The following is a 40879-nucleotide window of genomic DNA, read 5'->3' as shown; positions in this document are numbered from 1 at the left end:
GTCGACTTTTTCCCCCGCCGCCTGAGATAGATTGCTTCCGGCTTGGAATGCGTCTCCTTCTTTCTGAAGTGCGCCCGCCGTCACCAAATTCATCTGCATTTTGCCGCCTTCCAGTTCATGTTCAGATGCCGTCATCACTGCCGGCGTCATCTCGTATGTCCGTCGCCCGCGGCGCCCCGAAAGGCCATGCCGCACTCGCCGAACGTCACAGTCGCAGTCGACGCCGGGCTCCTCATCTCCCGCCTCGCTGCGCGCTACGCGCATCCACCAGCCCACCTGTGGCCGGAGATGTCCCCTCGCGCCTCTTGTCAACAATCCTCCGGTGCGCTTCCGCACCGCCTCGGATCCTCCTCCTCGTCAACAGCTCTTCGCACCCTCGTACGAAGCGATGAGCCGCGCGTTGGACCTTTGTCTGCCGGCAGGCGCTGCTTGCACCCGCCGTCACGAGCCAAGCCCCGCCACACAACCATAGGACGAAAGCTCCTCACCCGGAGTGGAACGAACCATCCGGTTTTTTCACCTTCGACTTGTCTGATTGAACGACGCGGAGCCGCCCTGATACAAAGGACAGAAACATCGAAACCATTTCTTCGAAATGGCGTCTTCTGCTTCCTTTACAGATGTGGTCCGTGTCCCCTGTGGAGGGCATTTAGGCAGGATCGATGGGCAAGATCAATCGCGATTTTTAAGCAACCTTAGGCACTGACCGTTGACTCTCAGCCTGCCTTTTGCTTGCCGCATTCCGAGTCCGTGAAGAATCGCTTTTGAATCAAGGGTTTTGATTTTTCGCCCTTTGCTTAGCTGGCGAAAAAGAAAAAAAATAAAAAATCGCTTGACTCATTACGGGGTCAGGAGAGCCCCGGCCAGAGACATCCTTTTGATAAGGACCTCCCGTATGTCATTGAATTTATTTCATAAATTTTGTCATCGCATTGACACAACGTAATACCGTCGGATTAACCATCGCGATGACAGAAGTATGAATCCGAAAAGCCCGGCGCAAGGGCCGGGCTTTTCGTCAACAGATTTTTCTTAGCCGGATTAGGCCGAAAGCGACTTCACGCGCTGCGCGAGGCGCGAAACCTTGCGCGATGCAGTGTTGGCGTGCAGGACGCCCTTGGTGGCTGCGCGCATCAGCTCGGGCTGAGCTGCCTTGAGCGCTGCGGCTGCAACTGCCTGATCGCCGGTAGCGATCGCTTCTTCGACCTTGCGGATGAAGTTGCGAACGCGCGAACGACGGGCCTTGTTCACTGCGGTGCGGCGTGCGATCTTGCGGGTCGCCTTTTTCGCCGAAGTTGTATTGGCCATTGGTGCCTCTCTTCGAAAACTGACATGAACTCCGCCCTCGCCGTGCCGGGTCACTGCGACCTGTCATCAAAGCAATTCGGGAATATTTCCGGAAAGCCCAAAATGGCGTTCCAAACTGAGGGCGGCGTATAGCGGGAAACAGCCGCCCCGTCAACGCGCATTTTCTAGAATCTGCGCCGTGCTCTGGCTTAGATCACGATGGTCTTGGGTCTGATCGACCCAAAACCATAAACGTGATCGTTTCTAACAGGCTTGAGCGGGATGCGGGCGGAAAACCGTAAACACTATTCCTCATCCCGCTCTAGCGATGCTTGAACTCCGGCTTACGCTTGGCGACGAAGGCGGCCATGCCTTCTTTCTGGTCCTCGGTCGCAAACAGCGAGTGGAACAGACGCCGCTCGAAACGAAGGCCTTCGGCGAGCGTCAGCTCGAGAGAACGGTTCACCGCCTCCTTCGCCATCATGACCGCCGGCAGCGAGAAGGATGCGATCTTCTCGGCGGCAGCCAGCGCTTCCTCCATCAATTTCTCCGGCGCCACCACACGCGAAACGAGTCCTGCGCGTTCCGCCTCCGCCGCGTCCATCATGCGGCCGGTCAGAACCAGGTCCATCGCCTTCGCCTTGCCGACGGCGCGCGTCAGGCGCTGCGAGCCACCCATGCCGGGAATGACGCCGAGGGTGATTTCGGGTTGGCCGAACTTCGCGGTCTCGGAGGCGATGATGAAGTCGCACATCATCGCCAGCTCGCAGCCGCCACCGAGCGCATAACCGGAAACAGCGGCGATCACTGGCTTGCGGGCCGCAGCCACCTGGTCCCAGCCGCCAATGAAATCGCCGAGATAGCTGTCGACGAAATCGAGCGTCTGCATCTCCTTGATGTCGGCGCCGGCGGCAAAGGCCTTCTCGGAGCCGGTGACGACGACGGCGCCGATCTCCCTGTCGGCATCGAAGGCCCTCAGCGCTGCGGCAAGCTCGCGCATGACGGTCGAATTCAGCGCATTCAGCGCCTGCGGACGGTTGAGCGTCACGAGGCCGACGCGGCCGCGCGTTTCGACCAGCAGCGTTTCGTAAGTCATTCCTGTTTTCCTCCGGTTCATCTCCGACGCCAGGCCGCGGACAGCCCGGCGTTCATTTCTGGCAATGCGGGCAATAGAAGGTCGACCGGCCCGCCTGCACGATACGGGCGACCGTACCGTCGCAGCCTGGCGTGCGGCAAGCCTCTCCTTCGCGGTCGTAGACGGAGAAGGAGTGCTGGAAGTAACCGAGCGAGCCGTCGGCCTGGATGTGGTCCTTCAGCGACGAGCCGCCGGCCGCAATGGCATCGGCGATGACCTCGCGGATCGCGTCCGTCAGGCGCTCCAGGCCATCTTTGGGCTTGCCACGCTTGTCGACGAGTTCGCCGGCGGGCTTCACCGGCGACAGGCTCGAGCGCCAGAGCGCCTCGCAGACGTAGATATTGCCGAGACCGGCGATGTTCTTCTGATCGAGCAAGGCCGCCTTCAGCGGCTGCGCCTTGCCGGAAAAGCGTACAGCGAGATAGGCGGCATCGAGCGCGTTTCCGGTCGGCTCCTCGCCAAGCGCGCGAAAATAGGCGTGGCTTGACACCGTGTCGCGGCGGGCAAGATCCATGAAACCGAAACGACGCGGGTCGTTGTAGATCACCCGCACCGGGCCTTCGGCGCCGTCGAGATGAAAGATGACGTGATCGTGCTTCTCGTCCTTGCCGCGCGGATGGTGAAACTCGCCCGGCGTCGCTGCAGCCGGCCCTGCCTCGATGCGGAAGGAACCGGACATACCGAGATGGGCGATGATCACGTCGCCGGCTTCCAGATCGATCATCAGGTACTTCGCCCGCCGTGACAGCGAGACAATGCGCTGGCCGGCAACGGTCGAAGAAAAATTCTCCGGAAACGGGAACCGCAGGTCCGGACGGCGCAATTCCGCATTGACGATCCGCGCGCCCTCCATGGTCGGCGCCAGGCCGCGCTTGACGGTTTCGACCTCGGGCAACTCCGGCATAAATGCGCTCCTACGATCTCAGCCACCGGATGCGGTGGTTGGCATTTCCTTGGCGGCCTTCTTATCCTATAGGGAGTGCGCTATGCCGCAGGCGCGGTCCCGTCCACGAGATAGCGCGGATGGGGCCTTTTCGCTATGGTGCCGGAAAAATTGGTTCAGATGGAGTTCTTCGTATGACGGATCAGCGCGTATCGGCCGATGGCGGCATGGAAACATCCTTCGGTTTCCGCAATGTCGACGCCGGCGAAAAGCAGCCGCTCGTCAACGACGTCTTCCATAAGGTGGCGAAGCGCTACGACATCATGAACGACGTGATGTCGGCCGGCCTGCATCGCGCCTGGAAGGACGCGATGATCGCCGCCCTCAACCCGCCGCGCCGCGAAGACTACAAGGTGCTGGACGTTGCCGGCGGCACCGGCGATATCGCCTTCCGCATCATCGAGGCCTCCGACCGCAAGGCGCATGCGACCGTGCTCGACATCAACGGCTCGATGCTCGCCGTCGGCGCCGAACGGGCTGAGAAGAAGAAGCTCTCCGCCAATCTCGAATTTGTCGAGGCCAATGCCGAGGAACTGCCCTTCGAGGCCAATTCCTTCGACGCCTATACGATCGCCTTCGGCATCCGCAACGTGCCGCGCATCGACGTGGCGCTGAAAGAGGCGCACCGGGTGCTGAAGCGCGGCGGTCGCTTGTTGGTACTGGAATTCTCCGAAGTGGAGATGCCGCTGCTCGATCGCTTCTATGATGCCTGGTCGTTCAACGCGATCCCGAAATTCGGCAAGCTGATCACCGGCGACGAGGCGCCCTACCAGTATCTGGTGGAATCGATCCGCAAATTTCCAAATCAGCGCGACTTCGCGACGATGATCAAGGAGGCCGGATTCTCCCGCGTCTCCTTCACCAATTACACCGGCGGCATCGCAGCGCTGCATTCCGGCTGGAAAATCTGAACCCGATGAGCACGCCTGGAACATATGTCCGCCTTGCGCGGATCGGGTGGGTTCTCGTGCGCGAAGGCGTCGTCTCAGCCGTCCCAACCGAGCATCTGCCGCCGTTTGCCCGTTTCGCCCAGAAGACGGCGGGCCTTCTCGCACGCCGCAGGGTGCCGGGCGAAGAGCGCAGCGACCGCTTGTCACGCGCCGTCGCTCGCCTCGGGCCCTCCTATGTCAAGATCGGTCAGTTCCTGGCGACGCGTCCCGATGTAGTCGGCGCAGAGTTCGCCGCCGACCTGTCGCTGCTGCAGGACAGCATGGCGACCTTCCCGCAGAGCGAGGCGAAGGCCGCAATCGAAGGTTCGCTCGGCCGCAAGGTCGAGGACCTCTACGCCGAGCTCTCCGAACCGATGGCGGCAGCCTCGATCGCGCAGGTCCATCCGGCCATCGTGCTTCGCGACGGCAAGCCCGAAAAGGTCGCGGTCAAGGTCATCCGCCCCGGCGTGCGCCAGCGCTTCGCCTCCGATATCGAGGCGATGTATCTCGTCAGCCATATGCAGGAGCGGTTCCTGCCCTATACGCGCCGGCTGAAGCCGGTCGAGGTCACCAAGACGCTGGAGCAGACGACGAAGATCGAAATGGACCTTCGTCTCGAGGCGGCAGCCCTTTCCGAGCTTGGCGAAAACACCAAGGACGATTCCGGCTTCCGCGTGCCGAAAGTCGATTGGGAACGGACAGGGCGCGACGTCGTCACCATGGAATGGATCGACGGCGTCAAGATGTCGGATATCGAGGGGTTGAAGGCCGCCGGACACGACCTCAACGAGCTTGCCGAGACGCTTATTCAGTCCTTCCTGCGCCACACGCTGCGCGACGGCTTCTTCCATGCCGACATGCACCAGGGCAATCTCTTCGTCGACGATGCCGGCCATATCGTCGCCGTCGACATGGGCATCGTCGGCCGTCTCGGCAAGAAAGAGCGCCGGTTCCTGGCGGAAATCCTCTTCGGCTTCATTACCCGTGACTACCAGCGCGTCGCCGACGTGCACTTCGAGGCGGGCTATGTGCCTTCGCATCACGACGCCGCGAGCTTCGCCCAGGCGATCCGCGCGATCGGCGAGCCGATCCACGGCCAGCCGGCCGAAACCATTTCGATGGCGAAGCTCTTGACGCTGCTCTTCGAGGTCACCGAGCTCTTCGACATGCAGACGCGCCCCGAGCTGGTGATGCTGCAGAAGACCATGGTGGTCGTCGAAGGTGTGGCCCGCACGCTCAATCCGCGCTTCAACATGTGGAAGGCTTCGGAACCGGTCGTCGGCAAATGGATTCGCGACAATCTCGGACCGAAGCGCATCGTAACGGATCTGCGCGACGGCCTGCACGCGGCGCTCCGGCTCGCCGAGGCCGCCCCCGAGATCGCCGCCCGCACGGAAAAATTCTCCAGCGAGATCATGGCGATGAGCGAGAACGGCCTGCGCTTCGACGCCGAGACGGCGCACGCGATCGGCAAGGCGGAGGCCCGGCATACCCGTTCAGGCCGCGTCGCCCTCTGGCTGATCGCCGCCACGCTCGTCTATATCGCCTGGCAGGTCACCTGATCGCGGCGCGCAGCGTTCGGCGCGTTCTGCGGACTTGCCTTTCCACTTGCGCTTGTTATTCTTCCGCGATGGACAATCACTCGACGATCGCAATGGTGCTTTGCACGCATACCCCAGGGGTGTGCGGGAGACCTGTTGCGCTGATTTAAGCGAAATGTCCCCCACCAACCCTGCCGAGGCGAGCAGGGTTGGGTCCTGTTTCCTCGGAGCAAAGAGAGGAAACAATGACCGAAACACACGCTCCTCCTGAAACCAAGATCCGCGCGGCGCGCATCGTCGACTGGGAGGCGGTCGCCGCCCTGATGAGCCAGCCCGGCATCCGATCTGGAACACTCCGATTGCCCTTTTCCACCCCGGAACAGACACGCAAGTGGATGGAGACGAGATCGGATGACGACACGGTCATCGTTGCCGAACGCGACGGGCATATAGTCGGCATGGCCGGTCTGCACCGCAGCAAGGGACGGCGTCAGCATTCGGCCGCCCTTGGCATCAGCGTCGACGACAATCACCGTGGCGAGGGCATCGGTAAGGCACTGCTTACGGCCTTGATCGATGCCGCCGACAACTGGCTGGGCATCAGCCGCATCGAGCTCACGGTCTTCATCGACAACGAGCCTGCGATCGCACTCTACCGCAAGGCGGGCTTCGAGATGGAGGGCACACACAGGGCCTATGCGCTCAGGGACGGCGTGCTTGCGGACGTTTTCGCCATGGCGCGTATCCGCAGCACTCCAGCCGCACTGGGCGCCTAGCGGAAGGTCTCAAGCTTCGGCATTGGGCAACGGCTGAAGCCGGCGGATCTCGGTCCCCCGCAACCGCCGGCTACACCGTGTTCCATCCGGAACTGCGAATATATCGGTCCCATGCGATCTTCTGCTCATGGATGACGAAGGTTCATCCCAACCAATCCAGAGGAGAGAACATCATGCGCAAGATCATCATCGCAGCCGTTGTTGCCGTTACCGCCGCAATCTCCTTTGCCGCCCCGTCGCAGGCCGGTGGTTTCTCGATCGGCTTCAGCAATGGCCACTACGGTCATGGCTGGGGTGGGCATGTCGGCTATGTCGGCGACTACTACGGCGGCCCCTATTATTACGAAGACGAACCGTACTGCTTCATCAAGAAGGTCAAGCGCTACGACCACTACGGCAACGTCTACTTCAAGAAAATTCGCATCTGCCGCTGATCCGCTCAAGAAGGGCGAGGGGCAAAAGCCCGGCCGGTTTTCCGGCCGGGCTTTTCTGTTCGGCCTGCCTTCGCCATTCGCCGACGGTCAATTCGATTCCGCTTGGAACAAAACTGTAGTAGCTCCAATTCCTGGTCATTCTGAATTCCACATCGAGGAGAACCGGTCATGGATCTTGGTATTGCTGGAAAGCGCGCGCTGGTGCTCGGCGGCAGCAAGGGATTGGGCCGCGGCATCGCCGAGGCGCTGGCAAGCGAAGGCGTCATCGTTGCGCTGACCGGTCGCGATGCCGCATCGGCCGCCAAGGTCGCAAGCGACATCGGCCCGTCGGTGCGGGGCTACGCGCTCGACCTCTCGAAACCCGATATGCTCGACGGCCTGCTGGATCAACTCGAAGCCGATTTCGGTGCAATCGACATTCTGGTGCTGAATGGCGGCGGACCGCCGCCCTCGCCGGCCTCGGCGATCGAGCCCGATTTCTGGCGGGCGCAATTCGAAACCATGGTGCTGGCCGGCATGCGCATCACCGGACGGCTGCTGCCCGGCATGCGGGAACGCCGGTTCGGACGCATCATCGCCGTCGCCTCCACCAGCATCCGCGAGCCGATCGTCGGGCTCACCGCCTCGAATGCGCTCAGAAGCGCTGTTGCAGGCTGGCTGAAGACACTTGCCGGCGAGGTCGCAGCCGAGGGCGTGACCGTCAACCTGCTTCTACCGGGGCGGCTTGCCACCGACCGCACGCTCAGCTTCGACCGGATGGATGCCGAAAGCGAAGGCGTCGACATCGCGACGGTCGCGGCGCGCAGCCAGCAGGAGATCCCGCTCGGGCGCTACGGCACGCCGGCGGAATTCGGCGCGGCCGCGGCCTTCCTCGCCAGCCGCCAAGCAAGCTACATCACCGGCGTCGCGCTGCCCGTCGACGGCGGTCTCAGCCGCTCGATGCTCTAGGGCCACTCAGGACAGTCAGGTCGAACGGCAACGCATTCATATTTCCACTTTTCATCATTCATACATTTAATTTCCAAATGGACGGCCCGCCACCTACGGTCGGCGTCGAGGGCGCCATGCCGGGCGCGGGACAGGTTCGGCAAGACGCGCATCTTGCGCCCTTGAAAAGGTCACGGGCCGGCTCAAGTAAGCACGAGATCGCAAAGAGCGAGAGCGGCACGAAAGCGCGGCCAATTCCGGGCTTCCACGTCTCGCCCTCAACCGGAACCACTGCGATCGGTCGGCCTGTTCGACCGGTCTGTATGATCGGAAAGACCAAATGCGACCAAGACTATTCGGCTCGCTGGTCGGCGCATCGATCGCCGCCTTCAGCCTTTCACCCGCAGCCGTGGGGGCCTCCATGCTCGAAACCCAACTGATTTCTGCTGCCGAGGCCGGTGATACGGACAAGGTCAAATCGCTGCTGCAACAGGGCGCAAGCATCGAGACCCGTGATGCCAGCGGCGCCACGGCCCTGCTCGTCGCCACCCACGAAAACCGCGTCGATGCGGCACGCGCGCTGATCGAGGCCGGCGCCGACGTCAACGCCAAGGACAAGATCCAGGACAGTCCCTATCTCTACGCCGGCGCACGTGGCCATCTCGAAATCATGAAGCTGACGCTGGCCCATGGCGCCGACCTCAAGAGCACGAACCGCTATGGCGGCACGGCGCTCATTCCGGCCGCCGAGCGCGGCCATGTCGAGACCGTCAAGGCGCTGATCGAAGCCGGCGTCGATATCAACCACGTCAATCGCCTCGGCTGGACAGCGCTGCTTGAGGCGATCATCCTTGGCACCGGCGGCGAAAAGCACACCGAGATCGTGCGGCTGCTGATCAAGGCCGGCGCCGACGTCAACCTCGCCGATGGCGAAGGCGTCAGCCCGCTGACCCATGCGCGCCAGCGCGGCTACGGCCAGATCGAGAAATTGCTGGTCGACGCCGGCGCGCGTTAGAAAGGGCTCCGATGAACCAGGAACAAACCTATCTGGCCGAGGCGGTAACGCTTGCCCGCCGCAACATCGAGGATGGCGGACGGCCCTTTGGCGCTGTCGTCGTCAAGGACGGCGAGATCGTCGGCCGCGGCGTCAACGAGATGCTGTCGACCGGGGACCCGACTTCGCATGCGGAACTCAACGCATTGCGTGCCGCCGCCCGGACGCTCCGCTCCCCGCGGCTCGAAGGTGCTGCCGTCTATGCCAGTGGACAGCCCTGCCCGATGTGCCTTGCGGCCATGCGCATGGCCGGGATCACCGAGATCGCCTATGCGAACTCGAACACTGATGCCGAACCTTTCGGCCTGTCGACAGCGGCGATCTACGCGGAACTGGCAAAACCGCTTGCCGAGCAGGCCATGCGCTTCCGCCATGTACCGGTCGACGATACCGACACAACACCGCTCTACGTGACCTGGCAGGAGCGGCAGGGGAACGAATAACCGGCAGGTGAAACAGCCCTGAGGCCGCCACGACCGGTGGCCGCCTTGCATTTTCGTTCAGACCACGGCCGAGTGGGAAACCGACGCCCTCCACCCACAGAGACAGATTGCCGCTGGATAGCTGTCCCACTTGCCGAGTACACGCGACGGATGTAATCGCAAAGGGAGTCTTCTTCCCTACTCCCGTCGCTCGACATTCCCACGGAAACCGAGCGCTCCCAGCCTGCAGGTGCCCGCGATGAATGCCTATTCCGAAAAAGCGGGTCGCCGTGTTGCGCTGCTTCTCATCGCGGGTTCCGGCGTGGTGACGATCGCCAAGGGCATGAGCCTGACCTTCCTCGCGATCCGTCTGCAGCGTGATTTTGGCCTCAGCCCCGCAGGCATCGGCGCTCTCATCGGTGCCGGCCCGCTGCTCGGCGCAATCGTCAGTCCCTTTGCCGGCACGCTGTCCGATCGCATTGGCCGAAAAGGGGTGCTGACCGCAGCGCTTTTCATGGCCGGGCTGGCGCTGGCGGGGCTCGGACTGGCGCAATCGATCGCCGCCTTCGCGCTGGCGCACATCGTGTCTGCCGTCGCAGCCGCCGTCTACGAACCGGTTGCGCGTGCCTTGATGAGCGATGCCGCGCCTGAGCATCTGCGCCTTAAGGTCTTCTCCTGGCGTTATCTCGCCATCAATGCCGGCTGGGCCATCGGGCCCTTGATTGGCGTCTGGGTGGGTGCCGCCTATTCGACGCTGTTCGTCAGCGCCGGCGTCATGCACGCAGCCTTCGGCCTCATGCTCTTCTTGGCGGTGCCCGAAGCCGGCGACAGGCAGATGGTCCAAACCACGGGGACATCACAGGCTGCCGGTGGCTGGCGCGGGCTCGTTGCCGCCCTGCGCGACCGAAGGCTGGTCTTCTTCGTCATCGGCGGCACGCTGCTCTTGGCCGTTCATGGCCAGTGGTCGGTGACCCTGTCGCAGTATCTCAACACCGGCTTTGCGGATGGCGTCACCCTCTTCGCGCTCCTGGTTTCGACCAATGCCGCAACGGTGCTGATCGCCAGCACGCCTGCCCGCTTCGTCATCGAACGGATCGGTGCACTGCCGGCGCTGTCGCTCGGCTGCCTGCTTTTCCTGCTCGGCGAGATCGGTTTCGCGGCCTCGTCCGGAATGGAAATGCTCGTCGCCTCGATGATCCTCTTCACCATCGGCGAGGTGCTCGTCGTGCCCTCGGAATATGTGCTGGTCGACGGCATTTCGAATGCCGGCAATCGCGGCACCTATTTCGGCGCCCATTCGCTCTCGACGGTCGGGAACTTCCTTGGGCCGCTGATCGGCGGCCTGGCACTCGGCACGGTCGGCGGCGCCGGCATGTTCCTGCTGTTCGCGCTGCTTTCGGCGGCCAGCGCGCTTCTGTTTGCGATCGGCCACTCCATGTCGCCGCCGCGCCCTGAGACCGCACGCGCCGATAGGCTCGGCAGTGGCGCCCTCAACGGCGATCTCCTACGGCTGGGTCAATTCGCCTAGCGCCGTTATCCTCCCGTCGCAGGCGCCGACGAGGCGTTGATCTGCTGTTGCACCCGTTCGAGTGGCCCCGGCGCCAACGCCGCTGGCGGCTGATACGGATTGGAGAAGGCATAGATCAGAAACAGGATGATGCCGGTATAGGCGCCGAAGAGACAGAGCAGCAGCAGATTGCGCCGCATTGGCGGGAAGGAATAATAGGCGAGCGCGATGAAGATGACGCCGGAGAGTGCCGCGAACCAGAAGATACTGTCGATCGAGTCCGCGACATTGCTTTCCCGCTTGGTCCGGCTTTGCGAGATGTCGTGCAGCCGCTCCAGCATCTGGCTGCGCAGGCTCTCCTGGCGCTTGTCGGCCGGGACCAGGTTCAGCACGTGCTGATAGGCGCGATCCCAGTGCACCCAAGCCTGTGGTGAAAGACGTCCCTTGTCCGCCAGTGACTGCCATTCACCATCGATCACCTCGGCCGCATAGGCGGAGATCGCCTGCTGGATCGGCGCCTTGACGGCTTCACCGTAACGTTCGGCGTCGTAGAAAATGTCAGCGGTCGCCCCGGCTTCGGTAGCCATCTCGTATTTGAGCTGCTGGTACTCGACCATCTCCTGCGCAAAGACCAGCGCGAGGATCAAGCCATGCAGCGCCGAAATGCGAAAGATGACCAAACTGGCAAGTTCCTTTTCGTGCCCTTCCGCCTCGCCGCCCATGATCAGCCGCATTGCAAAGTAGGACGCGAGCGTCAGGGCGACCGTGCCGAAGACGAATAAGGCACCGAGCAACATCTCGACGATCATTTTCCCCTCCGCCGGCCGCCGATAACATCGGCAATTCTGAGCGTCGAGGCTTGGAAACACAACGCCTCGCTTTATTAGCAAATGCACGCAACAGCTGTCTTGCCTGCAGGCAAACCGCTATGTTTGCAGCCGCCGCCACCATTTCGACATTGCCAACCCGTAAGCACCGCGCCGAAACAGGAGTAAAAACAACATCATGACCGCCCCAAGCGAACAGACAGTCCTCAAGCAATCGATCGCGGCCACCGTCGTCGTCGGGGTGACGGGCGTGATCTTCGGTCTGCTTTCGGGCTCGGTTTCCATCGTCTTCGACGGCGTGTTCTCGGCCGTCGATGCCTCCATGACCGTGCTTGCGCTCGGCGTGACGCAACTGATCCCGAAGCAGAGCAAGCGGTTCCAGATGGGTTTCTGGCATATCGAGCCCATGGTGCTGCTCTTCAATGCCGGGCTGCTGACGCTGCTTTCCTTCTACGCGATGGTCAACGCCGTCGGATCGCTGCTGTCGGGTGGCAACCATCTCGCCTTCGACTGGGCGATTGCCTATGCCGCCGTCGTCGTGGTGATCTGCCTCTTCATGTTCGTCTACATACGCCGGGCAAACCGGCCGATCGGCTCGGAGTTCCTGGCGCTCGACGTGCGTGCCTGGGCGATGTCCGGTGCGATCACCTCCGCCCTGCTCGTCGCCTTCGTGATCGCCGCGGCGTTGAAAGGTACGGCTTACGAACACTGGACGCCCTATGTCGACCCGGCGATCCTGATCGTGCTGACGCTCTGCCTTATTCCGCTGCCGATCCGCACGGTCTTCCAGGCATTGAAGGAGATCTTCCTGGTCGCGCCTGCCGAACTCGACGAGCGCGTGCGTCAGGCGGCGGCAAATGCGGTCGCGCGCCACGGCTTTGCCGACTATCGCACCTATGTCGCCAAGGTCGGGCGCTCCAAGACGATCGAGGTCTATCTTATCGGAACGCCGGAAACCAAGGTCGGCACCCTCGCCGAACTCGACCGGATCCGCGCCGAGGTCGGTGAAGAGATCGGCGATCCCGGCCACGACCGCTGGCTGACGATCGCCTTTACCGGCGAAGCGCGCTGGGCTGAGTAATCTTCCCCCGTCAGGAAAGCTCGATCCGCCTGTTGATGCCGATCGCCTCCAGGAAGGCGTGGTCGTGGCTGACGACGAGCAGCGCGCCGTCATAGGCTCTGAGACCCGCCTCGACCGCCTCGACGGATTCGATATCCAGATGGTTGGTCGGCTCGTCGAGGATCAAGAGCTGCGGTGGGCTGCTGCCGCCGAGCACGCAGGCAAGCCCTGCACGCAGCATCTGGCCGCCGCTGAGGCTCGAAACGATCTGCAAGGCCGCGTCTGCCCGGAACATGAAACGGGCGAGCGCCGCGCGGCAGTCGTTCTCGCCGGCGTCAGGATTAAGTTGCCGGAAATTGTCACGGATCGAAAGACGGGGATCGATCAGGCTCACCCGCTGGTCGAGCATGGCGTATTCGACCAGGACACGCACATTGCCGGACCATGGCTTGAGATCACCGGTCAACAGCGACAGCAGCGTCGTCTTGCCCGAGCCGTTGCGGCCGGTGAGTGCTACGCGCTCGGGGCCGACGATCGAGAGCGACAGCCGGTCGATCACTGGCGTTCGCGGCTGATAACCCGCAGTGACGGCATCGACCTGCAGCACGCCCCTGCCGGCGGGCAGGCCGGTCGCAGGCAGGCGGACGGTCAGCGGCTGCAGGATTTCGATGCGTTCGCGTGCCTCGGCCAGATCGCCGATCGCAGAATCGCGGCGGCGCTCGGCAAGACGGGCATTGTCGCCGCCCGTCTTTTCGCTGCGCTCCTTCCTCGCGTCAAGCAGCAGCAGCGGCTCGTCCCCCTTGGCGCGCTTACGGCGGCCTGCCGCGTCCCTGCGCGCCTTGCGCTCGGCTACCTCTTGCGTTTTTCGCTGGACCTCGGCCAGACGGCGCTCCGCGTCGGCGAGATCGTGACGGGCCGATGCGAGCTCGATTGCCTTGCGCTCGCGGTAGTGGCTCCAGTTGCCGCCATAGGTCGTGGTGCCGAGCGACGTCAGCTCGACGATCGCGTCCATCGTCTCCAGGAGTTCGCGATCATGGCTGACGACGATGGCGCCGCCGCGCCAGCCCGCCATCAACGCGGCAACGGCAGCCCGCCCCTCGCGGTCGAGATTGTTGGTGGGCTCGTCGAGCAGGATGAAATCCGGCTCTTGGAAGACGAGGGCGGCAAGCTTCACGCGGGTCATCTGCCCGCCGGAAAGTGCTGCAAGGGGCGTCCCAGCCGACGCCTCCAGACCGACGCGCGCAAGTGCTGCCTCCAGCCGGGATTCGAGCATCCAGTCGGCCGCGGCAAGCTCGTCCATGCTGGCCAGCCCTTCTTCCGCACGCTTGAGGACGCCAAGCGCATCGCGGATGCCAAACAGGTCGGCGACGGTTTCATCGTCCGCGACCTGGACGGTCTGGCTGAGCATGCCGAGGCTGCCGACGACGGTGACCTTGCCGGCCTGCGGCGCGAGCGCGCCTTCGATCAGGCGCAGCAGCGTGGATTTGCCAACGCCGTTGCGGCCGACAAGGCCGGTACGAACAGGACCAAAGGTCAGGTCGAGATTGGAAAAGAGGCTTCGGCCCTCAGGCGTGGACCACGAAAGTTGGGAGAGTGAAATCGAAGCAGGCATGGATACGGTTTTCCCTGATGGCAAGACGGTTCGGCTTGGCGGTCAGGGTGAAATCCATCGATGCGTGTATCCTGTTCAAATTTCTATCGCGGCAATAGATAGCATCGAATGCGCCCGTTTCAAGGCGGGACATTTGATTGCGGCGCGGCGGTAAGCGGAGGATCAGGCGAGACTGCGCCGCGCCTGGTCATCGCCGAAAGTCAGTCCGGAGGCGCGCACGCTTCGGTTTCGGCCGTGGTTCTTGGCGTCGAGAAGAGCGGCGTCAGCCCGCGTCAGCAGGGTGGCGACGGGCCCGTCGTCCGGAGCCGAGGCAATGCCGACCGAGACTGCAACTGTGCCCAGAATCCGGCCGCGATGCGACAGCGGGGTGGTGCCGATCCTGGTCCTCAGCCGCTCGGCAAGCTCGAAGCCTGCCGCCTCGCCTGCTTCCGGCAGCAACACCGTAAATTCCTCGCCGCCGAAACGATAGGCGCTGCCGGCGTCGGCCACCGTATCGACGATGATCTGCGCGACATATTGCATGACGACGTCGCCGGCATCGTGGCCGAACTCATCGTTGAAGCGCTTGAAATGGTCGATATCGATCATCAGGCAGGTGAGTGGCTTGCCGCCCTGCCCGCGCGGCTCACGGTTCAGCGCCTCGTCGAGGCAGCGCCGGTTGAGCAGGCCCGTCAGCGCGTCGCGCACCGCCAGATTGGTGAGCTTCTCGCGCAGCTGAAGATTGGCGACGGCCAGCCCGATGTTTTCGGCGATCAATTCGAGATAGAGGCGCGATGCTTCGACTGCGAATGTTTCGTCAGAGCGCTCCTCGAAATAGAGGAGACCAATGGTATCGCCCTGGGCTGTCAGCGGCACGCAGAGACCGACCGCGCCATCGTCGTCGAGATGCTGGCAGGCGATGTCGCTGTGACCGCGATTGCTGACATGCGGCCGGCCGCGGCGAAGTCCCCAGCAGGCGCTGGACGGGAAGGATGGCGCAGAATGCTGCGGATCGAACCAACTGCCGACGCGGGTCAAGAGCGTCCGGCTGTCGCTCAGCACGTAGAGATGGCCAGCAAGATTGGGAAAGACCTGCGGCGCGAAGCGGGCCACGACCTCGGCCAGTTCGTCCTGGCTCTGGCAGGCCTGCAGCCGGTGCATCATCTGCAGGATCAGGTCCTTGGTCTGCTGGTCCAGGCGCCGCTCCGCATCGAGCCGATCACGTTCGATACCGTTTTCCCGAAAGATATGGATCGCCTTGTTCATCTCGCCGATCTCGTCGCTGCGCCGGTCGAGCGGGACCTCCACAGCGTAGTCCTGCTCGGCGAGACGCGTGACGATGCCGCTCATGCGGGTGAGCGGCATGGCGACGCGGCGCTTGAGAATGAAATAGAGCACGCTCAGGAACAGGGCGGCGGTGATGCCAAGCATCGTCTTGGCCGCGATGGCGAACCAGTCGCTGCGCGCCTGTGCCTCGTTGAGCGCCCCGCCTGTGCGAGCATTGGTCAAGTCTCGAAACCGTGCGACCGTGTCGAGAAGCGCTGTCTGCAGGCGCTCGTGCTCCGGGCCGAATAGCTTCTCCTGGGCGGTCGCGCGATCGCCCTTCTGATAGGCCTCGATGGCGGCAAGCTCGATCTTGTCGAGTGCCTCTGCCTCGCGCATCGTCTCCTGAAGGGCTGCGATCTCGCCCTGGGACGCGCCGAAACTCGTGGCCGTCTTGATCGCCTCTTCGCGCTTGCGCTCCTCCTCCTCCGCGCGATGGAAGGCTTCGAGGTGACGCTCGTCGCCGCGCACGACGTAAAGGCGCGCCTCGTCGGTCCGTACTTCCGCTCCGAGTGCAAGTTCTTCGCCAAGCGTATCGAGGGCAAGATGCTGCTCGACCGCCCGCCTCTCCTCGAGAGCGCTATTCGTCGACAGGATGAAGGCCGCGCCCGAAAGTGCCGTCAGAAAAACGGTGACGCCGTAGGCCCAGTTGGTGATCGCATTTATTCGCATGAGAAGAGCTTACCCTGCGCGGATTGAGAGCGGATTAATCGCATTCCCGGGCTTCGGCAACAAGCCGGAGCATGTTGACGCGGGCGGCACGGCTTTTGTTCCATTGCGCGCCACGGGCGGGAACAACCGGTGGTGATGCCCGGGGGGCTAGCGTAGCGAAACGCCGTATCGCACGGACGTCAGCACAGGCAACGTCCTCCGGTGGGGCACGTTGCGCCCAGCGGATCGCTCAAGTAGGTTCGATCTCGAAGGCACTGGCGAGGCCAGCCGCTGGAATATTGTGGTATCGCGTAGAACCCGGCAGCCCATGCCGGGCGAGAGGGCGGCTGAAAGGCCGAGTGGAAATGACACTGTCGGGCAAGCGTATTCTCCTGATCATCTCCGGCGGCATCGCCGCCTATAAGAGCCTCGATCTCATCCGACGTTTGCGGGAACGCGGGGCGAGTGTGCGGCCGGTGATGACGGCCGGCGCGCAGCAGTTCGTGACGCCGCTTGCCGTCGGCGCGCTGTCGGCCTCGCATGTCTATCTCGATCTCTTTTCACGCGAGGACGAGCAGGATGTCGGCCATATCCGGCTGGCGCGCGAGTGCGACCTGATCGTCGTTGCGCCGGCAACCGCCGATCTGATGGCCAAGATGGCGAACGGCCACGCGGACGATCTCGCCTCCACCATCCTGCTTGCGACCGACCGGCCGGTGCTGATAGCTCCCGCGATGAACCCGAAGATGTGGGCGCATCCGGCAACGCGCCGCAACCGGGCGACGCTCGCCAAGGACGGCATCCGTTTCATCGGCCCCGAGGCCGGCGAGATGGCGGAAAGCGGAGAGGTGGGCGAAGGCCGCATGAGCGAACCGCTTTCGATCGTTGCCGCCGTCGAGGATTTTCTCGCGGGCGCCGCGAAGCCGCTTGCCGGGCGCAGCGCGATCGTAACCTCAGGGCCGACGCATGAGCCTATCGACCCGGTGCGCTACATCGCCAACCGTTCCTCCGGCAAGCAAGGCCACGCGATCGCCGCCGCGCTGGCAAAGCTCGGCGCCGACGTGACGCTCGTCTCGGGCCCGGTAACGATTGCGGATCCGGCGGGCGTCAAGGTCGTGCATGTGGAGCGGGCGGAGGAAATGCGCGACGCGGTGCTAACCGCCCTACCGGCCGATGTCGCCGTGATGGTTGCCGCCGTTGCCGACTGGCGGGTAGCCAGCGCTGCCGGCAACAAGATCAAGAAGAAGCCGGGCGAGGCCCCGCCGCCGCTGCAGCTCGCCGAAAACCCCGATATCCTGAAGACCGTCGGGCATCATGCCAAGCGTCCGAAGCTTGTCATCGGCTTTGCCGCCGAAACCGAGAACGTCGCCGACAACGGCCGCGCCAAGCTCGAGCGCAAGGGCGCCGATTTCATCCTCGCCAACGACGTGTCGCCGGCAACCGGCATCATGGGCGGCGACCGCAACCGGGTGAAGCTGATCTCGGCCGCCGGCAACGACGACTGGCCGGAGATGGACAAGGACGCGGTTGCGGAAAAGCTGGCCGTGATGATTGCCGAGCAACTGGCGCGGATCGACAAGGGCTGAGCAATCGAAGATTGCCCCTCTCCTCGGGTTTAACCCGAGGACTAGCCCTCTCCCCGCAAGCAGGGCAAGGGGACGTGGCATACGCACAGGTCTCTTCTGTCACTACGCTAGCAATATCCGGCGCTACGATCGCAACGTTCCTGTCGCCTACTCAGCGGAGTTATGATTTGCAGACGGACGCTTCCTCGAAAGTCTCGTCGTGGACGAGCGAGCGCCACACTGTCCAGCCGATAGATGGGTGACAGTTTAGACCGGATAGATAGGTGACAGTTCTTCCCCCGATGCGTCGGTCTGGTGCGCGCCGTTTGCTGGTGCGGATTGCCCGGCGTTGCGGCGGACCAGACGCATGTGTTTGAGATCGATGTAACCGAGCGAATGGGCGTAGAAGCGCAGCTTCCACTCGCCGGTCTCGGTCTCCTCGACGGCAACCGGTTCGCCGGCAAGGGTGGCCGAGACGTAGATTTCGCCGCCCTGCCATTTGATCGCACCATTGCTGCGCACCCGTCGCACGGCAGCCTCGACCGGATAGACGGGCTCGGGCACGGTTGCCGGCATCGCCCGACAGGAGTTGCGATAGTGTTCGGCGGGCGCCGCCATTGCGAGTGCCTCGTGCGGGCGCTCCTCATTGTACTCACGCCGGAACGCATCAAAGGCCAGTGCCTGTGCCCGTTGATTGGCCTCAGGCGCCTGGGCCAGCGGCAGCATGGTCAGATGAAAGCGCTCATGGCTGCCGTTCTGCTGCGGCTTGCCGGGCTTGATCCGCTCCAGCGCGATGCCGAGCTTGATGAAACGCACCGACAGGGGTGTTAGGCCGGTCACCCCGGCGGCGGCAAAGGGCGGGCCGTTGTCGCTGCGGAAGCGGTCGGGCAGGCCGTGCGCCCTAAACAACCGCTCAAACACCGGCCAGGTCTCCGCCTCGCTCGTCGAGCCCGTCGCCTCCAGCGCCAAGAGATAGCGGCTGGCCGCATCCATCACCGTCAACGGTTCACAGCGCACGCCGTCGCGGGTCCGGAACCAGCCCTTGTGGTCCCCCGTCCACACCGCGTTCGCCGCCTCCGGTCGCGGCCACGGACCGTTGCCCGCCGCACGCCAACGCCGCCGCCGCACGCCGACAAGCCCATGGCGCTTCAGGATCTCACCGGCCGTCGAGACCGCTGGCCAAACGCCAAATGGCATCTCGCGCTTCAGCCGGCTGATGATCTTCTTCGGACCCCACGCCGGATGGGCTGCCTTTTCGCCAACAATCCGCGCCACCACATCGGCTGCGGTCGCCCGGCCATGAACAAGCGGTGCCCGCGGCAGGTCCTCAAGACCCTCAGGACCCAGACGCCGGTATCGCTCCAGCCACTTGTAGCCCGTCTTGCGCGATATCCCGAACCGATCGCAAAGCGCCGTCATCGTCTCTTCGTCCAAGAGACACGCCGCCACAAACTTCATCCGCTCGTCCATGATGCCAGTCTCCCGCCAAACCATCGCCGGTCCTCCCCGGCTACGAGAAAACTGTCACCCTTCTATCCGGTCTACTCTGTTACCTATCTATCCGGATCGGACAACACGTTCTTTCTCCCCGCCTGCGGGGAGAAGGTGGCGGCAACCGGATGAGGGGCACATCACCTATAGATCTAGTTGACGCGCCTCAAGCCATCTGACGTGTCTTCACCGGCGTCCCCTGCGTCGAAAACAGCCGGACATCGACACCATTTTCACCGACGATGACCGCGGTGCCGTCCGGGATTTCGACCCAGGCGCTGTCGTCGTCGTTGAGCGGCTCGGAAACGAGGCAATAGCCGCCGCTTGGGCCCATGGGTGCAGCGTAGAGCGTCGGCGCCTTCCAGTCGGAGGCATAGCGCACGGCGTAGAGATCCTGGCCGTCGGAGAAGGCGGCGGTGAAGCGGACCAGCACCTGGCGTTCGAGATGTTCGGCAAGCTGCTCGACGAAGGCGAGTGCCTCGGCGATCGCGCCGAGCGGATCGCGGTCGAGCCCGAACTGCATGGCGAGCAGGAACAGAAGCTCGGAGTCGGTCGTGCCGGTGCGGGCCGAATAGAGGTCGTTGTCGAGCATGCTCTCCATTGGCCGGCGCAGATGCTCGAAGTCGCCGATCTGGCCGTTGTGCATGAACGACCAGCGGCCGAAGACGAAGGGATGGCAGTTGTCGCGCCTTGTGCCACCGCCGGTCGCGGCGCGCACATGGGCAAGGAAGAGCGGCGAGCGGATCTGGCGGGCAATGCTTTTCAGATTGCAGTCCGACCAGGCGGGCAGGATATCGCGGTAGCGCCCCGGCTCCGGGTGATCGCCATACCAGGCGATGCCGAAGCCGTCGCCATTGGTGGCCGTCTTCGCCCGCGTCGCGCAATGGGACTGTTCGATCAGCGAGTGCGCGGGAGAGGTAACCAGTTCCTCGAGATAGAGCGGGTCCCCGCGATAGGCTGCCCAGCGGCACATGCTGATTTCACTCCAGCTCCGCCCCGTAGACTCCGGAGCGATTCGTTAACCATGACGAAGTGCGATGTTCCAACGGAACATGGTAAAAATGCGTTAACACATTCCCCCTTCGTCAAGATGAGCCTGGCCGGAACGCACAGATTTGGCTGTTTCGATGGACACCGTTCCCGTATCACCGCCGTATTTCGAATAAATATTCCATATTGACAAAACATGCACAATTCATTTCATTTCAGACCAACACGGCAGCGCCGCCAGGGAGGAATTCAACATGGCCAGCAAGCGCAAACTCGGGATCGGGCTGATCGGCACGGGCTTCATGGGCAAGGCCCATGCGCTCGGCTTCACCATTGCCGCGCGGGTCTTCGACCTGCCCTTCGAGCTCGACCTCGTTTCGGTCGCCGACGTGACAGTCGAGAGCGCGGAGCGTGCACGCGGCCAACTCGGCTTTCGCAAGGCGACTGCCGACTGGCGCGAGTTGCTGACCGATCCGGATATCGACATCATCGACATCACCACGCCGAACCTGCTGCACAAGGAGATGGCGCTGGCGGCGATCGCCCATGGCAAGCACGTCTATTGCGAGAAGCCGCTGGCGCCCACCGTCGCCGAATGCCGCGAGATGGTCGAGGCCGCCGAGAAGGCCGGCGTCGTCACCCAGGTTGGCTTCAACTATCTCAAGAACCCGCTGATCTTCCTTGCCAAGGACATCATCGAAAACGGCGAGATCGGCGAGATCCGCTCGATGCGCGGCATTCATGCGGAAGACTTCATGGCCGATGCGCAGGTTCCGTGGGGTTGGCGCCTGAACCCGGCCAGCGGCGGCGGCGCGCTCGCCGATATCGGCAGCCACATCATCGCCTCCATGCGCCACCTCGTCGGCCCGATCAGTCAGGTGTTGGCCGAGACCATCATCCAGATTCCGGAACGCCCGATCGCGCAGGGCTCGAGCGAGACCCGCGCCGTCGAGGTCGACGACATCACCCGCGCCTTCGTCCGCTTCGAAAACGGCGCGACCGGCAGCTTTGAGGCAAGCTGGATCGCCACGGGCCGCAAGATGCAGCACGATTTCGAGATCTACGGCTCCAAGGGCAGCATCGTCTTCACCCAGGAGCGGCTGAACGAAATCCGCCTCTACAAGACCGGCGACGACATCCGCACCCGCGGCTTCCGCACCATCTGGGCGGGACCGGAGCATCCGCCCTATGGCGCCTTCTGCGTGGCTCCCGGCCACCAGATCGGCTTCAACGACCTGAAGGCGATCGAGGTCAAGGAATTCCTCGACGCCATCGCCGGGGGCAAATCACCCTCGACCGATTTCCGCGAAGGCTTTGAGGTACAGAAGGTGCTGTCGGCGACCTATCAGTCTGCCAAGACCAATGAATGGGTGCATATCTAGAAAATGGAACGTCTGTTCTATGCCGTTCCCGGCTAATCGATTAGAGTGAGGATGCAAACGACACCGAAGACCGAGGAGACGAATAAGACATGGCCATGCCGGAAACGACGACGGAGGTCCCGCAGGATTTCGAGGCGCTGAAGGCCGCCATTCTGGAACGCAAGGCGCAGCTACCGAAACGGCTGCGCCAGGTGGCCGCCTACTCGCTCGACAATCCGGATGAGATCGCCTTCGGCACGGCGGCCAGCATCGCCACCTCGGCCGAAGTGCAGCCGTCGACGCTGGTGCGCTTCGCCCAGCATTTCGGCTTCGAGGGCTTCTCCAGCCTGCAGCAGATCTTTCGCGCGCGGCTGCGCGAGCGCACGCCCGGCTACGAGGATCGGCTGAAGGCGCTGAGCAACAACGACCATAGCAGGCTCGAAAGCGGCTCGATCTTCAACGGCTTCGTCGCCGCCGCCCACCGCTCGCTCGACAACATCGCCTCTTCGGTCGATCCGGAAGCCTTCGAGCGGGCCGTCGACATTTTGGCCAAAGCCGACACGATCTACCTGATCGCCAAGCGCCGCTCCTACCCGATCTCCAGCTACATGGCCTATGCCTTTGGCAAGCTGAAGGTGAAGTACCAGCTCGTCGGCACGGCCGCCGGCATCGACGAGGATGTGCTGGCCATGGCGACGAAGAACGATGCGGCCTTTGCCGTCAGTTTCTCACCCTATGCCTCCGAAAGCGCCGCCCAGGCGAGGCTTCTCGCCGAACGCAAGGTGCCGGTCGTGTCGCTGACGGATTCGGCCTTCTCGCCGCTCGCGGAATCCTCGAAGGTCTGGTTCGAACTGGTCGAGGCCGACCATGCCGGGTTCCGTTCGCTCTCCGCCAGCATGGCCTTCGCCATGGCGCTGACCGTCGCCATCGCCGAGAAGCGTCAGCGCCTTGCCGAAGGTGGCTAGGTCAAACGGAACGGATAGAATGAAAATTCCATATTGACGAAACGTCGGAATTTATGTTTCATACCGCCATCACCCACAGTACGAAAATGGTCGGGCCCGCCAAGGTGTCCGCTGGGAGGAAGCAGTGAGCCAGAACGTTTCGGCACAGGGAGCAAAGTCGCTCGACCTGATCACCATCGGCCGAGCCTCGGTCGATCTCTACGGCCAGCAGATCGGCACGCGGCTTGAAGACGTTTCGAGTTTCGCCAAGTCGGTCGGCGGCTGCCCCTGCAACATCTCGGTCGGCACGGCCCGCCTGGGTCTCAAGTCGGCGTTGCTGACCCGCGTCGGCGACGAACAGATGGGCCGCTTCATCCGCGAGCAGCTCGCCCGCGAAGGCGTCGAGACGCGCGGCATCGTCACCGACCCGGAACGGCTGACAGCACTTGCGATCCTCGCTGTCGAGAACGACAAGTCCTTCCCGCTGCTCTTCTATCGCGACAACTGCGCCGACAATGCGCTGTGCGAAGACGACGTTTCGGAAGACTTCATCCGCTCGGCCCGCGCCATCCTCGTCTCCGGCACGCATTTCTCCAAGCCGAACACCGACGCCGCCCAACGCAAGGCCATGCGCCTTGCCAAGGAAAGCGGCGCCAGGATCGTCTTCGACATCGACTACCGTCCGAACCTCTGGGGTCTTGCCGGCCATGATGCCGGCGAGAGCCGCTACATCGCCTCCGACCGGGTTTCGGCGCACCTGAAGACCGTTCTTGCCGATTGCGACCTCATCGTCGGCACGGAAGAGGAAGTGCTGATCGCGTCCGGCGAAAGCGACCTCTTGCAAGCGCTGAAGACGATCCGCTCGCTTTCCAAGGCAACGATCGTACTGAAGCGCGGTCCGATGGGCTGCATCGTCTATGACGGCCCTATCTCCGACAATCTCGAAGACGGCATCGTCGGCAAGGGCTTCCCGATCGAGGTCTACAACGTGCTCGGCGCCGGCGACGCCTTCATGTCCGGCTTCCTGCGCGGCTGGCTGAAGAACGAACCGCACGCGACCTCGGCCACCTGGGCCAATGCCTGCGGCGCGTTTGCCGTCTCTCGGCTGCTCTGTGCGCCTGAAATCCCGACCTGGACCGAACTACAGTTCTTCCTCGAAAACGGCAGCAAGGAGCGGGCGCTGCGCAAGGACGAGGCGATCAACCACGTTCACTGGGCAACCACCCGTCGTCGCGACATTCCGCTTCTGATGGCGCTTGCGATCGACCATCGCAGCCAGCTCGAAGACATGGCCGCGGGAGACCAGGCGCTTCTCGCGCGCATTCCTGCCTTCAAGGTGCTGGCGGTCAAGGCAGCGGCGCAAGTCGCGGCCGGACGCTCGGGCTTCGGCATGCTGATCGACGACAAATACGGCCGCGATGCGCTTTATGCCGCCGGTGCACACCGCGATTTCTGGATCGGCAAGCCGATCGAGCTCCCGGGCTCGCGGCCGCTGCAGTTCGAATTCAGCCAGGACCTCGGCAGCCGCCTGATCGATTGGCCGGTCGATCATTGCATCAAGGTGCTCTCCTTCTACCACCCGGATGATCCGGCAGACCTCAAGGCGCAGCAGGTGGCGAAGCTCCGCTCGGCCTTCGAAGCGGCCCGCAAGGTCGGTCGCGAGATCCTGATCGAGATCATCGCCGGCAAGCATGGCAAGCTCGACGACCAGACGATTCCACGGGCGCTCAACGAGCTCTACGATGCCGGCCTCAAACCGGACTGGTGGAAGCTCGAGCCGCAGGCAAGCCGCGGCGCCTGGGCGGCGATCGACGCCGTGATCGAGGCCCGCGATCCGCTCTGCCGCGGCGTGGTGCTCCTGGGCCTCGAGGCGCCCTATGAGCAGTTGAAGGATGGCTTTGCAGCCGCCCGCACCTCGAAGACGGTCAAAGGCTTCGCCGTCGGCCGCACGATCTTCGCCGATGCCGGCAAGGCCTGGCTCGGCGGTACGATGACAGACGAGCAGGCGATCGCCGACATGGCCGGAAAATTTGGGGCGTTGGTGGATCTCTGGCTGCAACTGGGTGAAACAAAGGCGGCATAGGATCGACGGATAACCATCGATAATGCTGCGGACAGGGTGGAACGGGACGATTCCGCCACGAGGAGGAAACAGACAATGAGCCAGAAGACCGTGCGCCTGACCATGGCCCAGGCCGTGGCGCGGTTCCTGACCCGCCAGATGACCGTGATCGACGGCAAGAAGGTACCGATCTTCGGCGGCGTCTTCGCCATCTTCGGCCACGGCAACGTTGCCGGCGTCGGCGAAGCGCTGCATGCAATCAAGGACACGCTGCCGACCTACCGCGCTCAGAACGAACAGGGCATGGCCAATGCAGCGATCGCCTTTGCCAAGGCGAGCTTCCGCCGCCGCTTCATGGCCTGCACAACCTCGATCGGCCCCGGCGCACTCAACATGGTGACCTCGGCGGCACTCGCCCATGTCAACCGCCTGCCTGTCCTGTTCCTGCCCGGCGACGTCTTCGCCAATCGCCGCCCCGATCCGGTGCTGCAGCAGGTCGAAAGTTTTGGCGACGGCACGATCTCGGCCAATGACTGCTTCCGCCCGGTGTCGCGCTACTTCGACCGTATCACCCGGCCCGAGCAGATCGTGCCGGCGCTCCGCCGCGCCATGCAGGTTCTCACCGATCCGGCTGATTGCGGCCCCGTCACGCTGTCGCTCTGCCAGGACGTGCAGGCTGAAGCCTATGACTATCCGGAAAACTTCTTCGACGAGAAGGTCTGGGTGCCGCGCCGCATCGAGCCCGATCTCGACGAACTGGCAACGGCAATCGCAGCGCTGAAGGAAGCGAAGAAGCCGATCATCATCGCCGGTGGCGGCGTGCTCTATTCGGAAGCGACCAAGGAGCTCGGCGACTTTGCCGAACGGCACGGCATTCCCGTCGTCGAAACGCAGGCCGGCAAGTCGGCGCTGCCGCATTCGCATTCCCTTAACATGGGCTCGGTCGGCGTCACCGGCACTTCCGCCTCCAACGCGCTCGCCGAGGACGCCGATGTGGTTCTCGCCGTCGGTTCGCGGTTGCAGGATTTCACCACCGGTTCCTGGGCGCTCTTCAAGAATGAGGGCCTCAAGATCATCGGCCTCAACGTCCAGCCGTTCGATGCCGGCAAGCACAACGGCCTGCCGCTGATTGCCGACGCCCGCGCCGGTCTCAACCGGATCTCTGGCGGTCTCGGCAGCTACAAGGCCGACCCGAGCTGGACCGCCAAGGCCAAGGCCGGCAAGGCCGAATGGCTGACGGCTGCCGACAAGGCGACCGCCACGACCAATGCGGCGCTTCCCTCCGATGCCCAGGTGATCGGCGCCGTCCAGCGCGCCCGCGGCGGCAAGAACACGACCCTCGTCTGCGCCGCCGGCGGTCTGCCGGGCGAGTTGCATAAGCTCTGGCAGGCGGAAGAGCCTGGCGGCTACCACATGGAATACGGCTTCTCGACCATGGGCTACGAGGTCGCGGGCGGCCTCGGCGTCAAGCTTGCCAAGCCCGAGAGCGACGTGATCGTCATGGTCGGCGACGGCAGCTACATGATGCTGAACTCGGAGATCGCCTCCTCGATCATGCTCGGCGCCAAGTTCACCATCGTGCTGCTCGACAATGCCGGCTACGGCTGCATCAACCGGCTGCAGATGGGCACCGGCGGCGCCAACTTCAACAATCTCTTGAAGGACACCCATCACGTCGAGCTGCCGCAGATCGACTTCGCGGCCCACGCTGCCGCGATGGGCGCCGTCACCCGCAAGGTCGGCTCGATCTCCGAGCTCGAAGCGGCCCTCAAGGAGACGGCGGGCGAGGCGCGCACGACCGTCATCGTCATCGACACCGACCCGCTGATCACCACCGAGGCCGGCGGCCACTGGTGGGATGTGGCAGTGCCCGAAGTCTCGGGCCGCAAGCAAGTCAACGAGGCGCGCGAGGGCTACGTAAAGGCGCTCACCTCCCAGCGCTTCGGCTAAGATTGCCCTTTCGGCGCCCGCGTCTTTGCCTGTCGGGCAACGTCCGGAAGGATGAGACATCGAGAGCGGCCCCTCACCCTAACCCTCTCCCCGCGAGCGGGGAGAGGGAACACGGAGGGCGCGGCATTTCCCTTCTCCCCGCCTGCGGGGAGAAGGTGGCGGCAGCCGGATGAGGGGGCAATCGCCCCGTCCCCGCTGCGCACCCATGAGGCACCACGAACGATCCGCCTGCGCGGACAATGCTATAGGAAACGACTAACATGATCCGCTACGGAACCAACCCGATCGCCTGGAGCAACGACGACGATCATACGATCGGCGCGCATCTGACGCTCGAGGATTGCCTCTCCGATTGCCAGAAGATCGGCTTCGACGGCATCGAGAAGGGGCACAAGATGCCAAGCGATCCGGAGGCACTGAAGCAGAAGCTCGCCTCCTACGATCTCGTCTTCGTTTCCGGCTGGCATTCGACCAACTTGCTCACCCACGACGTCGAGGCCGAGAAGAAGGCGATCCAGCCACATCTCGACCTCCTGAAGCACAATGGTTGCAAGGTGGCGATCGTCTGCGAAACCTCGAACGCCATTCATGGCGACGACACGAAGTCGGTTGCCAACGATAAGCCGGTGCTGCCGGCCGACCAGTGGAAGAAGTTCGGTGCCGACCTCGAAGCGATCGCTGAGTATTGCGCCGACCAGGGCATCGACCTCGTCTACCACCACCACATGGGCACGATCGTCCAGACCGGCGAGGAAATCGACCTCCTGATGCAGAACACCGGCCCGGCCACCAAGCTGCTGCTCGATACCGGCCACGCCTGGTTCGGCGGCTCCGATCCGGCTGAGGTCGCGAAGAAATACATGCATCGTGTGCGTCACATCCATTGCAAGAACGTGCGGCCGGCCGTCCGCAAAGTCGTCGAAGGTGAAGACCTCTCCTTCCTCGAAGGCGTGCGCCGCGGCGTCTTCACCGTGCCCGGCGACAGCGAGGGCGGCGTCGACTTCCTGCCCGTGCTGAAGATCGCGGCCGAGCACGACTATTCCGGCTGGCTGGTGATCGAGGCCGAACAGGATTCGGCCGTGCGCAACCCGTTCGAATACCAGTCACTCGGGCTGAAGTCGCTGAAGGCCCTTGCCAAGGAAGCCGGGCTCGACAAGTAAGCTCACGGTTTCGGTCGCTGGACTTCACGGGGATTGCCCCTCATCCGGCTGCCGCCACCTTCTCCCCGCTTGCGGGGAGAAGGGATATGCCGCTGGCTCCCCAATTCCTCGCGACGTAAGGTGGAGAGCATGCGGCAAACTCCAGATTCCCTCTCCCCGCCTGCGGGGAGAGGGTTAGGGTGAGGGGCAAGCCACACGTTCAGAGCGCCCCGGGAAAGGAATCAGGGAGACCGTCACATGTCCAAGCTGCTCGTCAAACCGAAGGCCAAATCGGGCCTGATGCAAAACGTGACGCCGGAGAGCGCCGGGTGGACCTATGTCGGCTTCGCGCTTGAACGGCTGAAGGCCGGCGAAACGACCGAAGGCGAGACCGGTGACAAGGAAGTCTGCCTCGTGCTGGTCTCCGGTAAGGCGAAGGTATCCGTTGACGGCGAAAGCTTCGGCGAACTCGGCGGGCGCATGACGCCGTTCGAGGGCCAGCCCTATGCCGTCTATGTGCCGAAGGGCAGCCGCTGGCAGGCAACGGCGACTTCGGATCTGGATCTTGCCATCTGCTCGGCACCGGGCGGCGAGGGCTTCAAGGCGAAGGTCATCGCGCCGGGCACGCATCCGCAGATGACGCGCGGCAAGGGCACCAACACCCGCTACGTCACCAACATCATGCCGGAAGATGACGGTTCGGCGCAGTCTCTGCTCGTCGTAGAAGTGATTACGCCCGGCGGCCACACCTCCTCCTACCCGCCGCACAAGCACGACCAGGACGACCTGCCGGCCGAAAGCTATCTGGAAGAGACCTACTATCACCGGCTGAACCCGCCGCAGGGTTTCGCCATGCAGCGCGTCTATACCGACGACCGCTCGCTGGACGAGACCATGGCGGTCGAGGACGGCGACGTGACGCTGGTGCCGAAGGGATATCACCCCGTTGCCGCAGTACACGGCTACGACGTCTACTATCTCAACGTCATGGCCGGGCCGAAGCGTATCTGGAAGTTCCACAACGCCCGCGAACACGAGTGGCTGTTCACCGGCGTGTAAGTTTCTACTTACGCAATCGTGGCCCCATGCCTCCAGCCGCTGCAGCCAGTGGCGATTGTCGTCGATAGTCAGGCGTGAGCTATCCAAGCTCAAACCCGGAAAGCGGCATACACTTTTTGCTGCTCCGCTCTAGCTTCTGTGCTTTCAGGGAGGCCTCCATGCGCATCGACGGGCAATGCCACTGCGGCTACGTGACCTATGAGGCCGAGATCGATCCGGGCGACGTCGCGATCTGCCATTGCACCGATTGCCAGCAACTGACGGGATCCGCCTATCGCGTGACCGCAGGTACTGCCCGCGAGAACTTCCGGCTGACCGGCGGCGAACCGAAGCTCTATACGAAGGTCGCTGAAAACGGTCGCCAGCGGCTGCAGTTCTTCTGCCCGAACTGCGGCTCGCCGATCTATACGACCGGCACGGACGAGGATGCGTTGGAAGTCGGCATCCGGGTCGGCACGATCAACCAGCGCCGGGAGCTCAAGCCACGGTCGCAGATCTGGTGCTCCTCGGCGCTGCCCTGGATCGGCGATGTCAGGAAATTGCCCGGACGCGACCGCGATGAGGCGCCCTACTCTTAGATCACGATGGTTTAGAGCGGGATGCGGGCGGAAAACCGCACACACTTTTCCTCATCCCGCTCTGGCCGCTCAAGCGGCGGCCAGCAGGCCTTGCTTCAACGGCGCCCAGGCTTCGCCGATGACGACGGAAGCAGGTGTCGCCGTCATCTGCGACGGGTGTGCATCGGGGTTCGCTGCGAGATAAGTTTTCACAAGGTGATAGCCGATCGTATAGCCGGCCCAGCGCGGCAGCGCACGATCGCAGCCAAAGAACCAGCCGGCATGATCATAGCCCTCCGCCCAGAGTTCCCGCTCGGCGCGCTCCAGCAAATCTGCCCAATCGCCCGCTGCAATCGCGTGGTTCCAAGGATGGCCGTCGCCGCCATTGATCTCGACATCGAAGGCATCCGCAAGGCCCTCGGTGACCAGAGCTTCGCCGAGCTTGGAGCCGTAGCCGCAGGTCGCGTGGCGGAAGGAATGATGCAGCTCATGCGTCAACATTCTCCGCAACTCGCCGGCGGCAAGGCTGGCATGGAAGTTCTCGTTGTCGGGGTCGAGCGTCAGGTAGACCAATCCTCTGCGATAGCAGCTACCGGCCACACCCAGTTCGGGAATGGTCTCTCCCGGCCTGTTTTCGACGACGATATCGATGGGAGCGGCACTGTCGGCGGCAGGAACACGCGCGCCGACCCGCTCGGCCGTCTCGTCCACCTGGCGCAAAATCTGTTCGCGCCAAGCGGCAAGCGATCCATAGGCCTCAAGGAAGTGAACACGCAGGTCCAGCATCTGGCGAATCTCCCGTCATCGACATCACTCTACCGCGCGGCAAGGTAAGCATGCGGCCGGTGATTGCAACGCCGAGCGAGAGAAGGTTTCAACCTGCAAGCGAACCTGCGGCAAAAGGCGCAGGTCGGATGGCCGCCCTCGGCACCCGCCTGACGCCAAAAGCGGCACCTATGCCGATCAGGACCGGATCGTCGTAGCCGATCACGGCGATGCCTGTGGCAAGGTCGCGCAAGGCGCCTTGCCAGCGCCGCTCGTTGTCGCGACTGACATTGGCCGAGATGACGACCGGGGTCTCGCCGGATAATCCCTCCGCCTGGAGGCGCGCGGCGATAGCAGGTGCAGTGCGACCGCCCATGTAGAAGATCGTCGTGGTCTTCGGATCGGCCAAAGCGCGCCAGTCCATGTCCGACGGCAAACCGCCATGACGGGAGTGGCCGGTGACGAAGCGCACCGCCTGGGCATGGTCGCGATGGGTTAGCGACAGGCCGAGACGCGCCGCCATGGCGCTCGCAGCAGTGATGCCGGGCACGACATCGACCGGGATGCCTTCCTGCTCCAGACGGGCGATCTCTTCGCCGGCACGGCCGAAGATCATGGGATCGCCGGCCTTCAGGCGAACGACACGTTTGCCGGCGCGCGCCAGCGCCACCATCATGTCGTTGATGTCCTCCTGCCGGCAGCTCTCGCGCCCGCCGCGCTTGCCGACCAGCATGCGCTTGGCCTCGCGCCGGGCGAGCTCCAGAACCTCGTTCGAAACGAGATCGTCGAACAGGATGACGTCGGCGGCTTGTAGGGCCCGTACCGCCTTCAGCGTCAGATACTCGCTGTCGCCGGGGCCAGCGCCGACAAGCGTCACGCGACCGGTGGCGGCATGGTTCGCCGACAAGCGCTCCATCTCCGCCACCAGCCGCGTCTCGACACCCTCCTCCGGTGTCGCTTGAAAAGCGAGATCGACGAACCGCTCCCAGAAGGCGCGGCGCGGCGCGCCGGGCTTGAGCCGGGCATTGACCTTGTCTCGCAAAGCCTGCGCCAGCGCTGCCCAATCCTTCAGCACCGGCGGCAGCAGCGTCTCGATGCGCCGGCGGATCGCCTGGGCGAGGATGGGTGCCGCACCATCGGTCGAGATCGACACCACGACCGGCGAGCGGTTGACGATGGAACCGAACTGAAACTGGCAGAAAGCGGGCTTGTCGATGACATTGACCGGTACGCCGGCCTGTTGCGCCGCCGCAAAAAAGGCTTGCGCTTCGTCGTCGCTCTCGCAATCGGCGACCGCAAGCGCGGCACCGGCAAGCACATTCGCCTGCCAGCTCTCGCGGTGATGGACGAGACGACCAGTGGGATGAGCGGCGCCCTGGCTGATCAAAGCCGCGCAGACCTCGCCGAGCTCTTCCTCCGGCGCATAGATATGAACCTCGGCGCCGCAGGCGGCCAGCAGTTCCGCCTTCCAGGCCGCGGCATCGCTGCCGCCCGCCACCACGACACGCTTGGCTTCGAGCGACCAGAAGACCGGCAGCTTGGCAAGCGCGGCCATGCGCACCGGCTCGCGGCGCGATTGAATTTCATTCCGCAGCGGCAGCAAGGCATCCATCGACGATCCCCCTGATCTCGGCGCGGCAGGAGCCGCAATTGGTTCCGGCGCTCAGCGCCCGCCCGACAGCTTCAACCGAACGGCAGCCGCCGCGGACAGCCGCGACGATCTGATTGACGCCAACATTGAAACAGGAGCAGACGGTCGCGCCGGGGTCCGGCCGGTCGGCGCCCGGCCGGCCGGCAACGAGCGCAAAGCGCGTGCGCAGGTCCGTATGCGAGGCGCTCAGCTGTTCGACCGCCCAGTTGCGGGCTACGGCGACGGGTTCAGGTGCGAGAAACAGCGCCAGCAGCAAGCGATCGCCGTCGAAGAAGGCGAGCCGTCTTTGGCCGGAGGGCCCATCCGCATAGCCGATCGGCTCGATGTCCCCAGTAAGGCCAAAGGTCTTCCGGCACCAGGCGACCCAATCCTCCGGCGTCGTCTCTGCAGCAAGTTCCAGACGCCAACCGCCCCTCGCCTTGGCAACGGCCCAATAGCCGAGATCGAGACCCGAGGGTTTCGACGCGCTGACCGCAAAGCCGTAGGTCGAAGCGGAAAAACGGCGGATCGCAACGGCGGCATTTTTCGAGGCCGGCTGGCCCGAGACCGGATCGGTAACCGGCGGGACCAGCGCATCGATGCGCGCCTTGGCGGCAAACTGGTCGTTCCAGTGCATGGGCACGAAGAGATTGCCACGCGCCTGGCGCTCAGTGATGAGTGCGCGGACGATCGCCGAGCCGTAAGGGCTCTCAAGGGAAACGAGATCGGCGGGGGCGATGCCAAGATCCATCGCGTCACGCGGGTGGATCTCGACGAAAGGTTCGGCGAGGTGGGCGGAGAGGCGCGCGCTCTTACCGGTGCGGGTCATCGTGTGCCAGTGGTCGCGCACGCGGCCGGTGTTCAAGGTCAAAGGGAAGCCGCCACTGACGCGGGCCGGCACGGCGCTCGCAACCGCGACGAAGCGGGCACGCCCATCCGCGTGGAAGAAGCCACCATCGGCAAAGAAGCGGGTCTCGCCCTCTGGCTTCCCCAGCGATTGCGGCCATTGGAACGGCGCGAGCGCGTCGTAGGCCGCAGCATCGATCTCCGCATGGGCGCCGATGTCGAAATCGCGCCGCCCGTCATTCTCGAACGCCGAAAGACCAGCATGCTCGGCGAAGATTTCTGAGGGTGAGGTATAGGCGAAGGCACCCTGGAACCCCATACGGCGCGCCACTTCGTTCAGCTGCCACCAGTCGGCGCGGGCCTCCCCCGGGGCCGCGAGAAAGCCGCGCTGACGGGAAATGCGGCGCTCGGAATTGGTGACCGTCCCGTCCTTCTCGCCCCAGCCGAGCGAGGGCAGGAGCACATGGGCGTGACGGGTGGTGTCGGTCTCCTGGAGCACATCGGAGACGACGACGAAGGGACAGGCCTTGAGTGCGGCCTCGACGGCGTCGGCATCCGGCATGGAGACCACGGGATTGGTCGCCATGATCCAGATCGCCTTGATCCGGCCGTCTGCAACCGCACGAAACATGTCGACCGCCTTCAGCCCCGGCCTGGTCGCGATCGATGGCGCGCCCCAGAAGCGGCGCACCTGATCGCGGTGCCCGGCCTTTTCGATGTCCATATGGGCGGCAAGCATGTTGGCGAGGCCGCCGACCTCGCGGCCGCCCATGGCATTGGGCTGACCGGTCAGCGAAAACGGCCCCATGCCCGGCCGGCCAATGCGGCCGGTGACGAGATGACAGTTGATGATGGCGTTGACCTTGTCGGTGCCCGAGGAGGACTGGTTGACGCCCTGGCTGTAGCAGGTGACGACGTTTTCCGTCGTTTCGAACAGGCGGAAGAAGGCGGTGATTTCCGACGGTTCGAGCCCGGTCGATTGTGCCAAGGCGGACTCGTCAAGCGCGCTCGCCGCTGCGAAGGCTTCGGCGAAGCCGCTGGTATGGGCAGCGATAAAGGACCGGTCGTTAGTGGGGCTGGCGGCCAGATGGGCGAAAAGGCCGTTGAACAGCGCCGCGTCGCCATCCGGCCGGATGGCAAGATGCATGTCGGCGATATCGGCGGTCATCGTGCGGCGCGGATCGATCACCACCACCCGCATCTCGGGCCGCGCCGCCTTTGCCGCGGCAAGGCGCTGGTAGAGCACCGGGTGGCACCAGGCGAGATTGGAGCCCGTCAGCACCACGAGATCGGCAAGCTCCAGATCCTCGTAGCAGCCCGGCACCGTGTCCGAGCCGAAGGCGCGGCGATGACCGGCGACCGAGGAGGACATGCAGAGCCGCGAATTGGTGTCGATGTTGCCCGAGCCGATGAAGCCCTTCATCAGCTTGTTGGCGACGTAATAGTCTTCGGTCAGCAACTGCCCGGAGACATAGAAGGCAACCGAATCCGGCCCATGTTCTGCGATCGTCTGAGCGAAACGTGTGGCGACGATATCGAGCGCCTCGTCCCAGCCGGCCTGCTTGCCGTCGACCTCGGGGTAAAGAAGCCTGCCGTCTAGATCGAGGGTCTCGGCCAACGCCGAGCCCTTGGAGCACAGCCTGCCGAAATTGGCAGGATGCTCGACGTCGCCGCGAACGGAGACGGCGCCGTCCTCGGCCACCGTCGCGATAACACCACAGCCGACACCGCAATAGGGACAGGTGGTTCTCGTCTCAGAGGGCATTGCCTGTCCTCCTCCGGCATCGAGGCGCTGTTGAACCGGCGCCCTGAAGCCCTTCCTCCGTCATTCCTGTGCTTGTGACAGGAATCCAATCACGCGAAATCTTTCGCGTGATGGGTCCCCTTCGCGCCGTGGACGCGGCGCTGCTGGATCCCTGTGACATGCACAGGGATGAGGAAGAGCGTGAAGTAGCGCGCAAGAGAACAGAACGGGGAACGCAATCATCCATGCGATTACTCCGCCGCGATCAGCAGGCTTTCGAGTGCGATGAACAGCGCGCCGCCGTCGTTGCGCACCGGGATCGTGCGCACTGCGCCGTCGTCGGCGCCGAGCGCCTTGCCGGTTTCGAGCGAGATCACCCAATTGTGCAAGGGGCAGGTCACCGCCGTGCCGTGCACGATGCCTTGCGACAGCGGTCCACCCTTGTGCGGGCAATGATCCTCGATGGCGAACACCTCGTTTTCGCCCGTGCGGAACACGGCGATCTTGCCCTGGGGTGTCTTCACGCAACGCGCGCCCCTCAGCGGAATGTCGGAGATGTCGCCGATTGAGATCCAGTTCATATCCATCCCCTCACTCCGCGGCTTCTGAAAAACCGACCGTCGCCATCGGCCGGAACTCGTGCTTGTCCTTGCCGGAGACGCGCTCCGACCAGGGATCGACCTGGGCGAATTTCTGGCTGAAGACGAAGCGGTCGAAATAGGCCTTGCGCTTGTCGGCATCACCCATGATCTGGCGACGGATTTCGTCGAGGCCGATGCGTTTCGCCCATTTGTAGATGCGCTCGAGGTAACGGGCCTGTTCGCGATACATCTGCGTCAGCGCCACGATATGCTCCAGCGCCTCGTCCTCGGTCTTCACCAGACCGAGCACTTCCGTGCCCTTGATGTCGAGGCCGGCGGCACCGGCAAAATGGATCTCGAAGCCGCTGTCGACGCAGACGACGCCGATATCCTTGCAGGTGGCTTCGGCACAATTTCGCGGACAGCCGGAGACCGCCATCTTCAGCTTGGCCGGCGTCCACGAGCCCCACATGAACTTTTCGATGCGGATGCCGAGCCCCGTCGAATCCTGAGTACCGAAGCGGCACCAGTCGGAGCCGACGCAGGTCTTCACCGTGCGCAGCCCCTTGGCATAGGCCTGGCCGGAGACGAAGCCGGCCTTGCCGAGATCCGCCCAGACCGCCGGCAGGTCTTCCTTCTCGATGCCGAGCAGGTCGATGCGCTGGCCTCCCGTCACCTTGACCAGGGGGATATCGAACTTGTCGACCACGTCGGCGATCGCCCGCAATTCCCCGGAATTGGTGACGCCGCCCCACATGCGCGGCACCACCGAATAGGTGCCGTCCTTCTGGATATTGGCGTGGACGCGCTCGTTGATGAACCGTGACTGGTAGTCGTCGGCATATTCGTCCGGCCAGTCGCAGACGAGGTAGTAGTTGAGCGCCGGGCGGCACTTGGCGCAGCCGCAGGAGGTCTTCCACTCCAGCTCCTGCATGACCGCAGGAATGGTCTTCAGACCTTTTGCCTTGATCAGCCGGCGGACGTCATCATGGCCGAGCTCGGTGCAAGTGCACATCGGCTGGACGGCGGCCGGATTGTAGCTGTCGCCGAGCGTCAGCGTCATCAGTTGCTCGACAAGGCCGGTGCAGGAGCCGCAGGAGGCGGACGCCTTGGTATGAGCACGCACGTCATCGAGCGAGGTCAGGCCCTTCGCCCCAATCGTCTTGACAATCTTGCCCTTGCAGACGCCGTTGCAGCCGCAGATTTCCGCATCATCCGGCAAGGCTGCAACGGCCGCCATAGGGTCCAGCGGGGACCCTCCCTGATAGGCCTGACCAAAGATCAGCGTGTCGCGCATTTCGGTAATGTCGGTGCCACGCTTCATCAGGTCGTTGAACCACGCGCCGTCGCCGGTCTCGCCGTAGAGCACCGTGCCGATGATGCGGTTCTCCTTGAGCACCAGCCGCTTGTAGATGCCGGCGGTAGCATCGCGAAGGACGATCTCCTCGCGTCCGTCGCCGTCGGCGAAATCGCCGACCGAATAGAGGTTGATGCCGGTCACCTTCAGTTTTGTCGGCGTATCGGAATGGACAAAGGCGGCGCTGCGATCGCCGGCCAGGTGACGCGCGGCAACCCGCGCCATCTCATACAGCGGCGCCACCAGGCCATAGACCATGCCGCCGACCTCGGCGCATTCGCCGAGTGCCATGATGTGCCCGTCGGACGTCTGCATACCGGCGTCGACGACGATGCCGCGGTTGGTGGCAAGCCCCGCCTCCTTGGCAAGGCCGACATTCGGTCGGATGCCGACCGCCATCACGACCAGTGTCGCCGGGATGATCCGGCCGTCGTCGAGTTCAATGCCCTCGACCTTCTCCTCGCCGATGATCCGCTTGGTATTCGCCTTGGTGATGACCTTGATGCCACGCTCTTCGACCGCCCTCTGCAGCAGGTAGCCGGCGGACGGGTCGAGCTGCCGCTCCATCAGCGTCGGCATGACGTGCAGGACGGTGACGTCCATGCCGCGTGCATTGAGACCGGCTGCCGCTTCGAGGCCGAGAAGACCGCCACCGATGACGACAGCCTTTTCGCGCGACTGGGCCGCAAGCAGCATCGCCTGCACATCGTCGAGATCGCGATAGGTGATGACACCGCGCAGGTCCTTGCCCGGTACCGGAATGATGAAGGGCACCGAACCGGTCGCGATCACCAGCTTGTCGTAACTCTCGGTGACGCCATGGTCGGAGGTGACGGTCTTGGCGTCACGGTCGATGGCGATGATCTTGTGGCCCTTGTAGAGCGTGATCTCGTGCTTGATGTACCATCCGTCGCCGTGGATGATGATCTGCTCGTAGTCCTTCTCGCCCGAAAGCACCGGCGACAGCATGATGCGGTCGTAGTTGACGCGCGGCTCGGCGTTGAAGATCGTCACCGCGTATCGGCCCGAGGCCTTCTCGAAGAGTTCCTCCAGCATGCGGCCCGGCGCCATGCCGTTGCCGATGATCACGAGCTTTTCAGTGGTGTGTTCAGCCATGGGATCACTCCGCAGCTTCGACGAAGCGGTGGCGCTCGTAGAGGAACTTGAGCACGGCTTCGCGGCATTTGAGGTAGGTTCGGTCACCGGCAAGCTCGATGCGGCGGCGCGGGCGGGCGAGCGGCACGTCGAGGATCTCGCCGATGCGGGCCGATGGGCCGTTGGTCATCATGACGATGCGATCAGAGAGCAGCACCGCCTCATCGACGTCATGGGTGATCATCAGCACCGTGTTGCCGAGCTCGGCGTGGATCTGCATCACCTGATCCTGCAGATGCGCGCGGGTCAGCGCGTCGAGCGCGCCGAAGGGCTCGTCGAGCAGCAGCACCTTCGGCTCCATGGCGAGCGCGCGGGCAATGCCGACGCGCTGCTTCATGCCGCCGGAGATTTCGGACGGACGCTTGTCTGTCGCATGCGCCATCTGCACGAGTTCAAGATTGCGCATCGTCCAGTCGTGACGCTCGGCCTTGCTCTTGGTGCGCGAGAAGACCTTGTCGACGCCGAGGCGGACGTTCTCGTAGACCGTCAGCCAGGGTAGCAGCGAATGGTTCTGGAAGACGACGGCGCGGTCCGGCCCCGGCTCGTCAGCGACCCGGCCGTCGAGCAGCACGACGCCGGTCGTCGCCAGCGTCAGGCCGGCAACGATGTTGAGCAAGGTCGACTTGCCGCAACCGGAATGGCCGATGATCGAGATGAACTCGCCCCTGTCCACAGAGAGCGACACCTGTTTCAGCACTTCTGTGCGCACGCCGCCGCGTTCAAAACTCTTGTCGATCAGTTCCAGCGAAAGATAGCTCTTGGTCATGGCTTTCCCCTCTCTCAAGCGGTTGCGGTGCCGCGGGTGACAACGCGGCCGACGAGGGCGATGAGGCGATCGAGCAGGAAACCGACGATGCCGACATAGATCAGCGCGACGATGATGTCGCTGATCAGCGAGGAGTTCCAAGCGTCCCAGATGAAGAAACCGATGCCGACGCCGCCGATCAGCATTTCAGCCGCGACGATCGCCAGCCAGGAGAGGCCGATGCCGATGCGCAGCCCCGTGAAGATGTAGGGGGCGGCGGCCGGCAACATGATCTTCGAAAAGTACTCAAAGGCGTTGAGGCGCAGCACCCTGGCGACGTTCTGATAATCCTGCGGGATGTTGCGGATGCCCACAGCGGTATTGATGATGATCGGCCAGATGGCGGTGATGAAGATCACGAAGATCGCCGAGGGGTTGCCGTCTTGGAAAGCAGCCAGTGACAAAGGCAGCCATGCAAGCGGCGGCACAGTGCGCAGCACCTGGAAGATCGGATCGAGCCCGCGCATGGCAAGCTGGCTCTGGCCAACCAGCGCGCCGAGCGCGATGCCGACGACCGCTGCGAGCGCATAGCCGACCGCGACGCGCTGAAGGCTCGCCGCGATATGCCAGAAGAGACCCTGGTCGACGCCCTGGCCGATATAGAAGGGATGGGCGATGAGCTCCCAGCTTTCCTCCAGCACCCGCGCCGGCGACGGCAGGCTGGAATCGGGCGCCGAACAGACAACCTGCCAGGTGATGAGGATCAGCGACAGCGTGACGATGAGCGGCGCGATGTTCGCGGCACCGACGGCGAGCCTTTCGAGCAGCGGACGGCTGCTTCCGGGTTTCGCCGAGCGGGTAAAGGCGATCACGCGCGCGGCAGGTCGCGGCGCCGACTGGCCCTTGAGTTTGAGGTTGGTGACGGTCATGCCGTTCTCCTTGGTATTCGAAAGCGGATGCTGGCGGGCCATGCCGGCCAGCATCGGCGATGGCTCAGGCGACGCGCGAGATCGAAAGGCTCTTGAGGTAGGCTTGCGGATCCGCGGGATCGAAGATCTTGCCGTCAAAGAATTTTTCGACGCCACGCGAGGTGGAAGCCGGCACGTCGGTGACGCCCAGATCCTTGGCGGCCTCACGCCAGATATCCTCGCGGTTGACCTTGGCGACGAGCGCCTTGACGTCGGTATCGGGCGCAAACTTGCCCCAGCGGATATTCTCGGTGAGGAACCAGGTATCGTGGCTCTGGAAGGGATAGGAGGCGTGATCGCGCCAGAACTTCATGAAGTGCGGGCTCTGTTCGACGACCTTGCCATTGCCGTAGTCGTACTCGCCCTTGAGGCGATCAACGATGTCCTTCGGCGGCACGTTGAACCAGCTACGCTTGCCGACGATCTTCGCCAGTTCGTCCTTGTTCGCCATGTCGTCGCACCATTGCGCCGCCTCCTGGATCGCCATGGTAAGCGCCCTGGCAGCACGCGGATTCTTCTCCACCCAGTCGGCGCGCATGGCGAAGGACTTTTCCGGATGCTCGTTCCAGATTTCGGCGGTGTTGACGGCGGTGTAGCCGATCTTCTGGTTGACGAGCTGCTCGTTCCAGGGCTCGCCGACGCAGAAACAGTCCATGGTGCCGACCTTCATGTTGGCGACCATCTGCGGCGGCGGCACGACGATGGTTTCGACATCGCTATCGGGATCAATGCCACTGGCGGCGAGCCAGTAGCGGATCCAGAGATCGTGGGTGCCGCCGGGGAAGGTCATAGCCACCTTGGCGGCGGCACCTTCGGCCTTCTTTTTGGCGAAAGCTTCCTTGAGCGCGGATGCATCGAGGCCGACCTTGAGGTCGGCATAGGCCTGGCCGACCGAGATTGCCTGGGCATCGAGATTGAGGCGCGCAAGGATCGCCATCGGCAGCGGCTGGTTGTTCTGAGTAACCTTGCCGGTCGAGATCAGATAGGGCATCGGCGTCAGGATATGGGCGCCGTCGATGCCGGCGCCGGCGGAGCCGAGCACCAGGTTGTCGCGGGTCGTGCCCCAGGAGGCCTGCTTGACCACCTCGACTTCGGTCATGCCGTATTTGTCGAAGAGGCCCTTCTCCTTGGCGATGATCAGCGGTGCCGAGTCGGTGAGCGCGATGAAGCCGAGCACGGCCTTGGTGGTTTCCGGCCCGGAGCCTTGCGCAAAGGCACCGGATGGGAAGGCCGACTTGACCGCGCCGAAGAGCGCAACGGTCGCGGTGGTCTTCAGCAGGCTTCGGCGGGTCAGACCGCCGGTCGAAAACTTGGTCATGCGCAGGTTCCTCTGCTGGCCGGATAACGGACATAAAAAAACGCCGCTCGGTGCTTGCGTCCGGGATCGGGAGGAACCCTCGGAAAACAAAAACCTTGCGACGTCGGTGTCGTTGGCAAACGCGATCTGGCGTTTGAGATAGCTTCAATCGCCGTTGACCGAAGCATTTCTAGAAAAGCAAGGGCCGTGCCAGTTCGCCGCCACGCCCCTTAGTGGTTTGAATTCAAATCGTAATTTCCGGATGC

The 40879-nt window shown here is 63.7% G+C and carries 33 protein-coding genes; 17 read left to right on the top strand and 16 right to left on the bottom strand.

From position 1 onward, the window contains the following. Positions 1–1041: 1041 nt before the first annotated feature. From rpsT to mutM, 3 genes are all read right to left on the bottom strand, one after another. Positions 1042–1308, bottom strand: coding sequence for a 30S ribosomal protein S20 (rpsT, locus tag ACN9MO_RS19415; protein WP_034797494.1), 267 nt, complete (start codon positions 1306–1308; stop codon positions 1042–1044). Between the two features lie 301 nt (positions 1309–1609). Beyond that, the gene (locus tag ACN9MO_RS19410; RefSeq protein ID WP_058329108.1) at positions 1610–2383 is read right to left on the bottom strand and encodes an enoyl-CoA hydratase; all 774 of its coding nucleotides are present in this window, start codon (positions 2381–2383) and stop codon (positions 1610–1612) included. Between the two features lie 52 nt (positions 2384–2435). Beyond that, a complete protein-coding gene (gene mutM, locus ACN9MO_RS19405) occupies positions 2436–3326 on the bottom strand; it encodes a bifunctional DNA-formamidopyrimidine glycosylase/DNA-(apurinic or apyrimidinic site) lyase (RefSeq protein WP_113132025.1) in 891 nt (296 codons plus the stop codon). Between the two features lie 173 nt (positions 3327–3499). Between mutM and ubiE the strand changes: the two genes are divergently transcribed. From ubiE to ACN9MO_RS19365, 8 genes are all read left to right on the top strand, one after another. Then, a complete protein-coding gene (gene ubiE, locus ACN9MO_RS19400) occupies positions 3500–4276 on the top strand; it encodes a bifunctional demethylmenaquinone methyltransferase/2-methoxy-6-polyprenyl-1,4-benzoquinol methylase UbiE (RefSeq protein WP_113132024.1) in 777 nt (258 codons plus the stop codon). 5 nt (positions 4277–4281) lie between these two features. Beyond that, positions 4282–5856 (top strand): 2-polyprenylphenol 6-hydroxylase, encoded by a 1575-nt coding sequence (gene ubiB / locus ACN9MO_RS19395; protein ID WP_113132023.1) that lies wholly within the window; start codon positions 4282–4284, stop codon positions 5854–5856. A gap of 224 nt (positions 5857–6080) precedes the next feature. Continuing rightward, positions 6081–6611: a GNAT family N-acetyltransferase gene (locus ACN9MO_RS19390; RefSeq protein ID WP_113132022.1), complete on the top strand. Its 531-nt coding sequence runs from the start codon at positions 6081–6083 to the stop codon at positions 6609–6611. A 173-nt stretch (positions 6612–6784) separates the two neighbouring features. Then, a complete protein-coding gene (locus ACN9MO_RS19385) occupies positions 6785–7045 on the top strand; it encodes a hypothetical protein (protein ID WP_113132021.1) in 261 nt (86 codons plus the stop codon). A 168-nt stretch (positions 7046–7213) separates the two neighbouring features. Next, the gene (locus ACN9MO_RS19380) at positions 7214–7993 is read left to right on the top strand and encodes an SDR family oxidoreductase (protein WP_113132020.1); all 780 of its coding nucleotides are present in this window, start codon (positions 7214–7216) and stop codon (positions 7991–7993) included. A 400-nt stretch (positions 7994–8393) separates the two neighbouring features. After that, positions 8394–8987, top strand: a complete 594-nt coding sequence (locus tag ACN9MO_RS19375) for an ankyrin repeat domain-containing protein (protein WP_113132143.1) — start codon at positions 8394–8396, stop codon at positions 8985–8987. An 11-nt stretch (positions 8988–8998) separates the two neighbouring features. Next, on the top strand, positions 8999–9469 hold the full coding sequence (locus tag ACN9MO_RS19370; protein WP_113132019.1) for a nucleoside deaminase: 471 nt from the start codon (positions 8999–9001) through the stop codon (positions 9467–9469). A 238-nt stretch (positions 9470–9707) separates the two neighbouring features. Further along, complete coding sequence (locus tag ACN9MO_RS19365; protein WP_113132018.1) at positions 9708–10976, top strand: MFS transporter; 1269 nt, start codon at positions 9708–9710, stop codon at positions 10974–10976. Between the two features lie 5 nt (positions 10977–10981). Here ACN9MO_RS19365 and ACN9MO_RS19360 read toward each other — a convergent pair whose 3' ends face one another. Continuing rightward, a complete protein-coding gene (locus ACN9MO_RS19360) occupies positions 10982–11764 on the bottom strand; it encodes a DUF4239 domain-containing protein (RefSeq protein WP_057247967.1) in 783 nt (260 codons plus the stop codon). Positions 11765–11960: 196 nt separating this feature from the next. Between ACN9MO_RS19360 and ACN9MO_RS19355 the strand changes: the two genes are divergently transcribed. Beyond that, positions 11961–12863 (top strand): cation transporter, encoded by a 903-nt coding sequence (locus tag ACN9MO_RS19355; protein ID WP_113132017.1) that lies wholly within the window; start codon positions 11961–11963, stop codon positions 12861–12863. 10 nt (positions 12864–12873) lie between these two features. Here the strand turns inward: ACN9MO_RS19355 and ACN9MO_RS19350 are convergent, their stop codons facing one another. Together ACN9MO_RS19350 and ACN9MO_RS19345 are read right to left on the bottom strand one after the other, a co-directional pair. Continuing rightward, positions 12874–14454 (bottom strand): ABC-F family ATP-binding cassette domain-containing protein, encoded by a 1581-nt coding sequence (locus ACN9MO_RS19350; protein ID WP_113132016.1) that lies wholly within the window; start codon positions 14452–14454, stop codon positions 12874–12876. Between the two features lie 162 nt (positions 14455–14616). Continuing rightward, complete coding sequence (locus ACN9MO_RS19345) at positions 14617–16428, bottom strand: diguanylate cyclase (RefSeq protein WP_113132015.1); 1812 nt, start codon at positions 16426–16428, stop codon at positions 14617–14619. Positions 16429–16772: 344 nt separating this feature from the next. Here ACN9MO_RS19345 and coaBC point away from each other — a divergent pair, with 344 nt between their 5' ends. Beyond that, positions 16773–17993, top strand: coding sequence for a bifunctional phosphopantothenoylcysteine decarboxylase/phosphopantothenate--cysteine ligase CoaBC (coaBC, locus tag ACN9MO_RS19340; protein WP_113132142.1), 1221 nt, complete (start codon positions 16773–16775; stop codon positions 17991–17993). Positions 17994–18239: 246 nt separating this feature from the next. Here the strand turns inward: coaBC and ACN9MO_RS19335 are convergent, their stop codons facing one another. Together ACN9MO_RS19335 and ACN9MO_RS19330 are read right to left on the bottom strand one after the other, a co-directional pair. After that, complete coding sequence (locus ACN9MO_RS19335; protein WP_113132014.1) at positions 18240–19466, bottom strand: integrase core domain-containing protein; 1227 nt, start codon at positions 19464–19466, stop codon at positions 18240–18242. 163 nt (positions 19467–19629) lie between these two features. After that, complete coding sequence (locus tag ACN9MO_RS19330) at positions 19630–20436, bottom strand: class II glutamine amidotransferase (protein ID WP_057247962.1); 807 nt, start codon at positions 20434–20436, stop codon at positions 19630–19632. A 271-nt stretch (positions 20437–20707) separates the two neighbouring features. On the opposite strand from ACN9MO_RS19330, the gene ACN9MO_RS19325 reads away from it, so the two are divergent. The 7 genes from ACN9MO_RS19325 to ACN9MO_RS19295 all read left to right on the top strand — a co-directional run bounded on the left by ACN9MO_RS19325 (position 20708) and on the right by ACN9MO_RS19295 (position 29546). Next, positions 20708–21835 (top strand): Gfo/Idh/MocA family protein, encoded by a 1128-nt coding sequence (locus ACN9MO_RS19325; RefSeq protein WP_113132013.1) that lies wholly within the window; start codon positions 20708–20710, stop codon positions 21833–21835. A gap of 89 nt (positions 21836–21924) precedes the next feature. After that, the gene (locus ACN9MO_RS19320; protein WP_058323691.1) at positions 21925–22779 is read left to right on the top strand and encodes a MurR/RpiR family transcriptional regulator; all 855 of its coding nucleotides are present in this window, start codon (positions 21925–21927) and stop codon (positions 22777–22779) included. Positions 22780–22903: 124 nt separating this feature from the next. Beyond that, positions 22904–24841 (top strand): bifunctional 5-dehydro-2-deoxygluconokinase/5-dehydro-2-deoxyphosphogluconate aldolase, encoded by a 1938-nt coding sequence (locus ACN9MO_RS19315; RefSeq protein WP_113132012.1) that lies wholly within the window; start codon positions 22904–22906, stop codon positions 24839–24841. 75 nt (positions 24842–24916) lie between these two features. Next, positions 24917–26770, top strand: coding sequence for a 3D-(3,5/4)-trihydroxycyclohexane-1,2-dione acylhydrolase (decyclizing) (gene iolD / locus ACN9MO_RS19310; RefSeq protein ID WP_113132011.1), 1854 nt, complete (start codon positions 24917–24919; stop codon positions 26768–26770). A 260-nt stretch (positions 26771–27030) separates the two neighbouring features. Then, a complete protein-coding gene (iolE, locus tag ACN9MO_RS19305) occupies positions 27031–27930 on the top strand; it encodes a myo-inosose-2 dehydratase (protein ID WP_113132010.1) in 900 nt (299 codons plus the stop codon). A gap of 237 nt (positions 27931–28167) precedes the next feature. Further along, on the top strand, positions 28168–28968 hold the full coding sequence (gene iolB / locus ACN9MO_RS19300; RefSeq protein WP_057247956.1) for a 5-deoxy-glucuronate isomerase: 801 nt from the start codon (positions 28168–28170) through the stop codon (positions 28966–28968). 158 nt (positions 28969–29126) lie between these two features. Then, complete coding sequence (locus ACN9MO_RS19295) at positions 29127–29546, top strand: GFA family protein (RefSeq protein ID WP_057247955.1); 420 nt, start codon at positions 29127–29129, stop codon at positions 29544–29546. Between the two features lie 69 nt (positions 29547–29615). Here the strand turns inward: ACN9MO_RS19295 and ACN9MO_RS19290 are convergent, their stop codons facing one another. The 8 genes from ACN9MO_RS19290 to ACN9MO_RS19255 all read right to left on the bottom strand — a co-directional run bounded on the left by ACN9MO_RS19290 (position 29616) and on the right by ACN9MO_RS19255 (position 40634). Next, on the bottom strand, positions 29616–30311 hold the full coding sequence (locus tag ACN9MO_RS19290; protein WP_112994153.1) for a DUF2268 domain-containing putative Zn-dependent protease: 696 nt from the start codon (positions 30309–30311) through the stop codon (positions 29616–29618). Between the two features lie 88 nt (positions 30312–30399). Continuing rightward, positions 30400–31902, bottom strand: coding sequence for a siroheme synthase CysG (cysG, locus tag ACN9MO_RS19285; RefSeq protein ID WP_112994154.1), 1503 nt, complete (start codon positions 31900–31902; stop codon positions 30400–30402). Then, positions 31874–34531, bottom strand: a complete 2658-nt coding sequence (locus ACN9MO_RS19280) for a nitrate reductase (protein WP_057247952.1) — start codon at positions 34529–34531, stop codon at positions 31874–31876. The genes cysG and ACN9MO_RS19280 overlap by 29 nt, the downstream gene beginning before the upstream one ends. Positions 34532–34761: 230 nt before the next feature. Beyond that, entirely contained in the window at positions 34762–35097 is a 336-nt protein-coding gene (nirD, locus tag ACN9MO_RS19275; RefSeq protein ID WP_057247951.1) for a nitrite reductase small subunit NirD, read from the bottom strand. Positions 35098–35101: 4 nt separating this feature from the next. Beyond that, positions 35102–37564: a nitrite reductase large subunit NirB gene (nirB, locus tag ACN9MO_RS19270; RefSeq protein ID WP_113132009.1), complete on the bottom strand. Its 2463-nt coding sequence runs from the start codon at positions 37562–37564 to the stop codon at positions 35102–35104. 4 nt (positions 37565–37568) lie between these two features. After that, the gene (locus ACN9MO_RS19265; RefSeq protein ID WP_057247949.1) at positions 37569–38369 is read right to left on the bottom strand and encodes an ABC transporter ATP-binding protein; all 801 of its coding nucleotides are present in this window, start codon (positions 38367–38369) and stop codon (positions 37569–37571) included. 14 nt (positions 38370–38383) lie between these two features. After that, positions 38384–39277 carry a nitrate ABC transporter permease gene (gene ntrB, locus ACN9MO_RS19260; protein WP_113132141.1) on the bottom strand — a complete coding sequence of 298 codons (894 nt, stop codon included), beginning with the start codon at positions 39275–39277 and terminating at the stop codon, positions 38384–38386. Positions 39278–39341: 64 nt separating this feature from the next. Further along, entirely contained in the window at positions 39342–40634 is a 1293-nt protein-coding gene (locus tag ACN9MO_RS19255) for a CmpA/NrtA family ABC transporter substrate-binding protein (protein WP_057247948.1), read from the bottom strand. Positions 40635–40879 lie beyond the last annotated feature (245 nt).

Source organism: Ensifer sp. R-19 (genome assembly GCF_049905105.1).
Taxonomy (GTDB): Bacteria; Pseudomonadota; Alphaproteobacteria; order Rhizobiales; family Rhizobiaceae; genus Ensifer.
This window is presented reverse-complemented; position numbering and strand designations above follow the sequence as displayed.

Bases quoted from the DNA above. Each gene is read 5' to 3' on its own strand.
- mutM (WP_113132025.1), bottom strand. From the start codon at position 3,326: ATGCCGGAGTTGCCCGAGGTCGAAACCGTCAAGCGCGGCCTGGCGCCG.
- ACN9MO_RS19365 (WP_113132018.1), top strand. From the start codon at position 9,708: ATGAATGCCTATTCCGAAAAAGCGGGTCGCCGTGTTGCGCTGCTTCTC.
- ACN9MO_RS19255 (WP_057247948.1), bottom strand. From the start codon at position 40,634: ATGACCAAGTTTTCGACCGGCGGTCTGACCCGCCGAAGCCTGCTGAAG.
- iolB (WP_057247956.1), top strand. From the start codon at position 28,168: ATGTCCAAGCTGCTCGTCAAACCGAAGGCCAAATCGGGCCTGATGCAA.
- ACN9MO_RS19345 (WP_113132015.1), bottom strand. From the start codon at position 16,428: ATGCGAATAAATGCGATCACCAACTGGGCCTACGGCGTCACCGTTTTT.
- ACN9MO_RS19385 (WP_113132021.1), top strand. From the start codon at position 6,785: ATGCGCAAGATCATCATCGCAGCCGTTGTTGCCGTTACCGCCGCAATC.
- ubiE (WP_113132024.1), top strand. From the start codon at position 3,500: ATGACGGATCAGCGCGTATCGGCCGATGGCGGCATGGAAACATCCTTC.
- ntrB (WP_113132141.1), bottom strand. From the start codon at position 39,277: ATGACCGTCACCAACCTCAAACTCAAGGGCCAGTCGGCGCCGCGACCT.
- coaBC (WP_113132142.1), top strand. From the start codon at position 16,773: ATGACACTGTCGGGCAAGCGTATTCTCCTGATCATCTCCGGCGGCATC.
- ACN9MO_RS19380 (WP_113132020.1), top strand. From the start codon at position 7,214: ATGGATCTTGGTATTGCTGGAAAGCGCGCGCTGGTGCTCGGCGGCAGC.
- ACN9MO_RS19375 (WP_113132143.1), top strand. From the start codon at position 8,394: ATGCTCGAAACCCAACTGATTTCTGCTGCCGAGGCCGGTGATACGGAC.
- nirB (WP_113132009.1), bottom strand. From the start codon at position 37,564: ATGGCTGAACACACCACTGAAAAGCTCGTGATCATCGGCAACGGCATG.
- ACN9MO_RS19280 (WP_057247952.1), bottom strand. From the start codon at position 34,531: ATGCCCTCTGAGACGAGAACCACCTGTCCCTATTGCGGTGTCGGCTGT.
- ACN9MO_RS19290 (WP_112994153.1), bottom strand. From the start codon at position 30,311: ATGCTGGACCTGCGTGTTCACTTCCTTGAGGCCTATGGATCGCTTGCC.
- ACN9MO_RS19335 (WP_113132014.1), bottom strand. From the start codon at position 19,466: ATGGTTTGGCGGGAGACTGGCATCATGGACGAGCGGATGAAGTTTGTG.
- ACN9MO_RS19355 (WP_113132017.1), top strand. From the start codon at position 11,961: ATGACCGCCCCAAGCGAACAGACAGTCCTCAAGCAATCGATCGCGGCC.
- ACN9MO_RS19320 (WP_058323691.1), top strand. From the start codon at position 21,925: ATGGCCATGCCGGAAACGACGACGGAGGTCCCGCAGGATTTCGAGGCG.
- ACN9MO_RS19295 (WP_057247955.1), top strand. From the start codon at position 29,127: ATGCGCATCGACGGGCAATGCCACTGCGGCTACGTGACCTATGAGGCC.
- iolD (WP_113132011.1), top strand. From the start codon at position 24,917: ATGAGCCAGAAGACCGTGCGCCTGACCATGGCCCAGGCCGTGGCGCGG.
- iolE (WP_113132010.1), top strand. From the start codon at position 27,031: ATGATCCGCTACGGAACCAACCCGATCGCCTGGAGCAACGACGACGAT.
- cysG (WP_112994154.1), bottom strand. From the start codon at position 31,902: ATGGATGCCTTGCTGCCGCTGCGGAATGAAATTCAATCGCGCCGCGAG.
- ACN9MO_RS19325 (WP_113132013.1), top strand. From the start codon at position 20,708: ATGGCCAGCAAGCGCAAACTCGGGATCGGGCTGATCGGCACGGGCTTC.
- nirD (WP_057247951.1), bottom strand. From the start codon at position 35,097: ATGGATATGAACTGGATCTCAATCGGCGACATCTCCGACATTCCGCTG.
- ACN9MO_RS19360 (WP_057247967.1), bottom strand. From the start codon at position 11,764: ATGATCGTCGAGATGTTGCTCGGTGCCTTATTCGTCTTCGGCACGGTC.
- ACN9MO_RS19410 (WP_058329108.1), bottom strand. From the start codon at position 2,383: ATGACTTACGAAACGCTGCTGGTCGAAACGCGCGGCCGCGTCGGCCTC.
- ACN9MO_RS19350 (WP_113132016.1), bottom strand. From the start codon at position 14,454: ATGCCTGCTTCGATTTCACTCTCCCAACTTTCGTGGTCCACGCCTGAG.
- ACN9MO_RS19370 (WP_113132019.1), top strand. From the start codon at position 8,999: ATGAACCAGGAACAAACCTATCTGGCCGAGGCGGTAACGCTTGCCCGC.
- ACN9MO_RS19330 (WP_057247962.1), bottom strand. From the start codon at position 20,436: ATGTGCCGCTGGGCAGCCTATCGCGGGGACCCGCTCTATCTCGAGGAA.
- ACN9MO_RS19390 (WP_113132022.1), top strand. From the start codon at position 6,081: ATGACCGAAACACACGCTCCTCCTGAAACCAAGATCCGCGCGGCGCGC.
- rpsT (WP_034797494.1), bottom strand. From the start codon at position 1,308: ATGGCCAATACAACTTCGGCGAAAAAGGCGACCCGCAAGATCGCACGC.
- ACN9MO_RS19265 (WP_057247949.1), bottom strand. From the start codon at position 38,369: ATGACCAAGAGCTATCTTTCGCTGGAACTGATCGACAAGAGTTTTGAA.
- ubiB (WP_113132023.1), top strand. From the start codon at position 4,282: ATGAGCACGCCTGGAACATATGTCCGCCTTGCGCGGATCGGGTGGGTT.